Raw genomic sequence first — 56427 nt, forward strand, 5'->3', positions numbered from 1 at the left:
CAAGCCGGGCTTGCAGACCTACAAGCGCTAAGCGGCGCACTTCAGCGGTACGACTGAGGAGACGAACACATGCATCAAACGAACCTGTTGATTGGCGGCGCGAAACGTGCCGCGTCGAACGGCAAGACCTTCGAGCGCATCAATCCCGCGACGAACGCGGTGGCCACCCGCGCAGCGGCGGCTACGGTCGAAGATGCCGATGCGGCCGTCGCGGCCGCGGCGCGCGCGTTCCCGGCATGGGCGGCGCTCACGCCTACCGAGCGGCGCAAACGCCTGCTCACCGCCGCTGATCGCATGGACGCGCGCACGGCCGAGTTCATCGCGATCGGCGCGGCCGAAACGGGGGCGATGGCGAACTGGTACGGCTTTAACGTGATGCTCGCGGCCAACATGCTGCGCGAAGCCGCGGCGATGACGACGCAGATCGACGGCGCGGTGATTCCTTCGGACGTGCCGGGCAGCCTCGCGATGGCCGTGCGTCAGCCGTGCGGCGTCGTGCTCGGCATGGCGCCGTGGAACGCACCCGTGATTCTCGCGACGCGCGCACTCGCGATGCCGCTCGCGTGCGGCAATACGGTCGTACTGAAGGCGTCGGAAGGTTGTCCCGGCGTGCATGCGCTGATCGGCGAAGTGCTGAACGACGCGGGTCTCGGCGACGGCGTCGTCAACGTGCTCACGCATGCGCCGGAAGATGCGCCCGCGATCGTCGAGCGTCTGGTTGCGAATCCCGCCGTGAAGCGCGTGAATTTCACCGGGTCGACGCGGGTCGGCCGCATCGTCGCCGAGCTTTCGGCGCGCCATCTGAAACCCGCGCTGCTCGAACTGGGCGGCAAGGCGCCGGTGCTCGTGCTCGACGACGCGGACCTCGACGCTGCCGTCGAAGGTATCGCGTTCGGCGCGTTCTTCAATCAAGGGCAGATCTGCATGTCGACGGAACGCGTGATCGTCGATCGCAAGGTTGCCGATGCGTTCGTCGAGAAGCTCGTCGCGAAAGCGCGCACGCTGAAGGCTGGCGATCCGACTCAACCGGGCTCGATCCTCGGCACGCTGGAGAGCGAAGCCGCCGCGCGGCGCATTCGCGCGCTCGTCGAAGACGCCCGCGAAAAGGGTGCGAAGCTGCCCCTCGGTTGCGAGGTGAACGGCGCGATCATGCAGCCGGTGATCGTCGAGAACGTTACCCGCGAGATGAAGCTCTATGCCGACGAATCGTTCGGCCCGGTGGTGACGGTGCAGCGCGTGGATGGCGACGATGAGGCGCTGACGGTTGCCAACGATAGCGAGTACGGCTTGTCAGCCGCGGTGTTCAGCCGCGATATTGCGCGCGCGATGAACGTCGCGAAACGCATCGAGTCGGGCATCTGCCACATCAACGGCCCGACCGTGCACGACGAGGCGCAGATGCCGTTCGGCGGCGTGAAGGCGAGCGGTTATGGGCGCTTCGGCAGCAAGGCGTCGATTCCCGAGTTCACCGAGTTGCGCTGGATCACGGTGCAGACGAGCCCGCGTCATTATCCAATCTAGGCGTCGGCTCGCGGCCGCAATGATTGCGGCCACCCCATCCTTGCATGAGACAGCGAAACCGTTTCCTTGAGAAACGGCACAACCAGGAGACAGGTTTTGGAATCGGAGCACAGCCACGCTAGCTCTCTGGCGACCGGATACCGGAGCGTCGCCATCGGAGCGCCTTCCTCGCGGATCGAGAAACGCGGCGACTGCTGGTACCTCGAGTCACTCGAACCTCTGGGCCCGTTTCCGGAGCGCTTTACCGACCGCTTGCTGAGCGGCGCACGCGCGCATCCCGACCGGCTGCTCGTTGCACGACGCGATGCCAACGGCGCGTGGCAGGGCATCACGTACGCGCAAATGCTGGAGCGCGCGCGTGCGATCGGGCAGGCGCTGCTCGATCGCGATCTCAGCGCGGACCGCCCGTTGGTGATCCTGTCGGGCAACAGCGTCGAACATATGCAGCTCGCACTCGGCGCGATGTGGGCGGGTATCGCTTATGCACCCGTGTCGCCGGCCTATTCGTTGATGTCGGGCGATTACGGAAAGCTGCGCCATGTCCTCGAACTGCTCAAACCGGGTCTGGTCTACGCGGACGATATCGGCGCATATACAACGGCGCTCGATGCCGCGCTGGGTAGCGACGTCGAACGTGTCAGCGCGGTGAGCGTGCCAAACGCATCGGGGGTGACGCGCTTCGACGCATTGCTCGACACGGTCCCGCGCGACGTCGACGCGGCCAACGCGCGCGTGAATGGCGACACGATTGCGAAGTTCCTGTTCACGTCCGGCTCGACGAACCTGCCGAAAGCCGTGCCGACCACGCATCGAATGCTCGGCGCGAACCAGCAGATGCTGCTCGAAACCTTTCCGCAGTTCGGCATCGAGCCGCCGGTTCTCGTCGACTGGCTGCCGTGGAATCACACGTTCGGCGGCAGCCACAACGTCGGCATCGTGCTATACAACGGCGGCACGCTCTATATCGACGACGGCAAACCCGTGGCCGGCAAGTTCGACGAGACGCTGCGCAATCTGCGTGAGATCGCGCCGACCGTCTATTTCAACGTGCCGAAGGGTTGGGAAGAACTGACCATCGCGCTGGAAAAGGATGCGGTGCTGCGCGAGCGATTTTTCTCGCGCGTGAAGATGTATTTCTTCGCGGGCGCCGGTTTGTCGCAGGCGGCGTGGGAGCGTCTGGAGCGCGTGACGCTCGAACATTGCGGAGAACGCATCCGCATCATGGCCGGACTCGGCATGACCGAGACCGCGCCGTCGTGTCTGTTCACGACGGGACCGGTATCGTGCGCCGGCTATATCGGCTTGCCGCCGCCGGGATGCCAGGCCAAGATCGCGCCCGTCGATGGCAAATTCGAAGCGCGCTTTCGCGGCCCTCACGTGATGGGCGGCTACTGGCGCGCATCGCCGGCGCTACAAAGCAGCGTGTTCGACGACGAAGGCTACTACCGCACCGGCGACGCCGTGCGTTTCGTCGACCCGCAACGTCCCGAACTGGGCCTGATGTTCGATGGCCGCATCGCGGAAGACTTCAAGCTGGCCTCGGGAACCTTCGTCAGCGTTGGACCGATGCGCGCGCGCATCATCAGCGAAGGGGCGCCCTACGTTCAGGATGCCGTCATTACTGGCATGAATCGTGACGAAGTCGGCGTGATGATTTTTCCGCGGCTCGACGCGTGTCGCGCATTGGCGGGTTCGCCCGCGGATGCGAGCGCGGAGGACGTGCTCAACACGGCCGCCGTGCGCGATTTCTTCAGCGGGCTTCTCGCGCGGCTGAATCGGAGTGCGACAGGCAGTGCGTCGTTCATTGCCCGCATGCACCTGCTGAGCGCGCCGCCGTCGCTGGACCTCGGCGAGATCACCGACAAAGGCTCGATCAATCAGCGCGCCGTGCTCCAGCACCGGGCCGCTCTCGTGGAAGCCATGCACGAAGCCGACGCAGCCGACGCGACAGTGATCCATGCGCGCAAAGGCAGCTAGTCCGGGGAAGTAAGAAATGACGTTGATTTATCAGGCGCCACTACGCGACATGCGCTTCGTGATGGACGAGTGGCTCGACGCCGCGTCGTGGTGGCGCGATGTGCCCGACTGGCAGGACCTCGACTCGCAGACGGCGCAGCAGGTGCTGGAGGAAGCGGCGCGCTTCGTCGAGGAGCGCATCGCGCCGCTGAATGCGAGCGCGGATCTTGAAGGATGTCGTTTCGAAGCGGGCAAGGTGACGACGCCCGCGGGCTTTCGCGAGTCCTACGCGGAGTTCGTCGAAGCGGGTTGGCCGACGCTGTCGCTCGACGCCGAGCATGGTGGACAGGGCCTGCCGCAGCTTCTCGACGTTGCACTTCAGGAGATGCTCGCGGGCGCCAATCATGCGTGGCTGATGTCCCCTGGGCTCACGCACGGCGCGACTGCCTGCTTGCAGACGCATGGCAGCGAACGCGTGAAGACGGAATTGCTGCCGAAAATCGCGAGCGGCGAGTGGCTATCGACGATGTGTCTGACCGAGCCCCAGGCCGGCAGCGACGTCGGACTGATCCGTTCGCGTGCAGCGCAAGCGCCGGGCACCGACGGGTATTTCATCGACGGTAGCAAGATCTTCATCAGCGGCGGCGCGCACGATTTGACGGAAAACATCGTTCATCTGGTGCTCGCCCGTTTGCCCGATGCGCCATCCGGTACGAAAGGGTTGTCGCTGTTCGTCGTGCCGGAATGGCTCGAAGACGGCGACAGTGGACGCTCGCGCAATGGTGTCTATTGCGAAGGCATCGAAAAGAAAATGGGCCTGAAGGGCAGCCCGACTTGCACGATGCGCTTCGAACGCGCATTCGGTTGGCTCGTGGGCGAGCCGCATCGCGGCCTCGCCTGTCTGTTCGTGATGATGAACGCGGCGCGCCTGCAGGTCGCGATGCAGGGCCTCGGGCATGCGCACACCGCGTGGCAACGCGCGCATGCGTACGCGCAGGAACGCGCACAGATGCGCGCGGTGAGCGTCCCGCCCGGCGCGACCGTCCCAGCGGGGCAGGCTGCGCCGATCGCGTTTCATCCGGCCATGCGGCGGATTCTGATGGAGCTGCGGGCGATCGTCGAAGGCGAGCGCGCGATCGGTTACTGGACCGCGCATTGGCTCGACGTCGCCGCGCATCATGCCGATGCCGCCGAACGGGAACAGGCGGCGCAGCTCGCATCGCTGCTGACGCCGGTTGCGAAGGCGTTTTTTACGGCCAATGGTTTCGACGCCGCATCGAAGGCGTTGCAGGTGTTCGGCGGCTACGGATACATCCACGAGTACGGCATCGAACAGACGTTGCGCGATAGCCGCGTGTCGATGTTGTACGAAGGCACCAACGAGATTCAGGCGATCGATCTGCTGGTGCGGAAGGTGCTGCCGGACGGGGCGGGGGCCCTCGATGCGCTGCTTCGTCACGTGCGCGCGGAAGCGCGGTTGTGCCAGCAGTCCGATCCGCTGGTTCGTTCTGCGGGTGCGAAGCTCGAAGAGCTTGCGGAGATAGTCGGGAACACGACGCGGTCGATCAAGGCACGCCACGCGCAAGACCCGGAGACGGCCTACCGCGTCGCGGACGACTATCTCGCGATGCTTGGCTGGATGCTGCTGGCGTTCGCGTGGGCGCGCACGCTGCGAATTGCGACGCCGCAAGGCGAGGCGGACGCGTTCTATATGCAGAAGCGGGACACGGGCCGCTTCTTCTTCGACTATCCGCTCGCGGCCTTCGCTTATCGCCGCAGCCTCGTTGAAGCCGGTTGCGAGGCAGCGCTGCCGTACGTTTGAAAGCCAGCTCCACAATCCCGACGATTCGATTCGCCAGCCGATCCGACGAAGTTCGCCTAAGCTGATGACGCCATGCCATCATGTACCTGGCGCCGTCACACCTGTCGTGTCGCGGCTGCCACGAAAAGGAGAGTGCGATGACTGAAGCTGTCGGAAACGCGGCCAACGCGCGTGTCGCGTGGATTGCCGGGGTGGGCGCGAGCGCCGGGCTAGGGGCCGCGCTCGCGCGTCGCTTTGCGCGCGAAGGTCTGCGCGTCGCGGTGACGGGCCGCTCGCGCGATCGGCTCGATACGATCGTCGACGAAATCCGGCGCGCCGGAGGGCAAGCGGATGCGCTGCCCGGCGACGTGACGAGCGAGAGCGAACTCGCCGCCATTGCGCGCCAGCTCGCCGGCCACGGCACGCTCGAAGTCGCGATTTTCAACGCTGCCGGCGCAACCCGTGGACCGACGCTCGAACTGAGCGCCGAGCAGTTCGAGGCGGCATGGCGGGTCATCACGCTCGGTGGTTTTCTGTTCGCGCGAGCGTCGTTGCCAGCGTTGCTGGCAGCCGGGCGAGGCTCGTTGCTATTCACCGGCGCCACCGCGTCGCTGCGCGGGCGGCCGCCGTTTGCCGCATTCGCCGCGGCTAAAGCGGGCTTGCGCTCGCTCACGCAGAGCCTCGCTCGCGAGTTCGGGCCGCGCAATATTCACGTGGCGCACGTGGTGGTGGACGGCGGCATCGACGGCGAACGTCTGCGCACGTCGGCGCCGCAATACGTGGCCGAGCGCGGCGCGGACGGCCTGCTGAACCCCGACGACATCGCCGACGCATACTGGCACCTGCATCGGCAGGGACGCAGCGCGTGGTCGCAGGAAATCGATCTGCGGCCGTTCAACGAGTCGTTCTAGCGACGCCCGATCAATACCGCTCGGCCACGTATTTAAAGGGATAGTCTGGTTCCTTATAGCCGTCCGGCTTTTGCCGTTTCGGCAGCGAGACCTTCTTGCGGGCAGGCTGCTTATACGGAATCCTCTGAAGCATGTCGCTGATGATGTTCAGCCGCGCGCGCCGCTTGTCGTTCGAGTTCGCTATGTACCACGAGGCGAAGTCGGTGTCCGACGCCGCGAGCATCTCATCGCGGGCGCGCGAGTAGTCATACCATCGGCTATAGGATTTCAGGTCCATGTCGGTCAGCTTCCAGAGCTTGCGGCCGTCGTTGATGCGTGCTTCGAGCCGGCGAGTCTGTTCCTCGGGGCTGACCTCCAGCCAGTATTTGAGCAGGATGATCCCGGAATGAACGATCGCCCGCTCGACGAGCGGCACCGCCCTGAAGAAGCTCTGCACGTCATCCTCGGAGCAAAAGCCCATCACGCGCTCCACGCCCGCGCGGTTGTACCAGCTACGATCGAAAATGACGATCTCGCCCGCGGCCGGCAAGTGCGGCACGTAGCGCTGCAGATACATCTGGCTTTTTTCGCGTTCGCTCGGCGCCGGAAGCGCGACCACGCGGAACACGCGCGGACTGACGCGCTCGGTCATCGCCTTGATCGTGCCGCCTTTGCCCGCGCCGTCACGTCCCTCGAAGACGATGCAGATCTTGGCTCCCGTTTGCACGACCCATTCCTGCAGCTTGACGAGCTCGACATGCAGATCGAAAAGCGCCTTGCGATACTCCTTGTAGGACAGCGACCTGTGTTGTTCGGGCTGCCCGTTTTCCGGCTTCGTTTTGGCCATACTAATCTCCCCAGCGCAGACTGTTCCAGGGTACTGCGCAATGATCCATTCCCAAGGTAGAGCGCGACGCGAAGCAGGGCCATACGACCTTGGTCCAATATCGCCGGTACAGGGTGCGCTGTATGCTCTGGGCGTTTGCTCGCGCGTGCCCGATCCGACTGTCCTCGCCGTACCTCGTCCACATGCCGGCAAAGCGCGCGGATAATTCGACGCCATCGCCACGGGAGGCCTCATGGATGCCACCGGTCACACGGAGCGGGAAAACGTCGGCGATAGGGAGCCGGTTCTCGATGTCGTCGATCGAGTGTGCGAGTTATGTTTCGGCCTCTTCATGGCGCTGACGTTCGTTGGCACCGTCTCGGCCGTCGGCGCGAGTGCGGACGCGGGGCACAAGATGTTCTATACCGCGCTCGGCTGCAATCTTGCCTGGGGTCTCGCGGACGCGGTGATGTACCTCGTGCGTACGCTGGTGTCTCGCGGCAGACGTATGACGGTTGCGCATTCCGTGCGAAGCGAGCCGGATGCGGCCGCGGGCGTTCGGGCGCTTCGCGACGCGATGGCGTCATGGCTCAAACCGTTGATCGGCGACACGGAGCTAGAGTCGATCCGCAGGCGTGTTGCCGCGCGTCCGGACTTGCCGCAGCGCGCAGTATTCGTGCGCGACGATTTGATCGCCGCCGCGTCTATCTTCGTGCTCGTAGTTGCCGCGACGTTCCCGGTCGCGCTGCCCTTCGTGCTGTTCGCGCATGTCCCGACGGCGCTGCTCGTCTCACGCGTATTGACCATAGTGATGCTATTCGGCAGCGGCGTGGCGCTCGGCCATTACGCGGGATTTCGCGGCTGGCACGCCGGCCTTGCGATGGCGGTGGTCGGCGTGCTGCTGACCATGGCGATCATCGCACTCGGCGGATGATCGATGTCCTCTGGCTTCGCGTTTCGCTCAGCATCGACATTGCGTTACCTGTAAGACCAAGGTCCGATTTCGCAGCGGTTTCAGCGTGACATCATGTATCTGCAAGCGTTGTAGTCGTCGCTCCGGTTGTCGAAGAGTCGACGCTTCCAATGCTCGCTACGTGCGGCCGGAAGATCGACGCGCGGCGGTGGCATTGATGGTTCCTTGGGCGGCTATGCCGCTTCACGGCAGAGAAAAAAGATCGAGGCTTCCAGACATCACGACTGGCGACTCGGATCGTAACCAGAACGGAGTCGAAAGTGAACAGACGGAACTTTGTGCACACGCTCGCGCTGACATCAATGGCCGCGAGTCTGGCTTTGGCGGGTTGCACGACGACCGGAGGCAGTGGCGAGAGTGCCACGACCGACGCCGCCAAACGGCAGGAGATCGACGCGGCCGTGAACGGTGCGCTGTCGAAACTGTTCGATACGGTGCAAGGCTCGCGTGAGCTCGTATCGAAGGCGCAGGGCGTGCTGGTGTTTCCTTCGGTAAAGAAGGCGGCGTTCATCGTTGGTGGCGAGTACGGTGAAGGCGCATTGCGCGTCGGGGGGGCGACGGTCGGCTATTTCAGTACCGCCGCGGCTTCGTTCGGATTGCAGGCCGGCGCGCAGTCGACCGCGGTGTTCTTCCTGTTCATGACGCAGGCTTCGCTCGACAAATTCCGCAACTCGAAGGGCTGGTCGGCGGGTGCCGATGCGTCGGTCTCACTGCTGAAAGTCGGAGCTAACGGCGCGATCGATACCTCGTCGGCGACCGCCGAGGTCGTGGCGATGGTCTTGACCAATACGGGCTTGATGGCCGACGTGTCGGTGGCTGGCACCAAGGTTACGCGCCTGAATTTGTAACAGGACGCGGCAAGCAGCGACATTAGATCGATCGATCATCGCGCTGTGACACGGCGGCGCGTCGCATGCTTTGGCATGACGACGCGCCGAGCATGGTTTTTGGCGGACTCACCTCACCGGGCGTCCCTATCATCCCTCCCGTTACTCCCACGAAGCGCTGCTAGCCAGATGCGCTCGCGACTCGTCGCGACGCTGCCTTTGATTTGCTCTGACCGTCCTGTTTATTCAATACCGGTAGAAAAGACGAAGCGGAAACGCGCGTTCCCGCCGCCGCGCTGCGTTTAGTCATCCGTCTGGCATAGTTTTATTTTTAATCGAGGAATGCAAATGATTCGCACTGGAATGGCGTGCTATAAATAGTTGACTTACGTCAAAAAACATATAGCGGAAAGTTAATGAAATTGGAGAATCAGCGTTGCGAATACCCGCTGTCTCTGTGATTCGCAATGCATGAAAGCTTCACGGTTGAAGTTTCCATTTGAAAGCGCTATCGGGCCGGGCGTGATTGCGACTCATACTGACATGTTTCTGCTTTGCTAACTTTCTGGGCCCGTGCCAATGGACAGTATGAACACTGCGCCGCGCGCCGATAATTAACTGCCTAACAAACTCATACGCCATTTGCCGGTTGATGGCGGACAATGCAGAAAACCATTGAGTATTTTCCCGAGTAAGCGGCATAAATTACGCTTTCCTGTCGGTAATTGATTCTGGATGGCCTATACTGACTTCCAGCACCAGACGTGCGAAGTACCGATTGTGAAGTCAATTATGTGGTTCGAAGCCCAACGATAAAGACGTCGCAGTTGTACGGAATCCGTTCGCACTGGACCCGGAGGTGCCAATGATTAATCTGATCGTGCATGGCAGACACCTGGCGATCGGGGTAGCGGGAATCCTCACGGCGCTGCACGCGCAACCGCGCCACATGGGTCAGAGCAGCCCATCACAGATCGACAATGCGCGCAGCGACGGTTCTCCGCTAGCCGGGCACGACCATTCCAGACTGTCTTCACCCAGGCATCATCGGTCTCAGCGCGCTCGCGGTATCCCCGGCGGGTCGAGCCGGCCGAGTACCCGCGATGCCCACGAGCCGCCGTACGGGTTGCCGGCATGGCGGCGCTATGTCGCCGCTTGCGCGTCATGGCTGCGAGGCGAAGGTGATAGCGGCACGCGGCGCATGCTCGACGCGAGGGTGCCGCTGTGCGAGACGCTCGAAATGTTGCCGGTCCCGATCGTCACGATCGATCAGCGGGATCAGATCATCTTCGCGAACGCGCGGGCGGCGCAACTGTTCGGCTACACGAGAGAAGAGCTGATCGGCGCGCCGAGCGCCAAGCTATTTCCGATCGATGGCATCAACGCCGATCGTGCGGGCCCAGGCAACCGCGGCGCGAAGATGCAACTCCACGATGTCACGACCACGCAGAGTCTGATCGCGCGGCGGCGCGACGGCGGCGGCTTTCACGCGGAGGCGGAAACCACCCGCTGCCGCGTGCACGATCAGGAATTGCGGATCACCGCGATATCGGATTGCAGCGCGTGCGGCGAAGTCGATGGAAATACGAGGGATCTCGCACATCTCGCGCGCGTTTCTTCATTGGGCGAACTTGCCGGTTCGCTGGCGCACGAGTTGAAACAGCCGCTTACCGCGATCCTCTTCAATGCGCAGGCCGCCCGCAAATTCCTGGATTCGGAGACCACCAACGTCGTGGAGCTGCGCGAGGCGCTCGAAGACATCGTGGCCGACAATTGCCGCGCGAACGACGTGCTGCAGAAGATCCGCGCCTTGGTGCGCAAGGGCGATGTCGAGTTGCAGTTGCTGGACGTCGGCAACGTCGTGCGCGACGTCGCGATGCTTGTGCACAGCGATGCGTTGACGCGCGGCGTGCACACCAGCTTCGACATCCCGGAGAATCTGGCGCTGATTTGCGGCGACAAGGTTCAGCTTCAGCAGGTGATCCTGAACCTGCTGCTGAATGCTTTCGACGCGGTCAAGGCTTGCCCTGCCGCGGACCGCCTCGTCGAAACGACGGTGCGCGAGGACGCGGACGGACTGGTACGGATAACGGTAAAAGATCGCGGCCAGGGACTCGACGTCGACAGCATGGAAAGGATTTTCCGGCCATTTTTCACCACCAAACCGCAGGGACTCGGGCTGGGTCTTTCGATCAGCCGCACGATCGTCACGGCACACCGCGGCCGGCTGTGGGCGGAAAACAACGAGGGCAAAGGGGCATCGTTTCACGTCACGTTTCCCGTCGCGACCGATATCCGACAGAGACTCGTGCCCTGATCATCATGAACCAGACCAACACTCGCGTCTTTATCGTCGATGACGACGGCAGCGTGCGCAGCGCGCTCGCCCGCTTGCTGCGCGCCTCCGGCTACCAGGTCGAATGCTTCGACAGTCCGGAGGCCTTTCTCGAGCGAGCCGATTTGACGAGCATGCCGGCCTGCCTCGTTCTCGATCTGCAGATGCCGGGCATGACGGGACTCGAAGTGCAGCGCAAGCTCGATCAGCTGCTGCCGATCGTCTTTCTGACCGGTCACGGCGACATCGGCTCGAGCGTCGACGCGATGAAAGGCGGAGCGGTCGACTTCCTGCCCAAGCCGGTGCGCGACTCGCTGTTGCTCGCGGCGGTGGAGCGCGCGCTCGCACGAGCATGTGTGGAAAGCAGGCGGCGCCACGAACGCGAGGAAATAGAAGAGCGAATGCGGCATCTGACCCGCCGCGAGCGCGAAGTGATGGAGCTCGTCGTGACCGGCCGTCTGAACAAGCAGGTTGCGAGCGATCTGGGCGCGGCCGAAAAAACGATCAAGATTCATCGGGCCCGTGTGATGGAGAAGATGAAGGCCCGATCGATCGTCGAACTCGTTCATCTGGTGCGCAAGGGCGGCCTTTGTACGGCCGACGAAGAATAATCGCCCGACCCGGGCGCTGGCTCCCGCGTTGCGCCGCCACTTTCAGCGGCGCTGGCTGGCACCGCTAGTGGACCAAAGTCTTATATCTCATCGGGGTTTCAACCAGTACGCTAAGGCATCAGAGGTCCCCTTTCCGGAGCGGCCGCGCGTTCGCGCTGTCATATGGTCAACCCTAACCAATTCGTTGCGGTGGTCGACGATGACGAGTCGGTGTGCCGAGCTATCAAGCGTTTGCTGCATTCCGAAGGTATCAGGGCGGAGACGTTTTGCAGCGGTGACGAGTTCTTGAATGCGCTTGCGGCAATTCCGTCGTATCGGCCTGCCTGCGTGATTCTGGATGTCCAGATGCCGGGAACCAACGGTCTGGAAGTCCAGCGTCAGCTCGCGCAAATGGGCGTGCCGGTCATCATGATTACCGCCTATGAAGATATCTCCGTCCGCCAGGCCGCGCTCGCGGCCGGCGCGGCCGCGTATCTGCGCAAGCCTTTCACTAGCGCGATTCTGTTCAAGGCGGTCGAGGTGGCCATCGGCGGTCCGCCGCCGACACCCTGAACGCGCGCGTCTTCGCGCCGGATGATATGAGACCAAGGTCCGATTGTCGCCGTTTCTTCGGACCACCAAACTGAACTCAGTCAACGCGTCGAACCGAACGCCGGCTGCGCCGCACCGAACTCGAGACCGCACAGGCCACGGCGTGTGCGTGCCCTTGCGCGTGCGAGGCGCCGCGCTCTGAGCGTGGCAGCGTTCAAGGATAAAAGCGGGAGCGCAAGTGATGAAATCAATTTCGGTTTGTCTCGCGATTCTTCTCGGTACCGCTGCGATGCAGGTGGGGGCGGCGGACTTCGACGGCAGCAAGCGGCTGATGTGCGCGACGATCGACGCGCACGCCTGCGATCCGGGCATCGCCTGCACGCGCGCGTTGCCCGCGGATCTCGGTCTGCCGAAATTCCTGACTATCGACTTCGACAAACGCGCGATCGTCGGTCCCGCACGCACGACGCCGATGCTCTCGGTCACCAAGGACGCGGATCAGGTGGTGATGCTTGGCAATGAGATGGGCTTTGGCTGGACGCTGGTCGTCGATTCGACGGACGGCGAGATGACGCTGACGATCGCGAACAGAAACGATGCCTTCGTGCTGTTCGGTAATTGCACGCCTTTGTAATCAGGCGGAGTGCACGATGAAAACCGTACCCGTGTGTTTGGCCTCGCCGCGGCCGGATTCTCGCGGCGCTCTCCGGTTGCTCGCCGTCGTCGCGGCGCTGACGCTGCTCACACCGCTCGCGTCGTGCAAGAAGGAGGTCCCGCCGCAGGTCGCCGCCGTGCCTGAAGTGACCGTGATGACGGTCGCTCAGCATGACACGCCGGTCGATTTCGAATTCACCGCGCAAACCCAGAGTTCGCGCGAAGTCGAGATCCGCTCGCGGGTGGACGGCTTCCTCGATAAGCGCATGTATACCGAAGGCGTGCTGGTCAAGACCGGACAAACGCTGTTCCAGATGGACCCGAAGCCGTTCGAGGCCGCGCTGCATACCGCGAAAGGGCAACTGGCCCAGCAGCAGGCGCGTCTCGAAGTCGCCAAGGCCAATCTCGCGCGCGTGCAGCCTTTGGCGGCGCAGAACGCGTTGAGCAAGAAGGATCTCGACGACGCGATCGGCAACGAGAAGCAAAGCGCCGCCGCGGTGTTCGCCGCGCAGGGCGAAGTCGATACCGCGATGCTGAACCTCGGCTACACGACGATCAAGTCGCCGCTGAACGGGCTGTCGAGCTTTGCGCGTCAGCAGGATGGCAGCTACGTGACGGCAACCGGCAACAGCAGCTTGCTGACCTACGTGTACCAGCTCGACCCGATGTGGGTGAACTTCAGCATCTCCGAGAACGAAATGCTGAAGTACCGCGACGAAATCGCGGCCGGACGGCTGCGCTTTCCGCCGAACAACGATTTCTCCGTGCATCTGATTCTCGCCGACGGCACGCCCTATGCCCAGCAGGGCCAGATCGACTTCGCGAATCCGGCGTTCAACACGGAAACAGGAACCTTCCTCGTGCGCGCGACCTTCGCCAACCCGAAAAACACGCTGCGTCCGGGGCAGTTCGTGAAGGCCCGCGTCGGCGGTGCGATCCGGCCCAACGCGACGCTGGTGCCGCAGCGCGCGGTGCTGCAGGGCGCGAAGAGTCACTTCGTATGGGTCGTGGGTAACGATGGCAAGGCGCATCAACGAGTCGTCGAAGTCGGCGAGTGGCAGGGCGACAACTGGTTCGTGTCCGATGGACTGAAGGCGGGCGAGCGCATCGTCGTGGATGGCGCGCTGCGCGTCACCGCGGATTCGCAGCTGAAGATCGTCAAGGAGCTGCCAGCGGTCAAGGACCCGGCTGCCGTGGCGACGGCTGCATCGCAAAGCGGCGCGGCAGCGGCGCCCGCTGCCGAGTGACGGGGCGCCCACATGAATATTTCGCGCTACTGCATCGACCGGCCGATTTTCGCGTCAGTCATCTCGATCGTCATCACGCTCGGCGGCGCCATTGCGATGTTCGCGCTGCCGGTCGCGCAATACCCGGACGTCACGCCGCCGCAAATCACCGTGTCCGCGACTTACCCGGGCGCGAGCGCCGAGGTCGTCGCGAACAACGTCGCCGCGCCGATCGAGCAGCAGGTCAATGGCGCGGACAACATGATCTACATGAACTCGTCCAGTTCGTCGACCGGCGCCTTTACGCTCAACGTGTACTTCAACATCGGCACCAATCCCGAACTGGCCCAGGTCGACGTGCAGAACCGCGTGAATCTCGCGCTGCCGCAACTGCCGAGCTCTGTGCAGTCGCAAGGCGTTCAGGTCCAGAAGAAGTCGTCCGCGTTCATGATGGTGATCGCGGTCTATTCGCCCACCGACCGCTACGACGCGACCTATATCGCGAACTTCACGAACATCTACGTTCTCGACGCGATCAAGCGGATTCCCGGCGCGAACCAGTCGTCCATATTCGGTAATCCAGACTACGCGATGCGAATATGGTTGAAGCCAGACCGAATGGCCCAACTGGGCGTGACGGCCGCCGACGTGCAAAAGGTCGTCTCGAACCAGAACCAGCAGTTCGCGGTCGGCAGCATCGGGCAGTCGCCAACGGGCTCGGCGGTGCAGCAGTCGTTCGCGGTCACGACCACGGGGCGGCTCGCCGAGCCGTCGCAGTTCGACAACATCATCGTGCGCGCGGCGAGCGGCGGCGCGGCGATCGTGCGCTTGAAGGACATCGGCCGCGCCGAGCTGGGCCAGAAGGACTATTCGATTCGCAGCCGCTTCCAGGGCAAGCCGGCCACCGTGTTGGCCGTGTATCAGCAGCCGGGCGCCAATGCGCTCGAAGTGTCGAAGCAGGTGCGCAAAACGCTCGCGGAGCTGAAGAAGTCGTTTCCGGAAGGCATGACCTACGAAATCGCGATGGACACGACCGAGTTTACGCGGGCGTCGATCTCGGACGTGATTCACACGTTCTTCGAAGCGCTGGTGCTCGTCGTGATCGTCGTGTTCGTGTTCCTGCAAAGCCTGCGTGCCACGCTGATCCCGATCGTCGCGGTGCCGGTGTCGATCGTCGGCACCTGTATGTTCATGCTGCTGGTGGGCTTTTCGATCAACATGCTGACCTTGTTCGGCATGGTGCTCGCGATCGGTATCGTCGTCGACGATGCGATCGTGGTGATCGAAAACGTCGAGCGCAACATGACGGTGCACAAGCTGTCGCCGAAAGAAGCCGCGAAAATGGCAATGGACGAAGTCGCCGGACCGGTCGTGGCGATCGTGCTGGTGCTGTGCGCGGTGTTCGTGCCGGTTGCGTTTCTCGGTGGCATCACCGGGCAGTTGTACAAGCAGTTCGCGATCACGATCGCGATTTCGGTGGTGCTGTCCGGCATCGTCGCGCTGACCTTGTCGCCGGCGCTCGCCGCGTTGCTGCTGAAGAGCACCCACCATGAGAAAAAGGGCTTTTTCCGTTGGTTCGACAATCAGTTCGCCCGCATGACGGCGGGCTATACGCGTGCGGTCAAAGTTGTCATCAAGCGCTGCATCATGGGGCTCGTGTTCTTCGTGGCGTTGATCGCGCTCTCGGTGCTGATGGTGCGCTCGATTCCGTCCGCGTTCCTGCCGCCCGAGGACCAGGGCTATCTGCTCGGCGCGGTCATCATGCCGGACGCCGCGAGCCTCGACCGCACCGGCCAGGTATCGCAACGCGTCACCGACTATTTCAAGGAGCGGGAGGGGGTCGGCAGCATCACCACGATCGATGGGTTCAGCCTGCTCGACAGTCAGAACAAGAACAATGCCGGCACATTCTTCGTCGGCCTGAAGGGCTTCGACGAGCGCTATACGCGGGCCAACATCAGGACGCAGAATGCGCGCGCGCTTCTGCTCGACGCGTATAAATACTTCTCGAACGTGCAGGAGGGCATCGTTCTGCCGGTCAATCCGCCGTCGATTCCGGGGCTCGGCACGACGGGCGGCACGGAGGTATGGATCCAGAGCAAGGGTGACGGGAACATCTCACAGCTCGCGGGCGTGGTCGACCAGTTTTTGCAGAGAGCGCGGGCGCGTAAAGAACTGACTCGCGTGACGTCCACATTCAATGCGTCGTCGCAGCAACTGATGGTCAACGTCGATCGCGACAAGTCGGAGACGCTCGGCGTGCCGGTCGAAGACGTCTATAGCGCGATGCAGACGATGTTCGGCTCGCTATACGTGTCGCAGTTCAACCGCGCGGCCCGGCTGTGGCAGGTGATCCTGCAGGCGGAGCCGGCTTACCGCCTGAAGCCGACCGATCTCGATCAGATCTTCGTGCGCAGCACCAACGGCACGATGGTGCCGATCAAGGCGTTGGCGACCTATCGCTATGTGACGGGCCCGGACCTCGTCACCCGGTTCAATAACTTCCCGGCCGTCAAGATCACGGCGAATGCCGCACCGGGCTTCAGTTCCGGGCAGGTGATCTCCACGCTCGAAGAGCTTGCCGCGCAGATGCCGGACGGCTACGACATCGCGTGGAGCGGTGAAGCGTTCGAGGAACGGCAGTCGGGCGGCACCTCCGGGCTCGTATTCGTGTTCGGTATGGTGATGGTGTTCCTGATCCTCGCCGCGCAGTACGAGAAGTGGACGCTGCCGTTCGGCGTATTGATGGCGGTGCCGTTCGCGCTGTTCGGCGCGCTGCTCGCGATCATGCTGCGCGGCCTGTCCAACGACGTCTACTTCCAGATCGGCTTGACGATGCTGGTCGCGCTCGCCGCGAAGAACGCGATCCTGATCTTCGAATTCGCGGTGCTCAATCGCGAGGGCGGCGCATCGGTATTCGACGCGACGATGACCGCCGCGGAAGAACGGCTGCGCCCGATCGTGATGACCTCGCTCGCGTTCATTCTCGGCTGCGTGCCGCTCGCGATCGCGACGGGCGCGTCGGCCAACAGCCGACATTCGATCGGCACCGGCGTGATCGGCGGGATGCTCGGCGCGACGGCGATCGCGGTGTTCTTCATCCCGATGTTCTATTACCTGCTCGAATCGATGTCGTCGCGCTCGAAGGGAGGCAAAAAATCAAAGCCGGACGCGCAGCACAGTGGCGGCGCGGGACGGGAGCCCTCGGCGGTGGCAGGGCCCGGTGCGTCGAGCGAGGCGCCGTCCGCGCCGCACCAGGGTGAATGACATGCGCGGCACGGCACCGAAGCGTTTGCTCGCATCCGTCATGCTGCTCGCGCTGAGCGGATGCCTGCTAGGCCCCAACTACCAGCGCCCGGCGGTCGACGTGCCGGCCACCTATCGTTTCGCCCAAGGCGAGGCCGCGGGCATCGCCAACGCCGCGTGGTGGGAGCAGTTTCAGGACCCGGTGCTCAATCAGCTGATCGCCACCGCGCTGCAGGACAACCGCGACGTGAAGGTCGCGGCCGCGCGGGTCGACGAGTTTCGCGGGATGTTCGTGACCACGCGTTCCGGGCTGTTCCCGCAAGTCTCGGCAGGCGCCGACGCGTCGCGCCAACGCGTGTCGCAGGTCGAAGCCGTGACGGTGCCGAAGGGCGTGAGCCCCGTCTACAACCAGTTCGACGCGACCCTGGCGGTGTCCTGGGAACTCGATCTGTTCGGCAAGGTGCGCCGCGAAACCGAGGCGGCGCGCGCGAATCTGCTCGCCAGCGAAGAGGGCCGCCGCGCCACGATTCTGACGCTGGTCAGCTCGGTCGCTTCGGCCTATATCAATCTGCGCAGTCTGGACCGGCAGCTCGAGATCGCGAAGGAGACCGTGCACAGCCGGGCGGAATCGGTGCGCGTGTTCGAGGCGCGTTTCCGCTACGGCGAGGTCTCGCAGATGGAACTCGCGCAAAGCCAGTCGGAGTATCAGGCCGCTCAGGTCACGGTTCCGCAGCTCGAAGCGCAGATCGGCCAGCAGGAAGACGCGTTGTCGGTGTTGATCGGCAGGAATCCCGGCGCGATTCTGCGCGGCCGTGAGCTGTCGCAGATGGGCACGCCGCCGATTCCCGAGGGGCTGCCGTCCGAATTGCTCGAACGCCGTCCCGATCTGCTGGAAGCCGAGCAGACGCTGGTCGCGCAAAACGCGCTGATCGGCGCGGCGCGCGCGTTGTACTTCCCGTCGATTTCGCTGACCGGGCTGTTTGGTTCGGTCAGCGCGCAGTTCTCGAATCTGTTCACCGGACCGGCGCGCGTGTGGTCGTTTGCGGGCAGTGTCACGCAGCCGATCTTCACGGCGGGCAACATCACCGGCCAGGTGCATCAGGCCGAAGCGCGCCAGCAGGAAGCGCTGTACTCGTATGAAAAGGCGATCCAGGTGGCGTTCCAGGAGGTCGAGGACTCGCTGATCTCCGTGCAGAAGACACATCAGGCACTCGATGCGCAAAACCTCCAGGTCGAAGCGCTGGTCACGTATGCGCGCCTCGCGAGGCAGCGTTACGAAGGCGGCTATACGAGCTATATCGAAGTGCTCGATGCGGAGCGCAGTCTGTTCAACGCGCAACTGAGCTATGCGCAGACCCAGGGCGCGGTGCTGACCTCGTACGTCACGCTCTACAAGGCGACGGGCGGCGGCTGGGTCGCCGAGGCGGAAAAAATGACGATGCCGCCGGCCGCGCCGCAAGCGTCGCCAGCGATGGCGCCGGTCTCGCAGAACTTGACCGCGCCGGGTGGAACGCCGGGTGCAGTGGAGGCGAGATGACGGGCGACGAGCTGATCGCGTGCGAAGAGTGCGACCTGCTTCAGCTCGGCGCGCCGCCCGCGGCCGGCAATGCGTTGCGCTGCCAGCGTTGCCGCGCGGAGCTCAGGCGCGGACGCTCGAATGGGCCCGAATTTGCGCTCGCGTTCTCGTGCGCGTCGGCGGTGCTGCTCGTGATCTCGAACGCGTTTCCGATCGTCGGTCTGTCGCTGAACGGCAATGTCGTGCAGACGACGCTCGCGGGTTCGGTGCGCATGCTGTACACCCACGGCGCATGGCCGCTGGCGCTGCTGGTCGGACTCACGACGATCGTCACGCCGGTGCTGCAAACCGTCGCGATGCTGTGGCTGCTGCTGCCGCTGCACTTCGGGCGCGCGCCGTGGCGTCCGGTCGAGTTCTTTCGCCTGTTTCAGCTCGCGCGGCCGTGGGGCATGACCGAAGTGCTGATCCTCGGTTTGCTGGTCGCGCTGGTCAAGCTCGCGCATATCGCGAAGGTGGTGCCGGGCACCGCGCTGTGGTCGTTCATCGCGCTGATGCTGCTGCTCGCGGCCGCGGCGGCGACGTTCGATCCGCGCGAGGTGTGGGCGCGCATCACGGCGGCGCGCGGCGCGCAAGCATGGCAGTTGCCGCCGATCCGCGTGCGCCGCAACGCCATCACGGCGTCGGCCTATGGGCTCGTGCTGTGCGAAGAGTGCGGGCTGCTGCTCGAGCAGCCTGGCGGCGCCGGCAAGCATGTCTGTCCACGCTGCAAGGCGCCGTTGCACCAGCGCAAGCCGGCGAGCCTGTCGCGCACGTGGGCGTATCTGCTGGCCGCGATGGTGCTCTACATTCCGGCCAACGTGCTGCCCGTGATGGACACGAGCTCGCTGTTCGGCACGCAAAAAGACACGATCCTGAGCGGCGTGGTCTATCTGTGGGTATCGGGCTCGTGGCCGCTCGCGGTGCTCGTGTTCATCGCGAGCATTGCGGTGCCGATGCTGAAGATTCTCGGCATCGGCTATCTCGCGTTGTCGACGCAGCTTCGCTGGCAATGGCTGCCCGGGCAGCGCACGCGGATCTATCGGCTGATCGAGCTGATCGGGCGCTGGTCGATGCTCGACATCTACGTGATCACGATGCTGGTCGCGCTGGTGCAGTTCCAGGCGCTGGCGACGATCAAGGCCGGACCGGCGGCGATTGCGTTCGGCGCGGTCGTCGTGCTGACCTTGCTCGCCGCGATGGCGTTCGATCCGCGCCTGATGTGGGACGCAATGGAGACCGAACGTGTCCACTCCGACTGAAGAGCCCGAGCTGCCCGCCGCGGAGCCGGTGCCGCGCTCGCGCTTGCGGATGCAACTGGTCTGGCTGGTACCGATCGTGGCGATCCTGATCGGCGGTTGGCTCGCGGTGAAGGCGGTGATGGAGCGCGGCGAGCAGATCAGCATCAGCTTCAAGACCGGCGACGGTCTCGAAGCGGGCAAGACGAAGCTCAAGTTCAAGGACGTCGATATCGGCGTGGTCGAGGCGGTCTCGCTGACGCGGGACCACAAGCGCGTGGTGGCCAAGGCCGAGGTGACGCGCGACGTGTCGGACCTGCTCGTCGACAACACGCGCTTCTGGGTCGTGCGTCCGCGCATTTCGGGCGGCACGGTGTCGGGGCTGGGCACGCTGCTGTCGGGCTCGTATATCGACGTCGACGTCGGCAATTCGACCAAAGCGCGCCGCGATTTCGTCGGCCTCGAGGAGCCGCCCGCGATCGCGAGCGACGTGCCGGGGCACGAGTACACGTTGCACGGAGTTGGACTCGGCTCGCTCGACGTGGGCACGCCGGTCTTTTTCCGCAGAATCCAGGTGGGCCAGGTCTCGTCGTTCCACCTGGACCCGGACGGCCGTGGCGTCACGGTGAAGGTCTTCGTCAACGCGCCGTACGACCGGTTCGTGAGAACCGACACGCGCTTCTGGCACGCCAGCGGTGTCGACATGTCGTTCGACAGCAATGGCTTGCGCCTCGAAACGCAGTCGATCGTGTCGATCATCATTGGCGGCATCGCGTTCGAATCGCCGCCAGGATCGCAGGCAGAAACGAGCGCCGATAGCGGCACCCGGTTCGAGCTGTACCCCAGGCGCGCCGACGCGATGGAGCAGCACGATCGCATCGTCGACAAGTACGTGGTGAATTTCACAGATTCGGTACGCGGTCTGACGGTCGGCGCGCCCGTTGATTTCCGCGGCGTCGTGATCGGCGAAGTGACGGCGATCTACACGCGCTTTGATTCGAAGACGCGGCAGTTCAGCATTCCGGTCGAGATCAATCTCTATCCGGAGCGGTTCACGTCGCGCTATCAGAACGACGGCGCTGGCGACGGCGGACGGCTTACCGCGGACCCGCGCGCGCTTGCGAACTTCCTCGTCGAGCGCGGCTTGCGCTTCCAGTTGAGAAGCGGCAATCCGCTGACGGGCCAGCTCTATCTCGCGGTGGATTTTTTCCCCGACGCGCCGAAGGCGTCGATCGACTGGAGCAAGACGCCACCCGAAATGCCCGCGACTCCGCGCACGCTGCAATCGCTGCAGGACTCGGTATCGCGACTGCTGACCAAGATCAACAACATCCCGTTCGAGGATATCGGCAAAGACGCGCGCTCGACGCTGCGCACCACCAACGCGATGCTCGGGCAGCTGCACACGCAGGTCGTGCCGAAAGCGTTCGACACGCTGCTGTCGGCGCAATCCACGCTCAATTCGGCGAACGCCGCGCTGCAGCCGGACTCGTCGCTGCAACAATCGACGGAGGACGCGATGCGTGAACTGACCCGCACCGCGGCGTCGCTGCGCACCTTGGCCGACTATCTGGCGCAGCATCCGGAATCGCTCGTGCGCGGCAAGTCGGAGGACAAGAAGCCATGACAGATGCGATGGCCCGCTTTTCAGTCCGCTTTTCGGCCCGCCTCACGGCCTGCCTGATGCTCGCGCTCGCCGGCGCTCTGCTCGGCGCCTGCAAGTCGCCGGCGACGAACTTCTACACGCTGAGCCCCGACGAGTCGTTGAGCGGCACCGGCGCGAGCCGGCCGATCGCGGCCGTGATCGGTCCGGTCACGATTCCCGAGATCGTGGACCGGCCGCAGATCGTCACGCGGATCGGCAACAACGAGGTCGAGGTCAATGAATTCGATCGCTGGGCGCAGCCGCTCGGTGGCGACATCGGCCGGGTGATCGCGGCCGACCTCGGCGCACTGCTGAACTCGCAGCAGATTTCGGTGTTCGATGCGGTACGCGATCCGTCCGTCGTCTGGCGCGTGCGGATCGACGTGATGCGCTTCGAGTCCGTTCCGGGGCGCGACGTTACCGTCGACGTGCTGTGGGCCGTGCGTCCGCCCGGCAAGATTCGCGCCGTCACCGGCCGCTCGGTCGCGCGCGAGAGCGTGTCCGGTCCCGGCATCGAGCCGATCATCGCCGCGCATGATCGCGCGCTCGCCTCGGTGAGCCGCGATATTGCCGCCGCAGTGCAGGCGAACCCCGCTCAATGACGCGTCGCGCTGCGTCACGTCGACACGCACAGCGCTTGAACCGGTGCGCCGCGCCGGGTCGCGCGCATAATAAGACCTTGGTCCGATTGCCTCAGACCAGGGCCAACTCCACGATTCAATCGATGCACGGCGCGTGCCTCGGCACCGATCGTGACGCGCACCTTTCAGGAGTCTTCCGATGGACGCTGAAACGCTGTTGTCACAAAGCCAGGACATTGCTTCGAAAATCAACCACGTGCTGCAAAAACGCACGCAAATCGCCCAGCAGCATCTGAACCAACGGGTCACCGAAACGCTGGGCCTCGATCACGATGGCGCTCCGACTGCAAGCGCGATGCCCGCGCCATTCGATCCGCTCAGCGCGTGGCAATACACGGTGGATGCCGCGCAGCGTTCGCTGCTGTTCTGGGACACGCTGTACCGGCGCGGCAACGAATTCGTCGAACGCAGCGCCAGCGGTCCCACGCCGGTGCTGCATTTCGAGTACGACATGCTGCTCGACGGCCGCACGTTCGAGCGGCCGGTCAACTATGCGCTGCTGCAACTTCGTCCGCTCGAAGGCGTGGGCGTCGACGTGCGCAAACGCCCGTATCTGATCATCGATCCGCGCGCGGGGCACGGTCCCGGCATCGGCGGCTTCAAGGACGATTCGCAGGCGGGCATCGCGCTGCGCGCGGGCTATCCCGTCTACTTCGTGGTGTTCTTTCGCGACCCCGAGCCCGGTCAAACGCTGCTCGACGTGTGCAACGCCGAGCAGCGATTCGTGCGCAAGGTGCGCGCGCTGCATCCCGACAGTCCGAAGCCCGCGATCATCGGCAATTGCCAGGGCGGCTGGGCGGCGATGATGCTCGCCAGCTCCGACCCCGAGGAGACCGGCCCGATCGTCATCAACGGTGCGCCGATGTCGTACTGGAGCGCGGCGTGGAGCGAAGGCGAGGGCGACAACCCGATGCGCTACTCGGGCGGCATGCTGGGCGGCGCGTGGCTCGCGTCGTACGCGGCGGATCTCGGCAACGGCAAGTTCGACGGCGCGTATCTGGTGCAGAACTTCGAAAACCTGAACCCCGCCAACACGTTCTGGGACAAGTACTACCACCTGTACTCGAACGTCGATACCGAACCGCCGCGCTTTCTGGAATTCGAGCGCTGGTGGGGCAGCTACTACCTGATGAATCGCGAGGAGATCGAATGGATCACGCGCAACCTGTTCGTCGGCAACAAGCTGTGGTCGGGCGGCGTGACGAACAGCAGCGGCCAGGCTTTCGATCTGCGTGAAATTCGCTCGCCGATCATCCTGTTCGCGTCGATGGGCGACAACATCACGCCGCCGCAACAGGCGTTCAACTGGGTGGCGGACCTGTACGGCAGCACCGAGGAGATCAAGGCGCGCGGCCAGGTGATCGTCGGACTGACGCACCAGAACATCGGGCATCTGGGCATTTTCGTGTCCGGCAAAGTCGCGAAGAAGGAGCACAAGCAGATCGTCTCCGTGCTCGAGACCATCGAAACGTTTCCGCCCGGGCTCTACGGCATGACCATCAACGAGACCAGCAACGCGGCCGGAGAGATCGAATACGAAGTGGAATTTCATGAGCGGCGGCTCGAGGAGATCGCCGCGCGCTACAACCGCTTCGGCCGCATCGACGAAAAGCCGTTCGAAGCGGTCGCCGCGGTGTCCGATGTGAATCAGCGCATGTATGAACTGTTCGCGCAGCCGTTCGTGCAGGCGATGTCGAACGAAACGAGCGCCCGCATGCTGCGCCAGTTCCATCCGCTGCGCTGGCAGCGCTGGGCCGTTTCCGCGCTGAACCCGTGGCTTGGCTGGCTGCCGGCGGCGGCGCAGTCGGTGCGTGAGAATCGCCAGCGGGCCGGCGCGGATAACCCATGGAGCAAGCTCGAACGCAACGGCTCGCAAATGATCAGCGCATCGCTCGACTATTACCGCGCGATGCGCGACGCGGCGACCGAGGCCAGCTTCTTCAGCGTGTACGCGAATCTGTATGCGACGTATCTGAGCAAGCCGGCCGCCGACGGCGCGCCCGTGCAGGCCGGTGCGATCGATCCGCGCGAACTGCCGTTCGTGCGCACGGCGTTGGAGGCGATCGGCGACGGCGGCTACACGGAGGCGCTCGCGCGCGCGGCTTTCCTGTTGTCGCAAAGAGGCGAGTCGTTGCCGCTCGCGCGCTACGAACTGCGCAAGGAGATCGCCGAAAGTTACGCGGAGTACCTGCCGGACATCAGCAGCGATCACTGGCGGCGCATCCGGGGCGAGCAGGAGATCATCGTCAGCCTCGAACCGGACAAGGCGATTGCGACGCTGCCGAAGCTGCTGTCCCATAGCGAAGACCGCGAGCGCTTTCTGCAACTGCTCGACAAGCTGGCGAGCGACGAGCGCGTGTTGAACGCCTCGCCCGACGCCGCGCAAAAGGAGGCGTTCGAACGCATCCGCGCGGTGCTGGGTTCCCGGGTGAACCGCAAGCGCGACGCGCGTTTGCCTGACCCCACTCGCATGTGAGCGACCGGCGCGATGCGCGGCCGGTCGCGAGCGTGACGCAACGTAAGCACGGCGCCCGTAAGCCGGGCGCATCGCGCGTCACGAATCCAACGCGCTGTACACATGAGGAATAAGCCGATGGAAAAGCACGCGAAGTATCAGCGTCTGATCGAGTTCTGCCAGACGCTGCCGGCGATGCCGACAGCGGTCGCGCATCCGTGCGACCAGAGTTCGCTGCAGGGCGCGGTCGAAGCGGCGGGCATGGGCCTGATCGCGCCGGTTCTCGTCGGACCGCGCACCCGTATCGAAGCGATTGCCGCCGAGCACGGCATCGACATCTCGGACTTCACGATCGTCGATGCGCCGCATAGCCATGCCGCTGCCGCCGCTGCCGTGCAACTGGTGCGCGAAGGCAAGGCCGAGGCCATGATGAAGGGCAGCCTGCACACGGACGAGCTGATGGCCGAAGTGATTCGCCGTGACACCGGCCTGCGCACCGAGCGGCGCATCAGCCATTGCTTCGTGATGGACGTGCCCGCGTACGAGAACGCGCTGATCATCACCGACGCCGCGATCAACATTGCGCCGACGCTCGAAGAGAAGGTCGACATCCTGCAGAACGCGATCGATCTCGGGCACGCGCTGAAATTCGACGAAGTCCGCGTGGCGGTCCTGTCCGCGACCGAGAGCGTCAATCCGAAGATTCCATCGACAGTGGAAGCGGCGGCGCTGTGCAAGATGGTGGACCGCGGGCAGATCACCGGCGGACTCGTCGACGGTCCGCTTGCACTGGACAACGCGATCAGCATCGAAGCTATGCGCATCAAGAAGATCGAATCGCGGGTGGCGGGGCGCGCCAATGTGCTGGTGGTGCCGGACCTCGAAGCGGGCAATATGCTGGCGAAAAGCCTGTCGTTTTTGGCCGGCGCGGACGCGGCGGGCATCGTGCTAGGCGCGCGCGTGCCGATCATTCTGACGAGCCGCGCGGATTCTCTGTCGACGCGTCTCGCCTCGTGCGCGGTCGCCGCACTGGTGGCGAAGGCAAGGCGCGAGGCCGCCAAGGTGGTCGGGTGACGCCATGTCGGATGTGATCCTCGTATTGAACGCAGGTTCGTCGAGCCTCAAGTTCCGAGCCTTCGACGCGCAACACGCGCAACTCGAGCTCGTTCTGCGCGGCCAGATCGAAGCGCTTTACACGAACCCGCGTTTTCGCGCGATCGATAGCGACGGCAATGTCAGCTCGCACGAATGGGGCGACGGCCATCGTCTTGGCCATCAGGGCGCGATCGAATATCTGGGCGCTTTCTTGCGCGACCACGGCAGCGGCAATCAGCTGAAGGCGGTCGGGCATCGCGTCGTGCATGGCGGACAGCGCTTTGCCGGCCCCATCCTCGTCACCCCCGAGGTGATCGACCAGCTGGACAGCCTGAGCCCGCTCGCGCCGCTGCATCAGCCGCACAACCTGGCGCCGATCCGCATCCTTGCGCAGCTGCGTCCCGATCTTCCACAGGTCGCGTGTTTCGACACCACGTTTCATCGCACGCAGACCGAGACCGCGCAGGCCTATGCGCTGCCCCCGTCGATTACCGATCACGGCGTGCGGCGCTACGGTTTTCACGGGCTTTCGTACGAATACATCGCGAGCGTGCTGCCCGAGATCGCGCCGGCTGCGGCGGCGGGGCGCACCGTCGTCGCGCATCTGGGCAACGGCGCGAGCATGTGCGCGATGGTCGCGGGCAAGAGCGTGGCCAGCACGATGGGCTTCACGGCGGTGGAAGGCCTGCCGATGGGCACGCGTTGCGGCAGCCTCGACCCCGGCGTGATTCTCTATCTGCTCGACGAGCTGAAGATGGATTCGCAGGCGATCGCGGACCTCATTTACAAGGGCTCGGGGCTGCTCGGCCTGTCGGGCATCGGCGGCGACATGCGCGTGCTGCTCGACAGCGACGACCCGCGCGCGCACTTCGCCATCGACGTCTACACCTACCGCATCGGGCGCGAACTCGGCAGTCTCGCCGCGGCGATGCAAGGGATCGACGCACTGGTGCTGACGGCCGGCATCGGCGAGCACGCGGTCGAGATTCGCGAGCGCATCGTGCGCGACGCCGCGTGGCTCGGCGCCGAACTCGACGACGCGGCCAATCGGGCGAACGGGTCGCTGATCACGACGGCTTCGAGCAAGCTGGCGGTCTGGGTCGTGCCCACCAACGAGGAACTGATGATTGCCCGTCATACGCGCGCTATCGCCCCATAGAGGAGTTTCACCATGTCTGTCGAGCAACCGCGTTTGATTCTGGAAGGAGCGAAGGCGCTCGTGACCGGCGTCGCCAACGAGCATTCGATTGCGTACGGATGCGCGAAGGCGTTTCGCGACCTCGGCGCGAGCGTCGCGCTCACCTATGCGAACGACAAGGCGGCGCCTTATGTGGAACCGATCGCCAAAGCACTCGATGCCGAGATCTTCATGCCGCTCGACGTAACGGGCGAGGACGAAATGGAAGCCGTGTTCGACCGGATCGAGAAAACTTGGGGAGAGCTCGACATTCTCGTTCACGCCGTTGCATGGGCGCCTAAAGCGGATCTGCAGGGCGGCTTGCTGCAATCGTCGCGTGAGGGCTTCCTGAGCGCGATCGATATCTCCTGCCATTCGTTCGTGCGCATGGCGCGCCTCGCCGCGCCGCTGATGAAAGACGGCGGCACCATGCTGACGATGAGTTACTACGGCGCGAACAAGGTCGTGCCGAACTACAACCTGATGGGTCCGGTCAAGGCGGCGCTCGAAGCCTGCGCGCGCTATCTGGCGTTCGAGCTGGGACCGAAGGGCATTCGCGTGCATGCGATTTCTCCCGGACCGCTGCAGACTCGCGCTGCTTCGGGCCTGAAGGATTTCGAGCTGCTGCTCAACGAAGCGGTGCAGCGCGCGCCGCTCGGCGAACTGGTCGACATCATGGACGTCGGCTATACCTGTGCGTTTCTGGCCACGCCGTATGCGCGGCGGGTGTCCGGTTCCACCTTGTATATCGACGGCGGATTGAACATCGTTGCTTAGGGTCTGGAGGAGTAAGCATCATGGCTGAACTGTTTCTTGGAAACGTCGAGGAAAGCGTCTCCGACGAAGAGATCGGCGAGTTCCTGATTCGCTACGGGTTCCCGCGCTTCAGCTCGATCCAGCGGGTGCACGGCACGGGTTCGCGTCCGGGTGCGGTGGTCGTCTTCGACGACGTGTCCACGGAAGGGCTGCGCATACTGCAAAACCGCGTGCATAACCTGTTCTGGAAGAACCATACGATCGTCGCGCAGCTGCTGCCGGAGCGCGACGAGTCGTAACGGGCGGCGGGAGCCGGATATGGGTCTGTTGTCGTGGCTGACGAAGCGCATCGCTGCCGAAGAGAGCGACGATCAGCACGCGGAGGAAATCGTCGAGCGAATCGTCGGGCTCTGTCCGTCGTTGCGGCTCGCGCGCAACTATGCGTCGCGCTTGCGGCCCGCCGCGCAGCACACGCTCGCGTACCTGGACCGGCTCGCCGAAGAAGTGCCGCCCGCGCGCGAAGCGAGCGCGGCGGCGTGGGCGACGGACCCGTATATCCACGCCTTTTTCGCCACGCCCGACGAGGTCTGCCCGGTCTTCAACCGCTCACATCAGCTGAACGCGTTCTTCAACGATCATCCCGTTGCCGATCAGGTATTCGCGGTGCTCGGCATGGCCTTCGACGAGCGGCACATTTTCGGCGTCGGCCAACAAGGCGAGACGACCCAGACCGACCTCGCGCAGACGACCCTCAACTTCAGCGATCACCAGGTGCGCGTATGCGGCGAATCCGAAGCCGCGTTGCGGCGGGAAATCGTGTTACGGATCGTCGATCAGCTGGTGCTCGAAGGCCTCGGCAAGATCGAGGCCGAGACCGCGCGACAGGACGAATTGCAACGCGAAAGGGCGCTGCTGAAAACGCGTCTGACGATTCTCGAACGGCAAGGGGCGGGCGTGCGCTCGCTGCTGGGTAGCGACGCATCGTCGAATTACGCGGAAGTGGCGAAGCTGCAGGCGCAGATCGAAGAGAACGATCAGGCTCTGGCGCAGCTGGGCCTGAAGACCGAGGCGTTGGAGCGGCATCTCGACGTGATGTGCGGTGTACTGCAGGCGCCGGATGCGCATTTCTATGTGCGCAGGAGCAAATACCGGCTCGACCGGATGAACGTCGTCGTGGAGGACGGCGATACTCGGCCCGCGCACGAAATCGAGTTTCGCCTTGCGCATCTGCCGGCGAGTCCAAATACGATGCGGGTTTTTTCGACGGTGCGTTTCCGGCGCGCTGACTTTTCGCCGCCCCTCAGCGACCTCGCGCAAGCGCACCGTCTGATCTGACGCGAGCCATGCCCGCTATTTGCCGGCGACCGGCTCCACGGCGATGGCCACGGCCTCGGTATAGACCGCTTGGATCTGGTCGCCCTTTTTGATCCGCTTCAGCTGTTCGGGGTCCTGCACGGCCAGATCGACCGTATTGCCTTGCGGGCCTTTCAGCGTGACCACGCCGCTCTGGTGATCGACCGCGATCACGTTAGCCATGATCGTGACCTGGCGCGAGGCCGAGCCGCCGGGTTTCGCGCCCTCCGGTGCGCGTTCGAGCGTCTGCGTTTCGTTGGCGGTCAGCGGCGCTTTGCCTTTTTTCAGCATCATCGTCAGAGCTTGCGAATACTCGACCTTGACCACGTCGCCGACCTTGATCTGATCGAAGTTGCGCGCTTCCTCGCCGACCACGACCTGCACGACCTTGCCCTTCGCGTCCTTGAGCACGACGGTGCGTGTTCCGGGCTCGATGCTGACGACCGTCGACGTCGTTTTGACGGTGCTCGTTGCAGTGACTTTGCCGGGCTCGCTCTTGACCGTGACCGGCGCCTCCGTCTGAGCGAACCCCGTATTCGCGACGCACACGAGCGCCGCCGCGATGATCAGTTTGCGGTTAATCATTCTGTTCCCCTTGCGCGATCAATTGACGGTGTAACCCCGGCCTGACATGCATGCGGCGAAAGCACGATTGAACGTGTCCATCGCGCCCTGCGTTTGCGCCTGCGAATTTGCCGCGGCCGCGCGCCGGTTTTGCCGTGCGCGCGATCCGCCGACCATCGTGCCGGTCGCCGCGCCGATCGCCGCGCCCTTGCCGGCGTCGCCCGCTATCGCGCCGATGATCGCGCCGCCGGCCGCGCCGCGCGCGGCGCCCTGCACGCGCTCGCCGCCCCCCACCGCGGGGCCGGAAGGCGGGGGCGGCGCATTGGCGACCTGGGTCGGGTCGATACCGGTATTGCTCTTCGCCCACCCATAGCAGGCGCCTTCGTCCTGCTGCTGTTGCTGTGGGCTTTGCCCTCTGGCGGGATACGCTATCGGCCTCGATTGCGCGATGCCTTCCAGCGATAGCGACGCCGTCAACGCGGCAATCACGGCATATTTCGTCGATTTCTTCACGACAGCTCCTTGCGTGGGCACTCGCGGGTGCGAGTCGCCGGCTGCCTGGTTGTTCAGGCGTGAGGGCGCAACCGGCACCCGTGAATGGGAATTCTGGTGGGACCGGTTGCCGCGCGGTGGATGCGCAGCAATGGCAGGTTCGCTTTCATCATGGTGTCGCGCGGCTGTCGCGCGCAATCGGACCAAGGTCGTATTTGCAATATCGTCCGTGATTTCCAAACTGTATTCATGCAATAGATGCAGGTCGTTTCCATTGCTTCGGAGAACTGTCTGTCAAAGATTATGGCCGTGGATTGCCGCCTGGCGATGCAATCCGAGGCCGCTGACGAAGCGCAAGGGGAAGCATCGATGGACCGCGATTCGCGTGCGCGTGCACGCACCATCCCGATTGCAACGGCGCTCGACGACGAGCCGAGGCGCGCGCGACGCGTCAGCCATGTGCTGGGCGCCGCGCTTCTGGCGTGCTGCGGCGCCTTCTCTACTGCGTTATCACTGGCGCAGGCGCCGGCCGCGAACGCTCCGGCGAACGCGGCCAACGCGCCCATTCCCGCGGCAACGCTCGACAAGCTGGTCGGGCCGATCGCGCTGTATCCGGACGACCTGATCGCGATCATCCTCCCTGCGTCCACCTATCCCGTGGAAATCGTGCAGGCCGATCGCTTTCTCGACCAGTACAAAAACAACAAGTCGCTGAAGCTCAACGACGCGTGGCACGATCCGGTGAAGGCGCTGCTGAATTACCCCGACATCGTCAAGAACATGAGCACCGATCTCGACTGGACGATCGATCTCGGCGAAGCCGTCGTCGCCGATCAGGGCTCAGTGCTCGAAGCGATTCAGCGCTTCAGGCGGCAAACGCAATCGGCGGGGCATCTGAAATCCGACGACAAGCAGGTCGTGGTCGTCGAGAAGGAAGTGATCAAGATCCAGCCGGCCGATCCGCAGGTAATCTACGTGCCGCAGTACAACCCGCAGACCGTCGTGGTGGCCAGTGCGCCCGTGACCTACGCGTATGCGCCGACCCCATATCCGGCCTACTACTATCCGTACGCGCCCGGCGCCGCGCTCGCGACGGGGCTGATCTGGGGCGCGGCGATTACCGCCGCCTGGAACGGCGGGCACTATGAAACGCATTACGGGGGCGGCGGCAACAACAACATCAACATCAACCGCGAAACAAACATCGACCGCGGCGATAGAACTGTTAACCGGGGCGACAGGAACGTCGAGCGCGGCAATATCAACTCCGGCAATGTCAACACCGCCGACATCAACCGCGGCGGTGGTCGCGGGCAGGGAGGCGGCGGTACCTCCGCGTGGACCCCGGACAAGAAGCCGGGCCAGGTCAGCGGTATCTCGGATCGCTCGGCGCGCACACAGCGGGTCGGCGATCCGCCGTCGCGCGGCGGCGGCGCGGGTGCGGGCGCGGGCGGTGGGTTGGCAGGCGCCAACCGCGGCGGAGCGGGCGGCGTTGCCGGCGCAAACTTCGCGGGTGGCGGCGCTGGCGGCGCTGGCGGCGGTGCCGGCGCGAACTTCGCAGGTGGCGGCGCCGGTGCGCAAGGGCGGCCGCAGCCGTCCCAGCGTCCGACCGCGTCGACCGGCGCACGCGGCGGCGATGCGTTCAGCGGCTACGGCTCGGCGCGCGACGCGCAAGCCAACAGCGCGCGCGGCGCGGCGAGCCGCCAATCGGCGGCGCGTGGCGGCGCAGGCGGATACGCCGGTGGCGGTGGATACGCCGGTGGCGGTGGATTCGGCGGCGGCGGTGGCGGCGGCGGATTTTCCGGCGGCGGGCGTGGCGGTGGCGGATTCACGCCGCGGGCCGGTGGTGGCGGCCGCGGCGGCGGACGGCGATAAGGAGCAGCCATGAGTGGGCAGAGCATCACCGGAAAGCGCGCACGCGACGTTTCGCGGCGACGCGTGGCCTCATCGCGGCGGCTGTGCGCGATGGTGCTCGCGCTGTCGGTTCCGTTCGCGGCGTTCGCCGCAGGGCAGCGCACTTTCGCCACCCCGGAAGACGCGGTCGCCGCGCTGTCCAGCGCATTGAAGACCGACGACGAAGCGTCGCTCGTCGCCATCTTCGGCGAAACGCACAAGAGCCTCGTGGTCTCGCCGGATCAGGCGGAGAACGAGGCGAACTGGGCCAAGGCGAGCAGGGAGCTCGACGCGTATCACGTGCTCGACGACAGGGGACCGAACCGGCGGATTCTGCTGGTCGGCGACGAGGCGTGGCCGATGCCGATACCGATCGTCAAAGAGGGCGGCGGCTGGCGCTTCGCCACCGAAGAGGGCGAAGAGGAACTGATCAATCGACGCATCGGCTCCAACGAACTCGCAGCGATCAGGGTGCTGGAGGCTTATCTCGACGCGCAGCGTCAATACGCGTCGCGCGACCGGAACCACGACGGCCTGCACGAATACGCGCAGAAGCTGGCCAGCACGCCGGGCAAGCAGGACGGTCTGTACTGGCATACCGACGAAAACAGCGACGAAGAGGAAAGTCCGTTCGGCCCGCTCGTTGCCGCCAGTTCCGAATATCTGAAAGGCCACGCGGCGGGCGATCCTTACCGGGGCTACCAGTTCCACATCCTGACGCGGCAGGGCAAGAACGCGCCGGGCGGCGCGTTCAGCTACGTGATCAACGGCCACATGATCGCCGGGTTCGCGATGGTCGCTTATCCGGCGCAGTACGGCAAGAGCGGCGTGATGACCTTCATGGTCAGCAACAACGGCGTGATCTACCAGAAAGACCGTGGCGCGCATGCGCCGCCTGTAACCGAATTCAATCCGGATCACACGTGGCAGCGCGTCAAGGATTCGCTCTGAGCCGCTCGGGGTCGGCTGTGGCCATGCCCGCACAGCGCGCCCGTGCTTCCGTCAGCTCCGCTTCCGTACTCGAGGCGCTACGTTGAATCACCCACCCAGCGTCACCGGCCTCGCGTCAGCCACGCCACCCGCGCGCGGGTGGCGCTCCGCGTTTCCCCCCGCGCAATGGCTGCGAAGCTATCAGCCGCGCTGGCTCGCGAAAGACGCGGTCGCCGGCGTGACGCTCGCGGCCTATGGCATTCCGGTCTCGCTCGCGTATGCGTCGCTCGCCGGCTTGCCGCCGCAATACGGCATCTACGGCTATCTGGTCGGGGGCCTCTGTTACGCGCTGTTCGGGTCGTCGCGCCAGCTCGCGGTCGGTCCGACCTCGGCGATCTCGATGCTGGTCGGCGTGACGGTTGCGTCGATGGCCGACGGCGACCCGGCGCGCTGGGCTTCGATCGCAGCGCTCACGTCGGTGCTGATCGCGTGCATGTGCGTGATCGGCTGGCTGCTGCGCCTGAGTTCGCTCGTCAGCTTCATCAGCGAGACGATCCTGCTCGGCTTCAAGGCAGGCGCCGCGCTGACGATCGCGATGACCCAGTTGCCGAAACTGTTCGGCGTGAAAGGCGGCGGCGAATTTTTCTTCGAACGGATCGCCGTGCTGTGGGGGCAGCTTCCGCTGACCAACGTCAGCGTGTTCGCGTTCGGCCTCGTTTGCGTCGCGTTGCTGCTGCTCGGCGAAAAGTTTCTGCCGGGGCGTCCGGTGGCGCTCGCCGTGGTCGCTGCGTCGATCGTCGCGTTGTCCGCCACGTCGCTGGGGAGCCGCGGCTTCACGCTGGTGGGCGCGCTGCCTCAGGGCTTGCCTGAATTCCGTCTGCCGGGGCTGCGGATAAGCGATGTCGACGGCATCATCCCGCTCTCGTTCGCGTGCCTGTTGCTCGCCTATGTCGAGAGCGTTTCGGCCGCGCGCGCGCTCGCGCAGGCACATGGTGACGAGATCGACGCCCGCCAGGAATTGCTCGGGCTCGGCGCGGCCAATCTGGCCGCGGGATTGTTCCAGGCGTTTCCGGTCGCGGGCGGGCTGTCGCAATCGTCGGTGAACGACAAGGCCGGCGCGAAAAGCCCGCTGGCGCTGGTCTTCGCGTCGCTGGCGATCGGCTTCTGTCTGATGTTCCTCACCGGACTGCTCGCGAATCTGCCCAACGTCGTGCTGGCGGCGATCGTGCTCGTGGCCGTGAAGGGCCTCGTCGATGTCCGCGAATTACGTCATGTGTGGCGCGTGAGCCGCTTCGAATTCGCGATTTCGATGGTGGCGTTCGCGGCGGTGCTGCTGTTGGGCATCCTGAAGGGCGTGATCGTCGCGGTGCTGGTGTCGATGCTGCTGATCATCCGCCGCGCCGCGCATCCGCATGTCGCGATGCTCGGCCGTATTCCCGGCACGCGCTATTTCTCCGATCTCGAACGTCATGCCGAGAACGAGACGATTGCGCATGTGCTGGCGGTGCGGGTCGAGGCGTCGCTGCTGTACTTCAACGTCGAGCACGTGCGCGAGACGATCTGGCGCATGATCCGCGCCGCGCCCGAGCCGGTGCGGCTCGTGATCTGCGATCTGTCGGCGTCGCCGGTCGTCGATCTGGCGGGCGCGCGCATGCTCAAAGCGATGCACGTCGCGCTGCAGGCGGCGGACACCGAGATGAAGGTCGTCGGCGCTCACGCGGACGTGCGCGACCTGCTGCGCGCCGAGGGGCTCGAGGTTCGTGTCGGCCACATCAGCCGGCGCGGCTCGGTGGCGGACCTCGTCGACGCATTCCAGCAAAACGGCGATCTCGCGGACGAAGCGGGTCGCGGATGATATCGAGGAGAAAACCAAATGTCACGTCAATTGCTTCCCGGCGCGTGCGCGCTCAAACACGACGCCGTGCACAGCCTCACGATCACGCAGTGGCTTACGGCAGCGGCGCTGCTCGCCAGCCCCGTCTTGTGCCATGCAGCGAACCTGAACTTTCTGAAGGACACGCCCGTCACCTACATGCACGAAGCCGACCGTAAAGCGCTCAACGATGCGGCGCAAAAGGCGCTCGATACGAAAAAGGATGGCGAATCGTACGAGTGGAGCAATGCCGGCACCGGCAATTCCGTTTCGATCAAGGGCACGGTGACGCCGCAGGACACGACGAAGGACGGCGATCGAACCTGCCGGACCGCGACGCTGACCGCGGTTGCGAAAGGACAGACCCAAACCTGGACGCCGATCGTCTGCAAAACCGGCGATGGGCCGTGGAAGGTTCTGAAGAGATAGGCCCGTGCGCGTCGCTTGATACGAACCATTTGCGCTGTTGATGCATAATTTGCCAAGCGTTTCGCGGCTCATGCACAAGGCAGACACATGGAACACTCCTACGCTAACGACGATACCGGCAATCTGATCCTGCTCGAACACGTCAACCTGAAGATCCCCAACCAGATTCTCGCGACCGCCTTCTATGTCACCGGCCTCGGGCTCACGCGCGATCCGTTCGTGATGACTGGGGTCGAGAATATGTGGATCAACATCGGCCGCTCGCAGATTCACTTGCCGCACGGGGCGGCGCAACGTTTGCGCGGCAGTGTCGGTCTCGTGGTGGGCGAGCTCGACGCGCTGGTGAAGCGTTTGCGCTCGGTCGAGCCGTTGCTCGCCGGCACCGGGTTCGGCTGGACGGAGCGCGCAGGCAGTGTCGAAGTGACGTGTCCATGGGGCAACCGCTACGAGTGCCTCGATCCCGGCAATCGATCCGCGTCGGCTCCGTGGTCGCAAATCGATCTGGGCATCGCGTTCGTGAAGATGGATGTGCCGGTCGGCAGCGCGTTGCCCATCGCGCGCTTTTATCGCGATATGTTCGATGCGCCAGTCGACATCGAAGAGAAGCATGGCTTGCACCGCGCCATCATCGACATCGGCACGCATCAGCAACTGCTGTATGCGGAAACGACCGAGCCCATTCCTGAATACGACGGGCACCACATCGCCATTTACACCGCGGCTTTTTCGGAGCCGTTCAGGCGGCTCGCCGAAAAAGGCCTCGTATATGGAGAGGAGCCGCATCAATACCGGTTTGCCGACCTCGTCGATCTGGCGTCCGGGGAGCGTTGCTTCAGGCTCGAGCACGAAGTGCGCAGCCTGCATCATCCGCTCTATGCGCGACCTCTGGTGAACCGCAATCCGGAACAGACCAACCGGAACTATCTGCAGGGTGCCGATTGGCGCGGTGGGCGGTTCTGATCAACTCGATGAGCGGTCTATTCAGTGGAAAAACTCATGAGCGTATTCGACGCGTAGCCCGCCCGCCGCAACGTAGGTGAAAACGATGACCAGGGCGGCAGTAAATGGCGACAACGGTGCGCGTCGATCGCTCGCTACTCCTTAACGCTTTACTCTAGAAAATCCACAACACATCGCCTACCCTTAATCGAGCCGGTTTGCCGCGGACCCGTGCATCACTTCTCCCCCTCTGCGAAGCCGACCCGTCCTGACAGAGCTAAACAACGATTCGAAGTCGTACGCTTTTGTTGTCTGCGAGGGTTGCGCCATCGTGTTCTTTCACGCTGTCGTCCGCGTGGGTCCATGTCGCGCTCCTGCGCTGCAATTCATAGGGATATAAAAAGCTAGGAGACGCTCATGCCATTCAACCGTATTCAGGGAATTGTCGGCCTGCCACTGCTCGCCCTCGCGTTCGGCTTGCCCGCGGCCCATGCCGCCGACGAAGTACAGAACAGCACGACCACCACCGCCGCGCCGGTGCCCTCGACGCTTCAGCCCGTGACCCAGGATCAGCTCGATCGAGCCGGCAGCATGACGGCGGTTTGGCTGCATCCGAACGGCTCGTATGCGCAGACGCGCTATTACCCGGGCTCGCAGATCAACAGGACGAACGTCGCGAAGCTCAAACCGGTGTTCATCTTCCAGACGGCTGTCAACGAGTCGATGGAAACGGCGCCGATCGTGAAGGACGGCGTGATGTTCCTGACCACGTCGTTCAATCATGTCTATGCGGTCGATGCGACGACGGGCAAGGAGTACTGGCATTACAAGCACAAGATGGGTCCGGTTACGACGTTCTGTTGCGGGCCCAACAACCGTGGCGTCGCGATTTCGGGTGACCGGCTCTATATGGGCACGCTCGACTCCAAGCTCGTCGCGCTCGACGCCAAAACCGGCAACGTGCTGTGGCAAACCCAGATCGCCGATCCCGACCAGGGCTACTCGGAAACGATGGCGCCGGCGGTCGTCGACGGCAAGGTGCTGATCGGCACGAACGGCGGCGAGTACGGCATTCGCGGCTTCGTGAAGGCGTACGACGCGAATTCCGGCCAGTTGCTGTGGACTTTCTACACGATTCCCGAAACCGGCCAGGAAGGCGTGTGGGCGACCAAAGACGCGACCGGCCGCGACGAGAAGCGCGACATCGACGCGGAGAAGAAGCAGCTGGCCGACAAGGGCGGCGACTTCTACAAGACGCTCGGCGGCGGTGTGTGGATGACGCCGGCGATCGACCGGAAAACGAACACGGTGTACTTCATGGTCGGCAATCCGTCGCCGGACCTGTATGGCGCGATCCGGCCGGGAGACAACCTCTATACGGACTCGCTCGTCGCGATCGATCTCGACACCGGCAAGTACAAATGGCACTACCAGTACGTGCCGCACGACGTCTGGGACCTCGACGCGGTGAGCCCGCCGGTGCTGATCGACGTGCGCGACAACGACGGCAAGATGATCCCCGGCATCGTGCATGCGGGCAAGACCGGTCACGTGTACGTGCATGATCGCGCGACCGGCCGTCTGATCCGCTTCTCGCAGGCGATGATTCCGCAGGAAAACATGTGGACCCTGCCGACCGCGGCCGGCGCGCGCATGTTGCCGGGCGCGAATGGCGGCGTCGAGTGGTCGCCGATCGCGTTCGATCCGCAGACCCGCCTCGTCTACGCGGCCAACCTGCATCAGCCGATGACGTACCAGGTCGAGGACGCCGCTTATCCGGGCGGCAGCAAGCTGTGGCTCGGCGGCGCGTTCAAGGTGATTCCGTCCGAGGCGCAATGGGGCAAGCTGTCGGCCGTCAACGTCGACACCGGCAAGGTCGCGTGGGACTACAAGACCGACCAGCCGCTGATCGGCGGCGTACTCGCGACGGCGGGCGGACTCGTGTTCAACGGCGAGGGCAACGGCCTGTTCCGCGCGTTCGATGCCGCCAACGGCAAGAAGCTGTGGGAGTTCCAGTGCGGCGCGGGCGTCAACGCGCCGGCCGTGTCGTACACGGTCAACGGCAAGCAATACGTGGCGGTCGCGGCGGGCGGCAATACGCAGCTCGACTTCAAGCGCGGCAATAGCGTCATCGTGTTCGCGGTGCCATGAGGGGGCCGGCGCCGCGGGGAGCGCCGGGTGGGGCGCGCGCTGCATGGGTGGCGCTGCTGTGCGGCGGATTGATCGCCGCAGGGTTGCCGTCGGGCGCGCGCGCCGACGCCGAGGCGGGCAAGGCGAAAGCGCAGGTGTGCGTGGCCTGCCATGGGCCGATGGGCAATTCGACGAGTCCCGACTATCCGATTCTGGCCGGGCAAACCGCGCGCTATATATATCTGGAACTGAAGGACTTCAAGCAGGGGCGGCGCAGCGATCCGCGCATGTCGCCGATGGCGGCGAACCTGTCGGCCGAGGATATGCAGGACCTCGCCGACTACTTCGCCGCGCAGAAGCCCATATCGGTGCCGTTCAAGGCGGATGGCGCGAGCATCGAAGCAGGCAGCAAGAAGGCCGCCGAGGTCTTGTGCACGATGTGCCACCTGGGCGGCTTTTCCGGGCAGAACGAGATTCCGCGCGTGGCGGGCCAGCATTATCAGTACATCGTCAAGCAGTTGCAGGACTTTCGCTCGCACACGCGCACCAACGATGCGGGCAACATGACCAGCGTGACGCGTAATCTGACCGACGACGACATCCATCATCTGGCCGCTTATATCAACAATCTGCAGTAGCACGGGGCAGACACTATGAGAGCAATTTTCACTCGGCCACTTGCGGCCGCCGTTCTACTCGCCAGCGCATTCGGCGCTTGCATGCCGGCGCTCGCGCAGGACCAGGGGGAAATCAACCGCCAATTGCTCGCGGCTGCGAAGGACGACGATCAGCAGTCGGTCGTCGCGGCGTTGCAGCGCGGCGCGTCGGTCGATGCGATGAACCGGATCGGCGACACCGCGCTCGTCACCGCGTGCAAGAAGGGCGATACGGCGATGGCGCGCACGCTGATCGAACGCGGCGCGAACGTGCAGCATGCGAACGCGCCGGGCGATACGCCGCTGATGGCCGCGGCCTACGGCGGCTTCGACGAGATCGTCGCGTTGCTGCTCGCGCATGGCGCCGATCCGCTCGCGACCGATCGCGTCGGCAAGACGGCGATGGAATACGCGGCAGGCGAGGGGCAAACGAAGGTCGTCGGTCAATTGCTCGATGCCGGCGTCGACGTCAACCGGACCTACAAGAATGATCTGACCGCGCTGATGTGGGCGGCGGGATACGATCGCGCGGAGACCGCCCAGCTGTTGCTCGCGCGCGGCGCGAACCGGTCGTTGAAGGACAACCGGGGAATGACGGCGAAAGATATCGCGGTGCAGACGAAGTCGGCGCGGGTCGCTGGATTGTTGTCGGCGAGTTAGCGGCTCGAATCACGCGCGCAATGCCGGCAGAGCTTGCGCCAGAATTGCCGGCAATGCCTCGAACGAATCGATCAGCGCGTCGCAGCGCGGCAGGTCGGCGCCGCTCGCGCTGCCATAGCCATAGCTGACGATGAAGACCGGCAGACCAGCCGCGCGCGCCGCCGCGACATCGACCGATGAATCGCCGACCAGCACGCAACGTTCGGGCTCGGCATCCAGTAGCCGGCACGCGTGCCAAAGCGGCTCGGGCGACGGCTTCATGCTCGCCACCGTGTCGCCCGCGACCAGCCCGTCCAGATAAGCGGCGAGCCCCGTTTTATCGAGCAGCGCCGCCGCCAGCGCCCGGGGCTTGTTGGTCACGCACGCGCAGCGGTACCCATGCTGCCGCAACGCGCGCAGCCCGGTCATCACGCCGGGATAGACCCGACCCAGCTCCGCGTTGGTCACCGCATAGTGCCGCTCAAACACGGACTGCGCGTGCTCCAGCTCGACGTGCTCGCCGAGGCCCGCCGCGTCCAGCGAGCGTCGCACGAGCCTGCGCACGCCGTTGCCGATGAAGCCGGTCACCATGTCGAACGGCAGCGGCGCGGCGCCGAAGTCCTTCAGCATCAGGCCGGCGGCCGCGACGATGTCCGGCGCGGTATCGACCATCGTGCCGTCCAGATCGATCAGGACAGCGTGGTAGCCGCGGTTCATCGCCATGACGCGCTCGCGTTCGCCTGGTCCGCGTTCAGTGCGCCGCGCGCAGCCGAATCGGGACGACGCGTGGCCTCTTCATGCCAGCGGCGCAGGGTCGCCAGATCCACCCAGCGATGCCATTCGCCGTGCACCATCGGAACGATCGGCGCATGCGGATCGCCGAGATGAGGCAGCACGGCCAGCGCGCCATCGAAGTCCTCGTGCGCGGTAAAAGTGCTCGGCGTGACGACAACCGGCACGCGCGCGGCGCGCGCCGCCAGCAGGCCATTGCGCGAGTCCTCGAAGGCGAGGCAGGCGGCCGGCTGCAAGCCGAGCTGGTCGAGCACGTGGCGATAGACGTCGGGGGCGGGCTTTTTCGTCGGCGTGGTGGCGGCGTCGCCGATCGCCGCGAAGCGATGGCGCCAGGTGGCGCCGAAATGCGCGCGCAACAGCGCGTCGAGGTTGGCGGGCGTCGTGGTCGTCGCGATCGCCACGCGCAGGCCGGCCTCGTTCGCCTCGTCGATCAGACGCGCGATGCCGGGACGCAGCGGCACGCCGCGCTCGCGCATGCGCTCGATGTAGTGGCGCGTCTTCAGTGCGTGCAGCGCGTCGACGGCCTCTCGCGCTCGCGGGCCCGCGGCTTCCTCGCACTCGACCGTGCGCCAGTAATGCAGCAGACGTTCCTTGCCGCCCGCCACTTTCAGCAAGCCCGAATAGAGCGCTTCGTCCCAGAACCAGTCGAGGCCCGCTTCCGCAAACGCGGCGTTGAACGCTTGCAGATGAGCGGTCTCGGTGTCGGCGAGCGTGCCGTCGACGTCGAAGATAAGGGCTTGCATCGTGCGGTCCTCGCGAGGGTGGGGTGCCGTTCAGACACGCACCACGATAGCCGAGCCGTCCGCCGATTCAAATTCAGAGATTCTTTCGCCGCCGATAAGCGTTGCATTATGTGCAGGCAAGCACGCCGCGATTCGCGCGCCGCGTCAGAGGTCACTTACCCAGTTGCGGATCGGTTACGAAGCCCATCTTCGTCAGCCCGCCGCTTTGCGCCGCCGACATCACGATCGCGACCCGCTCGTACGGCACCTTGCGATCGGCGCGCAAATGCAGCTCCGGCTGCGGCGTCGCGAGGGCGGCGTGCGCGATGCGCGCGCGCAAGCCGTCGTCGGTCACGGGCTGACCGTCCCACAGCACCGTGCCGTCCGCTTGCACCGCGACGTCCACATGCGCGGGTTTGACCGCTTCCGGCTGACTGCTCGCATGCGGCAGATCGATCCTGACCGCGTGTTGCAGCGCCGGAATGGTGACGAGAAAAATGATCAGCAGGACCAGCATCACGTCGACGAGCGGCGTCATGTTGATCTCGTTCATCAGACCTTGATCGTCGTCGTCGGAGAAAGGGCTCATTGCCATTCGAGGTCTCCGTCGCGGGTTGCGTTCGTCGCGTTGGTGCCGCGCGGCACCACGCGCATCTGCGGTCCGGCGCTCGACGGCAATTGCGCACCGGTAACGAAGTACGCATGCAAGCCGTGCGCGAAGCGCTTCAGGCGCGCGACGATCGAGCGGTTCGCGCGCGTCAGTCCGTTGTAGCCGAGCACCGCCGGTATCGCGACGAAGAGCCCGAACGCCGTCATGATCAGCGACTCGCCGACCGGGCCGGCGACATGATCGATCGACGTCTGACCGGTCTCGCCGATCACGATCAGCGCATGGTAGATGCCCCATACGGTGCCGAACAGCCCGACGAAAGGCGCGGTGCTGCCGATCGAAGCAAGGATCGCGAGGCCGCTTTGCAGACGTGCGATCGTCTCGTCCATCGTGTCCTGCAGACGCCGGGTGATCCAGTCGGACACGTCGATGCGGTCGTGCAGATGCTGCTGAGTCTGCCGATGATGCGTCGCGGCTTCATGACCCGCCAGCGCGAGCGCGAGCAGCGGGTTGTCGTGCGCGCTCGAATCCGGGTAGCCGAGGGCGTGCAGCCCGTCGTCGAAGCGGTCCGCGCTCCAGAAGCGCGCATCGCTCTGGCTGGTCACGCGCCTGAGGCGGATCACCTGCCACAGCTTCACGATGAGCACCGTCCACGACAACACCGACATGATCACGAGCACGCCCAGAATGCCGCGCGTGACGAAATCACCCGAATCCCATACGTTTGCGAGTCCGTAGTGTTGCATGGCGCGTTCCTTCGTTTGGTGTCGGTGGTCTGTTTCGCGGTTCGGTTACATCGGCTCGGTCACTCGGTCAGTCCGAATACGAACGACTGCGAGTACGCGGCGCGCACCGGCGTGCCGTTTTCGGTGTAGGGCTGGCAGGCGCCCGCATGCACGGCGGCGAGCGCCGCATCGTCGAGCCGCGCGGAGCCGCTGCTGGTTTGCAGCTGCGCCGTTTCGATATGCCCGGTCAGACCGACGACGAAGCGCACGATCGCCGTGCCATGCTCGCCGCGCCGCTTCGCGACGTCGGGATAGTCGGGCTTCGGAATCGAGCAGTCGATATGCGACACACTGCGCGGCTCGGTCGACGCGGGATGGGCGGCGGGAGCGGATGCGGACGACGGCGCGGCGGCCATTGGCGTGGCGGGCACGGCGGCCTGCGGCGGCGCCGATGGCGCGGCGGTTTGTGTGACGGGCCGCGCGGTGCTTTCGCGTGTCGGAGACGGCGTGGGCACCGGCGTTTCCACCCGGCGCGGTACCTGCACGCGCGGCTGAGGCGCCGGTTTGATGCGCGCTGCGGGATGCGGGACCTGCGGAGTGGGCGCAGGCGGAACGACAGCGGCGGGCGGGGGCGGCGCGGGTGGTGAAACAACCGGAGCAGGAGGCTCGGGGCTCAGCAGCAACGCGGTGATCGTGCGTGGCTCGACCGGACGCTCGACGATCCGGTTGCGCGCGCTCAACGCGATGGCGAGCAGCAGCAGATGCGCGACGATCACGGCGCCCAACACGATAGCCGCCCGACGGTAGCTGGTCGCGGCATTCGTAGAACTTCCTGGGTGCACCACGGCAACTTGCAGCATCATCGCCACCTCCGCGCTCATTGTCCTCCGCGGCCCCCGCTTTTCAAACCCGCGACGGCCGGCGCGAAGCAATTCGGGAAAATCTCCCGCCGATCCGCGTTGTCAAACAATCGCCCGGTGGGCTACCTTGAAACGATGACGCGAATCATCGCGGCGCCGCGATATCAACCCGGAGTACAACGATGCTGGAGACACGGATTTCCCCCCGACCGCCACGCCGTTCCCTCGCGCTGGTCTGCGCGCTCGTGCTGGCCGCGAGTGCCGCGCATGCCGCGGCCGCGCCGCTCGCCTATGTGACGAGCGAGAAGGCTGGCGTCGGCGTGATCGATCTCGACCAGATGACGCTTGCGCAGACCTTTCCGGTCGGCGCGGACGGCCCGCGCGGCCTGAGCCTGAACGCCGACGGCACGCGTCTGTTGGTTGCCAACAAGAACACCAACGATCTCGCGGTGATCGACACCGCCACCGGCAAGGTCGTCAAGCGCGTGAAGATCGGCAAGAACCCTGAATATGTGCGGGTGCACAACGGCTATGCGTACGTGACCTACGAGCCCGGCGAGGACGGCGGGCCGCCGGGAGCCAAACCGGAAGGCAAACCCGACGCGAAGGGGGACAACAAGCCTGAAGCGAACGCGGGCGGCAAGCCCGGCGCGGACGACGACGACGCGAACAAACCGCCCGCCGAAATCGCGATCATCGATATGAAGAACTGGCAGGTGATGCGCTCGGTCACGAGCGGCCACGAAACCGAAGGCATCGAATTCTCGCGCGACGGACAGATGATGCTCGTCACCAACGAAGGCGACGACACGGTGTCGATCTATCACGCACGAACCGGCGCGCCGATCAAAACCGTGAAGCTCGCGGCGGGCGGCCGGCCGCGCGGCATCCGGTTGTCGCCCGATGGCAAGCACTATGTGGTCACGCTGGAGTCGCTCAGCAAGCTCGTCGTGATCGACGCGCACACATTCGAGGTGGTCAAGACGGTCGATACGAAGCTTGGTCCCTATGGCGTCGCATTCGAACCGAACGGTCAGCGGCTTTTCGTGGCTGCTGCGCGCGACAAGGTCGTGCAGGTGTTCGACGGCCACACCTTCGAACATGTCGCCGATGTGCCGGTCGGTCAGCGCTGCTGGCATTTCAGCTTCACGCCGGACGGCTCGAAGCTGATGGTCGCGTGCGGGCGCTCCGACGCAGTGTACGTGCTCGACGCGAAGAGCTATCAGCCGCTCAAGCAGATCGGCGAGCTGCCGCTCGCGTGGGGCATCGTCACGTATCCGCATAGCGATGGGTCGATCGAATCGCATTGAGTGAGGCTGGCGAAGAGGCTGTTGCGGATTTTTTCGAAGTTTGTTGGCTTTGCTGAGTTGGTGTTAACTTTTTCTCTGTCCTGTACCGCTGTACGAGAAGAAGCACAAAAGGCCGCCTGACAAGGGCGGCCTTTTTCATGTGTGCTCGGGCATGCTCAGTAGCTCGGGGGTGCAAGTCTCTGTCTAGCCTAATCCCGATTCCGTACCAGCAGAAATATGCAATAGAAATGAGTTATCCGAAACCAATAGCGTCAATTCTTGTAAAAGCGGGCTTATCCCGAATTAAAGTCGTTGACCCTGCTCCGTTTCGATGGTTAATTCTCGTAGCAATGCCAGTAAACTCAGGAGGAGTGCAATGGAGGAACAGATGCAGCGATACAGTGGGACGGATTGGACAGTCGAGGAAGAATGCGGAGTCTGCAGCATTATCTTTTCTATTTATTCCAAGTTCCCGCCGATGCCGTCCGCCCAGGCCTTGAACATGGAAACCGGGGAGTTCTTTCCGTTTGAGAGGGTTCGTAAGCTGAAAAGCGGGTATGCCATGGCCGAAGCGCTGGGCGTTGCATGGGCGTGCAATTGTCGCGAACGATCAAAGGAGCGTTTCGATGAACAGTTCACGCTTCGGGACCCGAGCGGGCGCGCGCTTTCCGATACTCTCTATACGGTCCGATTCCCATCGGGCGAGTTGAAGCATGGGGTTACCGATCACGCGGGACGTACACAGCGGCACAAGACAGACGGCGCGCAAGCGGTGCGAATCTATCTTGGACATTGCCAGTCAGCGTAACAATTTGCCTACCAAGGTAACTCATAAAACGGGGTAAAAATGACTTTTCCGCTGCACGAATGCGTGACCAATACAAACGCTAATTCAAACGTCAATGTTTATGTGACACGCTACTGCAAGCCATGGAAGATATCGGCCGGGGGCATTGAATTTCTGAAGGGCTGGGAGAAATTCAGTGCGGTCATATATGACAAGGATGGAAGCGGAAAAGGCAATGCGACGATCGGTTATGGTCATCTTGTTCATATGGGGCCGATATCAGGAGAAGTATCTGAGAAGCCATTTTTAAGTGGAATTGCGGAGGCAGATGCCGATAAAATTCTCCGCGCCGATGTTGAAAAGGCTGAGCGCATTGTCAATAACTCGATCAAGGTCCCTTTACACCAGTACGAGTACGACGCCCTGGTGTGTTTTATATACAATCTTCAAGGTCATGGCGCCAACCTGCTCGATTTCGTTAACACTGGTGATTATGACAAGGTTGGCGACAAGATGAGAACTTACAGCCATGACCATCAGGGTCGCTTAGTTAAGGGCTTGCTCAGGCGTCGTCACCGTGAGGCAGAAATGTTCGAGGCAGGGATTTATGACTCATCACACTAAACTTATCCCGGCGATTGCACTCTGGCCGATCTTCTCGATAGCGGCCACCGTTTATTCGGGGGAGTTCGATTATAAGCAGATCCAATCGTCGGCGACGTATTTCTCCGGCCGCTCGGAAAAGGAAATTGATCGTTTGTGCAAGAGCGGAGAGCATGCGACGAATGATGATCTAGCTCAATGCCAACACCGGGAATTTGAGCGTGCAACGGTGCGGCTGGATGACAAGCTTAAAGCTGTTACGGCGCGATTTGAGCAGGGCGATAACTTTTTAAAAACCTATGATGAGAAACCATTGGCGATGCCATATTTCGTTTCGGCGCAAGTTTCTTGGATGAAGTTTCGTGACAGTCAATGTTATGCCGAAACATATATGATGGGCGAGGCGGCAGAGCGCGATATGTATTTTTGGGGATGTATGACCGACATTACGCAAACGCGCGTAAATGAGTTGGCTAGATTGCTGAAGGATTGGAGTGTTCACTAAAAAGCAGTCCCGTTTCGGCGAAGCTATTTGAAGGAATTGATAATGCGCGACACTAGTATGTTTTTTCTGCTTTTCATTATGTCGCAGGCGACCTATTCTTCACAGTCCATCTATGGATGCCTCACGCAATCCACCACTACTTCCACGCATACCTCATCCCCACCCAAAACCCCCTCGGCGCCCCCGGCCCGACGAACTGCTCGTTGACCGGATTAGCGCCGTTGAACGTATTCCCCGGCCCGGTAAAGAAGTTCTCCCCTAACGCGCCGAAGCTCGCATAGCGCTTATCGAGCAGATTCGACACCGATGCGAACACCTGCAACTGTTTCGTCACCTGATACGAGGTGTCCATATCGATCAGCAGATAACCGGAGATCTTGCCGTTCACGTCCTGGTTGTTTTCGTCGCCCTGCGCGTAGATGCTGCCGCGCCACGTCAGGTTCGTGCCGATTCGCCATTTCGAGGTCGCCGCATAGTCGAGCCGCAGTTTGACGGTCGTCGCCGGAATGCTCGGGATGTGGTCGCCCGGACGCACGGTGATGTTGCCGTTCGCGTCGGCGCTCGAATTGCTGGGGCTGCTTTCGACCCATGTCGACTGGTAGGTCGCGTTGACGTAGCTATAGCTGCCGGTCACGGTGAGCGGACCATATTTCGTCTGCCCGGCTAGTTCGACCCCTTGCCGTCGCGTGCGCCCGACGTTCTGAAAAAAGCCCTGCGAACTGCCCGCGCCGTTGCTGCTGATGAACTGGATGTCGTTGTCGAGCGTCGTGCTGTAAGCGGCGGCGCTCCATGTCGTGTTGCCGCCGATCCTGCCGCGCGCCCCGACTTCATAAGTCTTCGAAATGACCGGCTGCAATGGCGGATCGGAGACGAAGTCGTTCGGCAGCGAACATGGCGCGTTCGGATCGGCGCAGGCCAGCTCGATCGCGGTCGGCGAGCGCATGCCTTCGTTGTAGGTCGCGTAGGCGGTGAAGGCCGGCGTCGGATTCCAGTTGATGCCGACCGCCGGATTGAAGCGCGAGAACGTATGGTGGCCGTTGAGCTGCGGCTGCGTGCCGGATTCGTCGCCGATCGTCGCATCGGCCCAGTTGTAGCGGCCCGACAGCGTCAGCGACCACTGCGGCGTCAGCGACAGCGTGTCCGTCAGATAGATGCCGTAGTTCGTGTTGTGCGTGTTCGCGTTGGTCTGCGGTTCGAAATTGCCGATGCCGACCGTCGCGCGCGAATCGGTGAACATCGCGTCCTGCGACGACTGCGTGAAGTGCGAATTGGCGGCATCGACGGCCATGCCCGCGATGAACTGGTTCTTCATGCCGCCGAGCTTGCCGAGCAGCGTCAGTTGCAAGCTCGCACCATAGCTGTCGGTCGTCACGGTCGACTGTACGTTGGTCGCCTGCAACGTATCGACGTCGCCGTCGTCCTCGATCTCGCCGAAGTTTTCGTTGACGTTACTGCTGGTGTTCGAATTGCGAAAGTGCCGGTAATACGCGTTGCCGCTCAGCTCGACGTTGTCGTTGAAGTAGTGATCGCCCGACAGCGTCAGGTAGCCGACGCTATTCTGATTCCGGTCGGGATACGTGTACGGTTGTTTGGGGTTGTTGAGAAACGAGCGCGGAATGGTTTGCACGCCGTGCAGATCGTTGTCCGCGCCACCCGCCGACAACGACAGCGTGGTATCAGCGTCGGTATAGCGCAGCTTGCCGAACGCCTGACGGATGCGGCTTTCGTTCTGCTCGGCCCAGCCGTTGTCGTTCGCGGCGTTGGCGGTGAAGTAGTAGTCGAGGTTCTGGCCGATCGTGCCGCCCTGTTCGATCTGCGCGGCCTTGCGTCCCCACGAGCCGCCCTGTATTTCTGCCTCGCCGACCGGGTTGTCCTTGCCGTTCTTCGTCGTGATCGCCAGCGCGCCGCCGAGCGTGTTGAAGCCGAAGGTCGGATTGGAGCCGGGAATCAACTGCATCGTGTCGATCGCCTGTTGCGGTATCAGGTCCCAGTTCACGACGTCGCCGAACGGCTCGTTCACGCGCACGCCGTCGACGAATACCGACAGGCCCTGCGGCGTGCCCAGCAGCGGTGATGCGGTGAAGCCGCGATAGAACAGGTTCATCTGATACGGATTGCCCTGCGCGTCGGAGATCGTGACGCTAGGCAGATTCGCCGCGAGGAAATCGGTAAGCGTCTGGCGCCCCTGCCGTTGGATATCGGCCGCGTGTACGGTCTGCACGTTGGCCGGCACCTGCGTGAGCGGCGTGCCGATGCCGAGCAATGGCGTGGTACCCACGACGACGATCGGCGCGAGTGTCGTAATGGGTGTCGTGTTGCTGTTGGCGTTGTCGTCGGGCGCCCTGGAAGGGGCAGCGGAAGACGCCGAAGCCGGCGCCGACGCCGCGACCGGCGGCTCGGCTTGCGCCTGCGCCCACACGCTCGTGGACAATCCGGCGAGCGCCCCGCCGACGCAGAAGGTGATGCCGGCGCGCCGCTGAAGCCGGCGTTTGCGGCGTGCTTGAGATCGCATGCTCATCGTTGTTGTCTCCTGCCGGCTTGTTATGCGCGCGCGTCGCGCGTTGTTCGACGTTGGTGTAAAGCTTCGCATGCGCGTCTGTAAGCCGTGCGGGAGCTTTTCCCGATCTGCCTGGGAAGCGTTCCCAAACTCGCGCAAAACCCGCTGCGCGTGCTGGCGCTGAGTAGAATGCAAGCGTCATGTCAAGCGAACCGATCCATTCCTCCTCTGCTGTTCGCCCACCGCCATCGTCACCGATATGGCGCGACCTCGGCTGGGTCGTCGCCGTGACCGCGCTAGCTGCGGCGCTCGGCGCCGCCTTCGATCTGAGCGAGAAAATCTATCGGTCCACGCGCGGCGCGGAGCGCTTCCAGCTCGACGAGTTGCCGGGCACGCTGTTCGTGCTGTCCATCGCGCTCGCGTGGTTCGCATGGCGACGCTATAGCGATGCGCGCCGCGAAGCGCGCCATCGCCGCATGCTCGAGGAACAGGCCGAACAGCTGCTCGCCGACAACCGGCGCCTCGCCAGTCAGGCGCTGCAGGCGCAGGAACTCGAGCGCCGCCATATGGCGCGCGAGCTGCACGACGAGCTGGGTCAATACCTGAACGCGATGTCGCTCGATGCGGCGCGCATCCGCGATCTATCGGGCGAGCGCGAGCCGGAGGTTCATCGCATCGCGCTCGGGCTGATACAGAGCGCGGCGCATGTGTATCGCGAGATCGGCGGCATGATTCGCCGCCTGCGGCCGATCGGTCTCGACGAGTTCGGCTTGCCGACCGCGCTCGAACATTGCGTCGACGGCTGGCGCGAGCGCTTGCCCGAGGCGTCGTTCTCGGTCACGATCGAAGGGGATTTCAGCGGCCTCAGCGATGCGCTGACGATCACGCTATATCGGCTCGTGCAGGAAGGACTGACGAACGTGTCGAAGTTCGCGCGCCGCTCGCGTGTCGAACTGTTCATGGTGCGTGCGCCGCGCGAACACGACGGCACGCAGATCGACGAGATCGTCGTCACGATGGCCGACGACGGCCCCGGCACCGATCTGACCGGGCCGCGCAGCGGACTCGGGCTGATCGGCATGCGCGAGCGTGTCGAGGCGCTCGGCGGCGAGTTTCACGTCGCGAGCGAGCCGCAGCGCGGTTTTCTGTTCTGCGCGCGCGTATCCGCTCACGCGGGGCTGGCCGAGCCCGTGAACTGAAGTCCGAGGCGGCTTGCCATCTGCGCGAGCTGCACGCCGTTGTCGGCACCGAACTTCTGCCGGATCACCGATTGATGGTTCGCCACCGTCTTCTGACTCAAGCCGAGCTTTTCGGCGATGCTCGGCAGCGTATAGCCCTGCACGAGCAGCCGCAGCACCTCGAACTCGCGCGCGGACAACTGACGTCCCGGCGGCCCTTCATTGAACGCGGTGCGCAGTGCGAGCGCCTGCGAGATGTCCGGACTTAGATAACCAGCACGCCGGGCAATCGAGCGCACCGCTTCGACCAGCACATCGGGCGCGCTCGCCTTGGTCACGTAGCCGAGCGCGCCTGCGTCGAGCGCGCGCCGCACGAAAATCGATTCCTCGTGCACGCTGAAGATCAGCACGCGCGCATCCGGCTCGCGCGCGAGCATGCGCCGCATCGCTTCGATGCCGCTCGCGCCGGGCAGCGACACGTCCATCACGACCACATCGGGCCGCAGCGCGCAAAAGCGCTGGTAGGCCTGCGCGGCGTCGGCCGCTTCGCCGCACACCTCGACGTCTTCGTTCAGTTCGAGCAGACGCCGGTAGCCTTCGCGCACGACCGCATGATCGTCGACGAGCAGAACCGAGATGGTGTCGGCACTCATGATTGGGCTCCGGGTGATGCTCGATTGTCGCCGGCGGCGTCGGGCTCGCGGGCAGCCGCCGCGAGCTTGCGCGAGTTGGCGTCGTTGCGGAACAGGATCGGCTGTTCGCGGGCCGCTACTGTCGCCTCGGTTTGCGACGCCGCTTGCCGCACGATCTTGACCACGTTCTCGTGAAACGGCGACTTGTCGCAGACGGGGTCGGCGTTGGCCGCGTCGCCGGTCAGCAGAAAGGCCTGGCAGCGGCAGCCGCCGAGGTCGTGTTCCTTTTCGTCGCAGCTGCGGCACGGCTCCTTCATCCATTGCAAACCGCGAAAGCGGTTGAACGCGTCGCTCTCGTACCAGATCTCGCGCAACGGCATGTCCTTCACGTTCGGCAGCGTCAGGCCGGGCAAGCCGCGCGCCGCGTGACACGGCAGCGCGGCGCCGTCGGGCGCGACGCCGAGGAACACTGCGCCCCAGCCGTTCATGCAGCGCTTGGGGCGCCGCTCGAAGTAGTCGGGCACGACGAAGAAGATCTTGCAGCGCTCGCCATGAGTCTGGCGATAGCGCGCGACCACCGCTTCGGCTTCTTCGAGCTGCTCGCGCGTCGGCATCAGTTGCGCCTGGTTCTCGCGCGCCCAGCCGTAGTATTGCGTGTTGGCCAGCTCGAGATATTCGGCGCCGAGAGCCAGTGCCATCTCGATGATCTTGTCGACGTGCGGCAGGTTGTAGCGATGCAGCACGCAGTTCATCACCATCGGAAAGCCGTGCCGTTTCAGCGCGGCGGCGACGCGCTGTTTCAGCTCGAATGTGCGCGTGCTGCTCAGGAAGTCGTTCAGCTGCTGCGTCGAGTCCTGGAAAGACAACTGGATGTGATCGAGCCCGGCGGCCTTCAGGTCGCCGAGGCGTTGATCGGTGAGACCGACGCCCGACGTGATCAGGTTCGTGTAAAAACCGAGCCTGTGCGCTTCTTCGACCAGCACTTCGACGTCGTCGCGCACCAGCGGCTCGCCGCCCGAAAAGCCGAGTTGCACCGCGCCGAGCGCGCGCGCCTCGCGCAGCACGTCGAGCCATTGGCCGGTGGTCAGTTCGCGGTTGTGATCGGTGTAGTCGAGCGGGTTATAGCAGAACGCGCAATGCAGCGGACAGCGATAGGTCAGCTCCGCGAGCAGCCACAGCGGCGGCGGCACCGCGGCGGCCGTGCTGCTTTGCGGTTGCGCGCCGGATTGAGAGCCTGGTTGAGAAAGATCAGTCATTGCGCTACTCCAGCCAGCCGCGCCCATGCGCGTCGGCGATGAAGGCCCGCACCTCGTTGCCGATGCCGGTCGCGTTGAACGCCTGTTCCAGTTCGGCGATCAGCGTATCGATGTCGCGTGTGCCGTCGCAGCGCTTGAGGATTTCTCCCGCGCTTTGGTTGAGCTTCACCATGCCCTCCGGGTACAGCAGCACGTGCGCGTTCTGCGCGGGCTCCCATTGCAGGCGGAATGGCTTCGCGATTGCGAGCGGCGTGGCGGGTTGGACGCGGGTCGTGTCGTTCATTGCGGAAACGCCTTCTCGATCGAGTCGAGCATGGTCCACAGAATGTCGAGCTTGAATTGCAGGATTTCGAGCGCCCGTTCCTGCTGATCGCGTCGCGTGAAATGCGCGAGCGTGACTTCGAGTCCGTGCTGCACGTCGCGCTGCGCTAGCGAAATGCGCGAACGGAAGTACGCGAGACCCTCGGGTTCGATCCACGGATAGTGCTCGGGCCAGCTCGCGAGCCGGTCGCGATGCACCTGCGGCGCGAACATCTCGGTCAGCGACGAGCACACGGCTTCCTGCCACGGCGCACGGCGCGCGAAATTTACATAGGCATCGACGGCGAAGCGCACCCCGGGCGTCACGTGTTCGAGCGACCACAATTCGTCGCGCGTGAGGCCGACCGCATCCGCGAGACGCGCCCAGGTTTCGATGCCGCCTTCCGAGCCCTCGTAGCCGTCGTGATCGAGAATGCGCAACACCCAGCGGCGGCGCGTCGCGCGGTCCGGACAGTTCGACAGCACAGCCGCATCCTTCAGCGGAATGTTGATCTGATAGTAGAAGCGGTTCGCGACCCAGCCGCGGATCTGCTCGCGCGAGCAGCCGCCGCTATTCATCTTCACGTTGAACGGATGGTGGATGTGATACGCGGTGCCCTTCGCGCGCAACTGCGCCTCGAATTCCTCACGGCTCCAGGCGGGCCGGTCGATGACCCGAGTGCCCGTCGCACTTGCTTCGCGTGTTGGTGTCGTGTCCTCAATGTCTTTCGCGTTCATGCCGTCCGTCTCCGTTTTATCGTCGTTCACAGCCGCGCCTCGCTACCTCATCTCTCCGCACTCTTTACTGCGCACTTCAAAGCTCGAAGCTCATTCCGTCGTACGCGACCTCGATTCCATGCTCGCCTAGCATGCGCCGCTCGGGGCCGTCTTCGATCAGGATCGGATTCGTGTTGTTGATATGGATCAGCACTTTGCGCTTCGCGTCGAGCGAGTCGAGCGTTTCAATCATGCCGCCCGCGCCGCTCTGCGGCAGATGGCCCATATCCGCCGAGGTCTTCTTCGACAGGCCGAGGCGGATCATTTCGTCGCCGGTCCACAGCGTGCCGTCGACGAGCAGCAGATCGGCCTCGCGCATCGCCGCCAGCACGTGCGGCTCGATCGCGCCGAGCCCCGGCGCGTAGAACACGCGCTGGCCCGATTGCAGGTTCGTCAGCACGAGCCCGATGTTGTCGCCGCGCTCCGGCGCCTCGCGATGCGGCGAGTACGGCGGAGCCTTGCTCGATAGCGGCAGCGCGTCGATGCGGATGCCGGGCAGCGCGTCGACGACGAGCGGCGCGCCGTCGAGCGCGATACGGCGATGCTCGACACCGCAGTAGTGCGACAGGATCGGCGCGACCGGAAAGCCGGAGCGCAGGTCTTGCCAGACTGCATCGGTTGCGTACAGCGGCAGCGGCGTGTCGCGTTCTCGCAGCATCAGAAGGCCGGTCACGTGGTCGATCTGCGCGTCGATCACGAGCACTGCGGCGATGCCGCTGTCGCGCGCGCGCCGTGCCGGCTGAAGCTCGGGATGCGCGGCGATCTGCGCGAGCAGATCGGGCGACGCATTGACGAGCAGCCAGTCCTCGCCGTTCGCGCTGACCGCGATCGACGACTGCGTGCGGCGCGTCGCCTTCACCGTGCCGCGCCGCACGCCGTCGCAATTGCGGCAATTGCAGTTCCACTGCGGAAAGCCGCCGCCCGCCGACGAGCCGAGTACCTTGATCTTCATGCCGCGTGACGCATGCTGCTGCGCTCCTCGTCGATGGTGGGGGTGAACATCGCGGCGAGTACCTGCGCGACGCGCGCATGCAGCGCGGGGTCGCTCGTCAGATGACCGGCCGCGCTCACGGATTCGACGCGCGCGGAAGCAACCGCGCGCGATAGACGCCGCAGATTGCCGTGCGGACACACCGGATCGCGCGCGCCATGCACGGCGGCGATCGGCACGCCGTCCGCCGCCGCGCGGCGCGCGAGCGACAGCAAACGCGTTTCGCCGAGCCAGCAGCGATGCGCGAGGTAGTGCGCCTGAATCCGGTATTTGCCGATCAGCTTGCGGGCGAAGCGTTGGGACTCGCGAGCGTTTCGCTGGACCCCGCGTTGTTGCGCCGCGGAGCCTCGCGGCGATGCACTCGCCAGCACCGCGTTTTCATAGCCGCGCCAGGCCAGCGCGAGCGAACGTTGCCGCGCTTCGTTCGCGCCGTATTGCAAGCCGGAGCCGCATCGCGCGGCCAGTGTCGCGGGCTGCTCGCAGCGGGCAGCGGCACGCAGTCTCGACCACGCACGCGGCGCACGCTTGCGCGAAGCAATGAACAAACCGCGTACTTCGCGCGCGGAAGTTAGAAACAGGCCGCGCACCACGACGCCCGTGACCGACTGCGGACACTGTCCCGCATACGCGAGCGCGAGCGCCGCGCCCCACGATCCGCCAAGCACGCCCCAGCGCGCGAAACCGAGCCGCGCGCGAATCGCTTCGAGGTCGGCGATCAGATAGTCGGTGCGGTTGTGGCGCACGCTGCCGTGCGGCGTCGACGCACCCGTGCCGCGCTGGTCGATCAGCACGACGCGAAAACGTTGCAGATCGAAGAGCCGCAGCACGCCGGGCTGACTGCCGCTGCCGGGACCGCCGTGCAGCACCGCGACCGGCACGCCGTCGCGCGCGCCGGCGAGCGCATACCACACCCGATGACCGTCGCGCGTGCGCAGCGTATGGACTTCGAGCGCAGCGGCTGCCTGCGTGTGGTGCGACGAGCTTCGCATCGTCATGGCAGCATCCTCGCGAGCAGGTTGTCGCGATCGATCCACTGATGCTTGAATGCGCCCGCCACGTGCAGCACGATCAACGCGATCAGCGCATAGCCGATCGCCTGGTGAAGGCCGAAGAACAGATCGCGCAGATGCGCGTCGTCCCAGCCCCACTTCGGCAGCAGGATGCCCCAGAAGCGCGTGCCGTAGCGGTTGAACGACGAGCCGAGATACCCGGCGAGCGGCATCGCCACCATACAGACGTATAAAAGACCCTGCGTAGTGCGCGCGGCGGCGCGTTGCCACGGTGGCATCGGCGGCAGGGCAGGCCGGTGAAGGACTACCCGCGCGACGATGCGCAAAAGCACCAGCAGGAAAACCGTCAGTCCGAGCGACTTGTGCAGATTGATCAGCGTCGCTTTGACAGGCAAGCCCTTCGGCAATCCGACCATATAGAGGCCGAGCGCGAGCAGACCGATGATGCCGAGCGCGATCAGCCAGTGCAGCGCGATCAGCAGCCCGGCATAGCGCGGGCCGCCGGCGCTGGCAGTTGCGTTGACGTTGATATCAGGCTTCGCGTTTCGAGAATCCGCTGTCGTCATGCCCTGTCTCCATGCAACATCGTGGCGGGACGTTTCTTTTTTGCCGAGCACCGTTTCAGTCCTGGCTGACATAGCGCTGCCTCAGCCGGCGATGAGTATTTCGCCGCGGCCGTCGACCGCGAGGTCGCCCGTAAAACGAACCGGCAGACGGTCCGCGCGCCACTGCGAAAACGGCGCGATTTCGGCCGCGAGGCTGCGTATGAGCAATGACCAGAATACGTCGAAACCGTGTCCGCCGCCGGTGAACGTCGGCGGTGGCAAACCCTCGGGTCGTTGCGCGAGCAGCAGCGTGCCGCGCCTCATCGCATAGGCATAGTGTGCGCCCAGTTGCCCCGCCACGCCGACGGTCCCCGCCACCAGCCGCGACGCCGCGAAGTCGCCCGCGTTGCCGCCGACCAGCACGAGGCCGCGGCGCATCCGGTCGGCCAGCCGCGCGCCCGCGTTGCCGTGAATCGTCAGCGTGCCGCCGCTCA

At 64.3% G+C, this 56427-nt stretch carries 53 protein-coding genes (2 of these 53 running past the window's edge); 36 read left to right on the forward strand and 17 right to left on the reverse strand.

Annotated features, from left to right (window positions below):
* The 5 genes from GCT19_RS14105 to GCT19_RS14125 form a co-directional block, all read left to right on the forward strand.
* Window positions 1-31, forward strand: the final stretch of a protein-coding gene (locus tag GCT19_RS14105; RefSeq protein WP_013093239.1) for a p-hydroxycinnamoyl CoA hydratase/lyase. It extends 797 nt beyond the left edge of the window; the window shows 31 of its 828 coding nt (coding positions 798-828); its start codon lies off the left edge, out of view; its stop codon occupies window positions 29-31.
* Between the two features lie 38 nt (window positions 32-69).
* Window positions 70-1521 (forward strand): aldehyde dehydrogenase, encoded by a 1452-nt coding sequence (locus GCT19_RS14110; RefSeq protein ID WP_018437402.1) that lies wholly within the window; start codon window positions 70-72, stop codon window positions 1519-1521.
* Between the two features lie 96 nt (window positions 1522-1617).
* Window positions 1618-3498, forward strand: coding sequence for a feruloyl-CoA synthase (locus GCT19_RS14115; protein ID WP_152852294.1), 1881 nt, complete (start codon window positions 1618-1620; stop codon window positions 3496-3498).
* 16 nt (window positions 3499-3514) lie between these two features.
* Window positions 3515-5299 (forward strand): acyl-CoA dehydrogenase family protein, encoded by a 1785-nt coding sequence (locus tag GCT19_RS14120; RefSeq protein WP_152852295.1) that lies wholly within the window; start codon window positions 3515-3517, stop codon window positions 5297-5299.
* Window positions 5300-5436: 137 nt separating this feature from the next.
* On the forward strand, window positions 5437-6189 hold the full coding sequence (locus GCT19_RS14125; RefSeq protein ID WP_018437399.1) for an SDR family NAD(P)-dependent oxidoreductase: 753 nt from the start codon (window positions 5437-5439) through the stop codon (window positions 6187-6189).
* Between the two features lie 10 nt (window positions 6190-6199).
* Here GCT19_RS14125 and ppk2 read toward each other — a convergent pair whose 3' ends face one another.
* Window positions 6200-7015 (reverse strand): polyphosphate kinase 2, encoded by an 816-nt coding sequence (gene ppk2, locus GCT19_RS14130; protein ID WP_018437398.1) that lies wholly within the window; start codon window positions 7013-7015, stop codon window positions 6200-6202.
* Between the two features lie 232 nt (window positions 7016-7247).
* Between ppk2 and GCT19_RS14135 the strand changes: the two genes are divergently transcribed.
* The 18 genes from GCT19_RS14135 (at window position 7248) to GCT19_RS14220 (ending at window position 29291) form a co-directional block, all read left to right on the forward strand.
* Entirely contained in the window at window positions 7248-7928 is a 681-nt protein-coding gene (locus GCT19_RS14135) for a VIT1/CCC1 transporter family protein (RefSeq protein WP_152852296.1), read from the forward strand.
* 299 nt (window positions 7929-8227) lie between these two features.
* On the forward strand, window positions 8228-8815 hold the full coding sequence (locus GCT19_RS14140) for a BPSL1445 family SYLF domain-containing lipoprotein (protein WP_035492014.1): 588 nt from the start codon (window positions 8228-8230) through the stop codon (window positions 8813-8815).
* 844 nt (window positions 8816-9659) lie between these two features.
* Window positions 9660-11111, forward strand: coding sequence for a PAS domain-containing sensor histidine kinase (locus GCT19_RS14145; protein ID WP_152852297.1), 1452 nt, complete (start codon window positions 9660-9662; stop codon window positions 11109-11111).
* Between the two features lie 5 nt (window positions 11112-11116).
* Window positions 11117-11740, forward strand: a complete 624-nt coding sequence (locus GCT19_RS14150) for a response regulator transcription factor (RefSeq protein WP_013093248.1) — start codon at window positions 11117-11119, stop codon at window positions 11738-11740.
* Window positions 11741-11902: 162 nt separating this feature from the next.
* Window positions 11903-12292 (forward strand): response regulator transcription factor, encoded by a 390-nt coding sequence (locus tag GCT19_RS14155; protein WP_013093249.1) that lies wholly within the window; start codon window positions 11903-11905, stop codon window positions 12290-12292.
* Between the two features lie 220 nt (window positions 12293-12512).
* Window positions 12513-12905 (forward strand): hypothetical protein, encoded by a 393-nt coding sequence (locus GCT19_RS14160; RefSeq protein WP_013093250.1) that lies wholly within the window; start codon window positions 12513-12515, stop codon window positions 12903-12905.
* A gap of 16 nt (window positions 12906-12921) precedes the next feature.
* Complete coding sequence (locus GCT19_RS14165) at window positions 12922-14172, forward strand: efflux RND transporter periplasmic adaptor subunit (RefSeq protein WP_152852298.1); 1251 nt, start codon at window positions 12922-12924, stop codon at window positions 14170-14172.
* A 12-nt stretch (window positions 14173-14184) separates the two neighbouring features.
* Window positions 14185-17418: an efflux RND transporter permease subunit gene (locus tag GCT19_RS14170; RefSeq protein WP_018437391.1), complete on the forward strand. Its 3234-nt coding sequence runs from the start codon at window positions 14185-14187 to the stop codon at window positions 17416-17418.
* Window position 17419: 1 nt separating this feature from the next.
* The gene (locus tag GCT19_RS14175) at window positions 17420-18934 is read left to right on the forward strand and encodes an efflux transporter outer membrane subunit (RefSeq protein ID WP_018437390.1); all 1515 of its coding nucleotides are present in this window, start codon (window positions 17420-17422) and stop codon (window positions 18932-18934) included.
* On the forward strand, window positions 18931-20211 hold the full coding sequence (locus tag GCT19_RS14180) for a paraquat-inducible protein A (RefSeq protein ID WP_018437389.1): 1281 nt from the start codon (window positions 18931-18933) through the stop codon (window positions 20209-20211). The genes GCT19_RS14175 and GCT19_RS14180 overlap by 4 nt, the downstream gene beginning before the upstream one ends.
* Window positions 20195-21814 (forward strand): PqiB family protein, encoded by a 1620-nt coding sequence (locus tag GCT19_RS14185; RefSeq protein ID WP_321576807.1) that lies wholly within the window; start codon window positions 20195-20197, stop codon window positions 21812-21814. Before GCT19_RS14180 ends, GCT19_RS14185 begins: the two co-directional genes overlap by 17 nt.
* Window positions 21811-22434 (forward strand): PqiC family protein, encoded by a 624-nt coding sequence (locus GCT19_RS14190; RefSeq protein WP_152852299.1) that lies wholly within the window; start codon window positions 21811-21813, stop codon window positions 22432-22434. Before GCT19_RS14185 ends, GCT19_RS14190 begins: the two co-directional genes overlap by 4 nt.
* A gap of 178 nt (window positions 22435-22612) precedes the next feature.
* On the forward strand, window positions 22613-24949 hold the full coding sequence (locus GCT19_RS14195) for a DUF3141 domain-containing protein (protein WP_152852300.1): 2337 nt from the start codon (window positions 22613-22615) through the stop codon (window positions 24947-24949).
* Window positions 24950-25051: 102 nt separating this feature from the next.
* Window positions 25052-26002 carry a phosphate acetyltransferase gene (locus GCT19_RS14200; RefSeq protein ID WP_152852301.1) on the forward strand — a complete coding sequence of 317 codons (951 nt, stop codon included), beginning with the start codon at window positions 25052-25054 and terminating at the stop codon, window positions 26000-26002.
* Between the two features lie 4 nt (window positions 26003-26006).
* Window positions 26007-27182, forward strand: coding sequence for an acetate/propionate family kinase (locus tag GCT19_RS14205; protein WP_152852302.1), 1176 nt, complete (start codon window positions 26007-26009; stop codon window positions 27180-27182).
* Window positions 27183-27194: 12 nt separating this feature from the next.
* Window positions 27195-27977, forward strand: coding sequence for an enoyl-ACP reductase FabI (fabI, locus tag GCT19_RS14210; RefSeq protein ID WP_013093260.1), 783 nt, complete (start codon window positions 27195-27197; stop codon window positions 27975-27977).
* Window positions 27978-27997: 20 nt separating this feature from the next.
* The gene (locus GCT19_RS14215) at window positions 27998-28255 is read left to right on the forward strand and encodes an RNA-binding protein (protein WP_013093261.1); all 258 of its coding nucleotides are present in this window, start codon (window positions 27998-28000) and stop codon (window positions 28253-28255) included.
* Window positions 28256-28274: 19 nt separating this feature from the next.
* Window positions 28275-29291 (forward strand): hypothetical protein, encoded by a 1017-nt coding sequence (locus tag GCT19_RS14220; RefSeq protein WP_152852303.1) that lies wholly within the window; start codon window positions 28275-28277, stop codon window positions 29289-29291.
* 15 nt (window positions 29292-29306) lie between these two features.
* Here GCT19_RS14220 and GCT19_RS14225 read toward each other — a convergent pair whose 3' ends face one another.
* Window positions 29307-29894 (reverse strand): hypothetical protein, encoded by a 588-nt coding sequence (locus tag GCT19_RS14225; protein ID WP_152852304.1) that lies wholly within the window; start codon window positions 29892-29894, stop codon window positions 29307-29309.
* Window positions 29895-29912: 18 nt separating this feature from the next.
* Window positions 29913-30386: a glycine zipper family protein gene (locus GCT19_RS14230; RefSeq protein WP_018437381.1), complete on the reverse strand. Its 474-nt coding sequence runs from the start codon at window positions 30384-30386 to the stop codon at window positions 29913-29915.
* Between the two features lie 348 nt (window positions 30387-30734).
* Between GCT19_RS14230 and GCT19_RS14235 the strand changes: the two genes are divergently transcribed.
* From GCT19_RS14235 to GCT19_RS14270, 8 genes are all read left to right on the forward strand, one after another.
* Window positions 30735-32240 carry a DUF3300 domain-containing protein gene (locus GCT19_RS14235; protein WP_227749258.1) on the forward strand — a complete coding sequence of 502 codons (1506 nt, stop codon included), beginning with the start codon at window positions 30735-30737 and terminating at the stop codon, window positions 32238-32240.
* Window positions 32241-32249: 9 nt separating this feature from the next.
* Window positions 32250-33209: a DUF2950 domain-containing protein gene (locus tag GCT19_RS14240; RefSeq protein ID WP_152852306.1), complete on the forward strand. Its 960-nt coding sequence runs from the start codon at window positions 32250-32252 to the stop codon at window positions 33207-33209.
* An 82-nt stretch (window positions 33210-33291) separates the two neighbouring features.
* Entirely contained in the window at window positions 33292-35043 is a 1752-nt protein-coding gene (locus tag GCT19_RS14245; RefSeq protein WP_152852307.1) for a SulP family inorganic anion transporter, read from the forward strand.
* Window positions 35044-35061: 18 nt separating this feature from the next.
* On the forward strand, window positions 35062-35490 hold the full coding sequence (locus tag GCT19_RS14250; RefSeq protein WP_152852308.1) for an RT0821/Lpp0805 family surface protein: 429 nt from the start codon (window positions 35062-35064) through the stop codon (window positions 35488-35490).
* A gap of 87 nt (window positions 35491-35577) precedes the next feature.
* Window positions 35578-36450, forward strand: coding sequence for a VOC family protein (locus GCT19_RS14255; RefSeq protein ID WP_018437376.1), 873 nt, complete (start codon window positions 35578-35580; stop codon window positions 36448-36450).
* 396 nt (window positions 36451-36846) lie between these two features.
* Window positions 36847-38580, forward strand: coding sequence for a pyrroloquinoline quinone-dependent dehydrogenase (locus tag GCT19_RS14260; protein ID WP_013093270.1), 1734 nt, complete (start codon window positions 36847-36849; stop codon window positions 38578-38580).
* Window positions 38577-39197 carry a c-type cytochrome gene (locus GCT19_RS14265; protein WP_026229061.1) on the forward strand — a complete coding sequence of 207 codons (621 nt, stop codon included), beginning with the start codon at window positions 38577-38579 and terminating at the stop codon, window positions 39195-39197. Before GCT19_RS14260 ends, GCT19_RS14265 begins: the two co-directional genes overlap by 4 nt.
* A gap of 15 nt (window positions 39198-39212) precedes the next feature.
* Window positions 39213-39875 carry an ankyrin repeat domain-containing protein gene (locus GCT19_RS14270; protein ID WP_152852309.1) on the forward strand — a complete coding sequence of 221 codons (663 nt, stop codon included), beginning with the start codon at window positions 39213-39215 and terminating at the stop codon, window positions 39873-39875.
* 9 nt (window positions 39876-39884) lie between these two features.
* On the opposite strand, the gene gph is transcribed toward GCT19_RS14270, so the two are convergent.
* The 5 genes from gph to GCT19_RS14295 form a co-directional block, all read right to left on the reverse strand.
* Entirely contained in the window at window positions 39885-40577 is a 693-nt protein-coding gene (gene gph, locus GCT19_RS14275) for a phosphoglycolate phosphatase (protein ID WP_018437373.1), read from the reverse strand.
* Window positions 40568-41389 carry an HAD family hydrolase gene (locus GCT19_RS14280; RefSeq protein WP_018437372.1) on the reverse strand — a complete coding sequence of 274 codons (822 nt, stop codon included), beginning with the start codon at window positions 41387-41389 and terminating at the stop codon, window positions 40568-40570. Before GCT19_RS14280 ends, gph begins: the two co-directional genes overlap by 10 nt.
* A gap of 151 nt (window positions 41390-41540) precedes the next feature.
* The gene (locus GCT19_RS14285; protein WP_026229059.1) at window positions 41541-41963 is read right to left on the reverse strand and encodes an ExbD/TolR family protein; all 423 of its coding nucleotides are present in this window, start codon (window positions 41961-41963) and stop codon (window positions 41541-41543) included.
* Window positions 41954-42724 carry a MotA/TolQ/ExbB proton channel family protein gene (locus tag GCT19_RS14290; RefSeq protein WP_018437370.1) on the reverse strand — a complete coding sequence of 257 codons (771 nt, stop codon included), beginning with the start codon at window positions 42722-42724 and terminating at the stop codon, window positions 41954-41956. The genes GCT19_RS14285 and GCT19_RS14290 overlap by 10 nt, the downstream gene beginning before the upstream one ends.
* A 59-nt stretch (window positions 42725-42783) precedes the next feature.
* A complete protein-coding gene (locus GCT19_RS14295) occupies window positions 42784-43566 on the reverse strand; it encodes a TonB family protein (protein ID WP_227749259.1) in 783 nt (260 codons plus the stop codon).
* Window positions 43567-43745: 179 nt separating this feature from the next.
* Between GCT19_RS14295 and GCT19_RS14300 the strand changes: the two genes are divergently transcribed.
* The 4 genes from GCT19_RS14300 (at window position 43746) to GCT19_RS14315 (ending at window position 46747) form a co-directional block, all read left to right on the forward strand.
* The gene (locus GCT19_RS14300) at window positions 43746-44873 is read left to right on the forward strand and encodes a YVTN family beta-propeller repeat protein (RefSeq protein ID WP_152852311.1); all 1128 of its coding nucleotides are present in this window, start codon (window positions 43746-43748) and stop codon (window positions 44871-44873) included.
* Between the two features lie 355 nt (window positions 44874-45228).
* Window positions 45229-45660, forward strand: coding sequence for a hypothetical protein (locus GCT19_RS14305; RefSeq protein ID WP_152852312.1), 432 nt, complete (start codon window positions 45229-45231; stop codon window positions 45658-45660).
* A 39-nt stretch (window positions 45661-45699) separates the two neighbouring features.
* Entirely contained in the window at window positions 45700-46263 is a 564-nt protein-coding gene (locus GCT19_RS14310; protein ID WP_152852313.1) for a lysozyme, read from the forward strand.
* Window positions 46247-46747, forward strand: a complete 501-nt coding sequence (locus GCT19_RS14315; RefSeq protein WP_152852314.1) for a lysozyme inhibitor LprI family protein — start codon at window positions 46247-46249, stop codon at window positions 46745-46747. The genes GCT19_RS14310 and GCT19_RS14315 overlap by 17 nt, the downstream gene beginning before the upstream one ends.
* Window positions 46748-46883: 136 nt before the next feature.
* Here GCT19_RS14315 and GCT19_RS14325 read toward each other — a convergent pair whose 3' ends face one another.
* Window positions 46884-49265 carry a TonB-dependent receptor gene (locus GCT19_RS14325; protein WP_152852315.1) on the reverse strand — a complete coding sequence of 794 codons (2382 nt, stop codon included), beginning with the start codon at window positions 49263-49265 and terminating at the stop codon, window positions 46884-46886.
* Window positions 49266-49444: 179 nt separating this feature from the next.
* Here GCT19_RS14325 and GCT19_RS14330 point away from each other — a divergent pair, with 179 nt between their 5' ends.
* Window positions 49445-50443 carry a histidine kinase gene (locus GCT19_RS14330; protein ID WP_152852316.1) on the forward strand — a complete coding sequence of 333 codons (999 nt, stop codon included), beginning with the start codon at window positions 49445-49447 and terminating at the stop codon, window positions 50441-50443.
* On the opposite strand, the gene GCT19_RS14335 is transcribed toward GCT19_RS14330, so the two are convergent.
* The 8 genes from GCT19_RS14335 to GCT19_RS14370 form a co-directional block, all read right to left on the reverse strand.
* Complete coding sequence (locus GCT19_RS14335) at window positions 50413-51075, reverse strand: response regulator (RefSeq protein WP_152852317.1); 663 nt, start codon at window positions 51073-51075, stop codon at window positions 50413-50415. The genes GCT19_RS14330 and GCT19_RS14335 overlap by 31 nt on opposite strands.
* On the reverse strand, window positions 51072-52310 hold the full coding sequence (gene pqqE, locus GCT19_RS14340) for a pyrroloquinoline quinone biosynthesis protein PqqE (protein ID WP_152852318.1): 1239 nt from the start codon (window positions 52308-52310) through the stop codon (window positions 51072-51074). The genes GCT19_RS14335 and pqqE overlap by 4 nt, the downstream gene beginning before the upstream one ends.
* A 4-nt stretch (window positions 52311-52314) precedes the next feature.
* Window positions 52315-52593 (reverse strand): pyrroloquinoline quinone biosynthesis peptide chaperone PqqD, encoded by a 279-nt coding sequence (gene pqqD, locus GCT19_RS14345; RefSeq protein ID WP_152852319.1) that lies wholly within the window; start codon window positions 52591-52593, stop codon window positions 52315-52317.
* Window positions 52590-53348: a pyrroloquinoline-quinone synthase PqqC gene (gene pqqC / locus GCT19_RS14350; protein WP_026229053.1), complete on the reverse strand. Its 759-nt coding sequence runs from the start codon at window positions 53346-53348 to the stop codon at window positions 52590-52592. Before pqqC ends, pqqD begins: the two co-directional genes overlap by 4 nt.
* A gap of 76 nt (window positions 53349-53424) precedes the next feature.
* A complete protein-coding gene (gene pqqB / locus GCT19_RS14355; protein WP_018437360.1) occupies window positions 53425-54339 on the reverse strand; it encodes a pyrroloquinoline quinone biosynthesis protein PqqB in 915 nt (304 codons plus the stop codon).
* The gene (locus GCT19_RS14360) at window positions 54336-55373 is read right to left on the reverse strand and encodes an alpha/beta fold hydrolase (RefSeq protein WP_018437359.1); all 1038 of its coding nucleotides are present in this window, start codon (window positions 55371-55373) and stop codon (window positions 54336-54338) included. The genes pqqB and GCT19_RS14360 overlap by 4 nt, the downstream gene beginning before the upstream one ends.
* Window positions 55370-55954, reverse strand: a complete 585-nt coding sequence (locus GCT19_RS14365) for a cytochrome b (RefSeq protein ID WP_375791980.1) — start codon at window positions 55952-55954, stop codon at window positions 55370-55372. The genes GCT19_RS14360 and GCT19_RS14365 overlap by 4 nt, the downstream gene beginning before the upstream one ends.
* Window positions 55955-56035: 81 nt before the next feature.
* On the reverse strand, window positions 56036-56427 hold the 3' end of the coding sequence (locus GCT19_RS14370; protein ID WP_152852321.1) for a formylmethanofuran dehydrogenase subunit C. It continues 445 nt past the right edge of the window; the window shows 392 of its 837 coding nt (coding positions 446-837); its start codon lies off the right edge, out of view; its stop codon occupies window positions 56036-56038.

Source organism: Paraburkholderia atlantica, assembly GCF_009362785.1.
Taxonomy (GTDB): Bacteria; Pseudomonadota; Gammaproteobacteria; order Burkholderiales; family Burkholderiaceae; genus Paraburkholderia; species Paraburkholderia atlantica.

What these genes read in the sequence shown, in the direction of transcription:
- pqqE (WP_152852318.1), bottom strand. Translation starts at nt 52,310, where the DNA reads ATGACTGATCTTTCTCAACCAGGCTCTCAATCCGGCGCGCAACCGCAA.
- GCT19_RS14290 (WP_018437370.1), bottom strand. Translation starts at nt 42,724, where the DNA reads ATGCAACACTACGGACTCGCAAACGTATGGGATTCGGGTGATTTCGTC.
- GCT19_RS14150 (WP_013093248.1), top strand. Translation starts at nt 11,117, where the DNA reads ATGAACCAGACCAACACTCGCGTCTTTATCGTCGATGACGACGGCAGC.
- GCT19_RS14240 (WP_152852306.1), top strand. Translation starts at nt 32,250, where the DNA reads ATGAGTGGGCAGAGCATCACCGGAAAGCGCGCACGCGACGTTTCGCGG.
- ppk2 (WP_018437398.1), bottom strand. Translation starts at nt 7,015, where the DNA reads ATGGCCAAAACGAAGCCGGAAAACGGGCAGCCCGAACAACACAGGTCG.
- GCT19_RS14300 (WP_152852311.1), top strand. Translation starts at nt 43,746, where the DNA reads ATGCTGGAGACACGGATTTCCCCCCGACCGCCACGCCGTTCCCTCGCG.
- GCT19_RS14190 (WP_152852299.1), top strand. Translation starts at nt 21,811, where the DNA reads ATGACAGATGCGATGGCCCGCTTTTCAGTCCGCTTTTCGGCCCGCCTC.
- GCT19_RS14195 (WP_152852300.1), top strand. Translation starts at nt 22,613, where the DNA reads ATGGACGCTGAAACGCTGTTGTCACAAAGCCAGGACATTGCTTCGAAA.
- GCT19_RS14215 (WP_013093261.1), top strand. Translation starts at nt 27,998, where the DNA reads ATGGCTGAACTGTTTCTTGGAAACGTCGAGGAAAGCGTCTCCGACGAA.
- GCT19_RS14145 (WP_152852297.1), top strand. Translation starts at nt 9,660, where the DNA reads ATGATTAATCTGATCGTGCATGGCAGACACCTGGCGATCGGGGTAGCG.
- pqqB (WP_018437360.1), bottom strand. Translation starts at nt 54,339, where the DNA reads ATGAAGATCAAGGTACTCGGCTCGTCGGCGGGCGGCGGCTTTCCGCAG.
- GCT19_RS14265 (WP_026229061.1), top strand. Translation starts at nt 38,577, where the DNA reads ATGAGGGGGCCGGCGCCGCGGGGAGCGCCGGGTGGGGCGCGCGCTGCA.
- GCT19_RS14255 (WP_018437376.1), top strand. Translation starts at nt 35,578, where the DNA reads ATGGAACACTCCTACGCTAACGACGATACCGGCAATCTGATCCTGCTC.
- GCT19_RS14200 (WP_152852301.1), top strand. Translation starts at nt 25,052, where the DNA reads ATGAGGAATAAGCCGATGGAAAAGCACGCGAAGTATCAGCGTCTGATC.
- GCT19_RS14335 (WP_152852317.1), bottom strand. Translation starts at nt 51,075, where the DNA reads ATGAGTGCCGACACCATCTCGGTTCTGCTCGTCGACGATCATGCGGTC.
- GCT19_RS14280 (WP_018437372.1), bottom strand. Translation starts at nt 41,389, where the DNA reads ATGCAAGCCCTTATCTTCGACGTCGACGGCACGCTCGCCGACACCGAG.
- GCT19_RS14135 (WP_152852296.1), top strand. Translation starts at nt 7,248, where the DNA reads ATGGATGCCACCGGTCACACGGAGCGGGAAAACGTCGGCGATAGGGAG.
- GCT19_RS14180 (WP_018437389.1), top strand. Translation starts at nt 18,931, where the DNA reads ATGACGGGCGACGAGCTGATCGCGTGCGAAGAGTGCGACCTGCTTCAG.
- GCT19_RS14260 (WP_013093270.1), top strand. Translation starts at nt 36,847, where the DNA reads ATGCCATTCAACCGTATTCAGGGAATTGTCGGCCTGCCACTGCTCGCC.
- GCT19_RS14160 (WP_013093250.1), top strand. Translation starts at nt 12,513, where the DNA reads ATGAAATCAATTTCGGTTTGTCTCGCGATTCTTCTCGGTACCGCTGCG.
- GCT19_RS14155 (WP_013093249.1), top strand. Translation starts at nt 11,903, where the DNA reads ATGGTCAACCCTAACCAATTCGTTGCGGTGGTCGACGATGACGAGTCG.
- GCT19_RS14315 (WP_152852314.1), top strand. Translation starts at nt 46,247, where the DNA reads ATGACTCATCACACTAAACTTATCCCGGCGATTGCACTCTGGCCGATC.
- GCT19_RS14330 (WP_152852316.1), top strand. Translation starts at nt 49,445, where the DNA reads ATGTCAAGCGAACCGATCCATTCCTCCTCTGCTGTTCGCCCACCGCCA.
- GCT19_RS14235 (WP_227749258.1), top strand. Translation starts at nt 30,735, where the DNA reads ATGGACCGCGATTCGCGTGCGCGTGCACGCACCATCCCGATTGCAACG.
- GCT19_RS14120 (WP_152852295.1), top strand. Translation starts at nt 3,515, where the DNA reads ATGACGTTGATTTATCAGGCGCCACTACGCGACATGCGCTTCGTGATG.
- GCT19_RS14305 (WP_152852312.1), top strand. Translation starts at nt 45,229, where the DNA reads ATGGAGGAACAGATGCAGCGATACAGTGGGACGGATTGGACAGTCGAG.
- GCT19_RS14220 (WP_152852303.1), top strand. Translation starts at nt 28,275, where the DNA reads ATGGGTCTGTTGTCGTGGCTGACGAAGCGCATCGCTGCCGAAGAGAGC.
- GCT19_RS14360 (WP_018437359.1), bottom strand. Translation starts at nt 55,373, where the DNA reads ATGACGATGCGAAGCTCGTCGCACCACACGCAGGCAGCCGCTGCGCTC.
- GCT19_RS14270 (WP_152852309.1), top strand. Translation starts at nt 39,213, where the DNA reads ATGAGAGCAATTTTCACTCGGCCACTTGCGGCCGCCGTTCTACTCGCC.
- GCT19_RS14205 (WP_152852302.1), top strand. Translation starts at nt 26,007, where the DNA reads ATGTCGGATGTGATCCTCGTATTGAACGCAGGTTCGTCGAGCCTCAAG.
- GCT19_RS14310 (WP_152852313.1), top strand. Translation starts at nt 45,700, where the DNA reads ATGACTTTTCCGCTGCACGAATGCGTGACCAATACAAACGCTAATTCA.
- GCT19_RS14285 (WP_026229059.1), bottom strand. Translation starts at nt 41,963, where the DNA reads ATGGCAATGAGCCCTTTCTCCGACGACGACGATCAAGGTCTGATGAAC.
- GCT19_RS14365 (WP_375791980.1), bottom strand. Translation starts at nt 55,954, where the DNA reads ATGACGACAGCGGATTCTCGAAACGCGAAGCCTGATATCAACGTCAAC.
- GCT19_RS14125 (WP_018437399.1), top strand. Translation starts at nt 5,437, where the DNA reads ATGACTGAAGCTGTCGGAAACGCGGCCAACGCGCGTGTCGCGTGGATT.
- pqqD (WP_152852319.1), bottom strand. Translation starts at nt 52,593, where the DNA reads ATGAACGACACGACCCGCGTCCAACCCGCCACGCCGCTCGCAATCGCG.
- gph (WP_018437373.1), bottom strand. Translation starts at nt 40,577, where the DNA reads ATGGCGATGAACCGCGGCTACCACGCTGTCCTGATCGATCTGGACGGC.
- GCT19_RS14110 (WP_018437402.1), top strand. Translation starts at nt 70, where the DNA reads ATGCATCAAACGAACCTGTTGATTGGCGGCGCGAAACGTGCCGCGTCG.
- GCT19_RS14175 (WP_018437390.1), top strand. Translation starts at nt 17,420, where the DNA reads ATGCGCGGCACGGCACCGAAGCGTTTGCTCGCATCCGTCATGCTGCTC.
- GCT19_RS14170 (WP_018437391.1), top strand. Translation starts at nt 14,185, where the DNA reads ATGAATATTTCGCGCTACTGCATCGACCGGCCGATTTTCGCGTCAGTC.
- fabI (WP_013093260.1), top strand. Translation starts at nt 27,195, where the DNA reads ATGTCTGTCGAGCAACCGCGTTTGATTCTGGAAGGAGCGAAGGCGCTC.
- GCT19_RS14165 (WP_152852298.1), top strand. Translation starts at nt 12,922, where the DNA reads ATGAAAACCGTACCCGTGTGTTTGGCCTCGCCGCGGCCGGATTCTCGC.
- GCT19_RS14325 (WP_152852315.1), bottom strand. Translation starts at nt 49,265, where the DNA reads ATGAGCATGCGATCTCAAGCACGCCGCAAACGCCGGCTTCAGCGGCGC.
- GCT19_RS14295 (WP_227749259.1), bottom strand. Translation starts at nt 43,566, where the DNA reads ATGATGCTGCAAGTTGCCGTGGTGCACCCAGGAAGTTCTACGAATGCC.
- GCT19_RS14250 (WP_152852308.1), top strand. Translation starts at nt 35,062, where the DNA reads ATGTCACGTCAATTGCTTCCCGGCGCGTGCGCGCTCAAACACGACGCC.
- GCT19_RS14225 (WP_152852304.1), bottom strand. Translation starts at nt 29,894, where the DNA reads ATGATTAACCGCAAACTGATCATCGCGGCGGCGCTCGTGTGCGTCGCG.
- pqqC (WP_026229053.1), bottom strand. Translation starts at nt 53,348, where the DNA reads ATGAACGCGAAAGACATTGAGGACACGACACCAACACGCGAAGCAAGT.